We start from the raw sequence: 54,363 nt of genomic DNA, 5'->3' as shown, positions 1-54,363 counted from the left end.
CGTTCCGCCGAGCGCAAGCAGGATACCGGGCAGAATGGTTTGAATGTCGGACAAGGCATTTCTCCGCAATGACAGATCATGAATGACTTAACGAAACTTTGTTCCGCATATGTTCCATAAAAGCACGGCGAGGCGCCCGGCGACAATCACAAGCTCTTTATCGACCGTGCTTTCAGCCGATCGCCATGGCTGTGCCCGGCCCGCAGCGTTCGAGGATCTTCAGCATGTCCTTCCGGGAAACCGCGACGCAGCCTTCCGTCGGCGAATAACCGGGCCTTGCGCAGTGAAAGAAGATCGCGGACCCAAGCCCCGGCACGGGTGGATGAAGATTGTGGTCGAGCACCACGACGACGTCGTAGAGCCCGTCCTCGCGCCACATTCTTTCGTGGCTCGCGGAAAAGGGAAGCTTCACGGGGCGGTTGTAGCGCGGATGGCCGGGATCGTCGCACCAGCCGAGGTCGGGCGAAATTTCACTGACCGGCAATCGGGTTATCGGGCGGCGCAAGCGATCCGGGCGATAGTAGACCGAAAGCAGCGCGAAGCGCCCGACGGGCGTCTTGCCGTCGCCTTCGCGCTTTCTGACGGCGAGGCCCGATTTTCCCAAGACACACGGGACCGTGATCGATTCTAAACTCAGCGTGCCCTTCTGCGGCGCACCAGGCCTTGCCCGAACGGCAAGGACTTCCGCCATTTTACCGTCCTTCATCCGTCCCGCCTCCCGCTTCGCATCGCATTTCACCTCCTCTTCACGAAATTTCCTGATAACCTTCCGGTAAAGGTCGCGTGAAGAAGAATTGACGAGTTCACAGGCAATTGGAGAAGATTTTATCTCGCGCTACCGCCTCGCGAACACTAAGTGTGTCGGCAACCGGTTTGGCGGATTTGAAGGGAGTAAGAGCCATGAGCGCGCGGAATATCCTGATCGTCGACGACGACAATGATCTGCGCGAGGCGCTCGTCGAGCAACTGTCGCTTTACGACGAGTTCGAGACCTTGCAGGCGGATAACGCCACGACCGGCATCAGCGCCGCCAAGAGCGAGCATGTCGATCTTCTGCTGATGGATGTCGGCCTGCCGGATATCGACGGGCGCGAGGCGGTGAAGCTTCTGCGCAAGAACGGCTTCAAGGCCCCGGTTATCATGCTGACCGGGCACGACACCGATTCGGACACGATCCTCGGGCTTGAGGCCGGCGCGAACGATTATGTCGCAAAGCCCTTCAAGTTCGCCGTGCTGCTTGCGCGCATCCGCGCGCATCTTCGCCAGCACGAGCAGAGCGAGGATGCCGTTTTCACCATCGGCCGCTTTTCCTTCCGCCCCGCGCAGAAGCTGATGGTCGATGAAAAGGGCGCCAAGATCCGCCTGACGGAGAAGGAAACGGCGATCCTGAAATACCTCTATCGCGCGGGCGAAAAGCCGGTCACGCGCGACGTTCTCCTGCATGAGGTCTGGGGCTACAACTCCGGCGTCACCACTCACACGCTGGAAACCCACATTTATCGCCTGCGCCAGAAGATCGAGCGCGATCCGTCGAACGCGGAACTGCTGGTCACCGACGCCGGCGGCTACAAGCTCGTCCCGTAATCGCGGAACGGGCGTGTGAGCGAGCTTTCCCTGTCGAAGCACGCTCTCGCCTGACCACACGCATCCGCAATAAGGAAAAGGGCCGCTCGCGGATCGCGGGCGGCCCTTTTCGATTTGCAATTCACGTCGCGCGTTTAGGGATATTCCGGGACTTCGGCGGCGGCCGCCTCACCGCTCACCGCTCACAGCTCATCCCTCGCCCTCATCCCTCAAACGTCGCGAGGACGGGGGCATGATCGGAAGGTTTTTCCCAGCCGCGGGCATCGCGCAGCACATTTATCTTGCTTGAAAGGGGGGCGAGATCGGGTGTCGACCAGACATGGTCGAGGCGCCGGCCCTTGTCGGCGGCCGACCAGTCTCGCGCGCGGTAGCTCCACCATGTGTAGAGCTTTTCCTCCATCGGCACATGCTGGCGCATGAGGTCGACGAAGCCGCCCGCCTTGCGCACGGTTTCAAGCTTCTCGCACTCCAGCGGGGTGTGGCTGACGACCTTCAGAAGCTTCTTGTGCGACCAGACGTCATGCTCGTAAGGGGCGATGTTCAGGTCGCCGACGATGACGGTCGGCTGCGCGGTATCCGCGAACCATTCGGTCATCTCGTCCAGGAAGGCGAGCTTGTGGGCGAATTTGTCGTTCACTTCCGGGTCGGGTTCGTCACCGCCCGCCGGCACGTAGAAATTATGCAGCCGCACCGACGATCCGTTGAAGGCGATGTCGGTCGCCACGTGGCGGCTGTCGCCCTTGCCGCAAAACTCGCGCTTTTCCTGCGCGACGAAGGGCCGCCGCGAAATGGTGGCAACTCCGTGATAGCCCTTCTGCCCGTGGATCGCGATATGTTCGTAGCCGAGCTTGCGCAGCGCGTTCAGCGGAAAATTTGCATCCGGGCACTTCGTTTCCTGCAGGCAGAGAACGTCCGGGGCGAATTCGGTCAGAAACCGCTCGACGATCGGCAGGCGCAGGCGCACCGAGTTGATGTTCCAGGTCGCGATCGTCAGCGTGTCGGGCATGGGGAGAACTCGATCTTCGTGGAAGGAAACGGCAAAAAAGACCCTCTCAGGGGGATGCCAGTCCTCGCGCGGGGATGCAAGCCGGAAGGGGCGGAAGCATGAAAGGCCCCGACGGAAGATGGCCGAAGATTCTAATCACGAATTCGTGATATCGCGGCGCCGGCGCCCGCGCCGCCCTTTTTTTGACGCGGACGCCCCTATGGTAAGTTTCCCGTTAACCGTTTGAACTACACTCCGCCTCGATCGTTGGGGGGCTCCGATCGAACGGAAAGCTGATGACCAGGCACGTGCTTGCACTTCTATGCTCTTTTTTCGTCGCCGCCTGCGCGGTTTACGATTTTCCGGACCCCACGCCGGAGGATTTCGCGATCCACGGCATCGACGTGTCGCGCTACCAGGGCGATATCGACTGGCGGGCCGCCAAGCGCGACGATGTGGAATTCGCCTTCATCAAGGCGACGGAGGGCGGCGACTATGCCGACCCGAAGTTCATGGAATACTGGTACAAGGCCAAGGCCGCCGGAATTCCGCGCGGTGCCTACCACTTCTATTACTTCTGCCGCACGGGGCTGGAACAGGCGCAATGGTTCATCGAGAACGTGCCTTACGACCCGGACGCGCTGCCCCCCGTCCTCGATATGGAATGGAACGGCCATTCCAAGACCTGCAAGAAGCGCCCCGGCAAGGATGAGGTCATCCGCGAGATGAAGGCCTTCCTCCACACGGTCGAGGCGCATTACGGCAAGAAGCCGATCATCTATTCCTCGGTCGACTTTCACCGCGAGCGGCTGGTGGGCGAGAAGAACGGCTATGAGTTCTGGCTACGCTCCGTCGCCAGCCACCCGCGCCACAAATACGACGGCCGCGACGGCTGGACCTTCTGGCAGTACACGGCGGAAGGCGAGGTCGACGGCATCGACGGCCCGGTCGACCGTAACGTCTTCTACGGCACCCGCTCTGAGTGGGAAGAATGGCTGACGGGAGAAAGACGGTCGGGGTGAGGGGCAGTGCCAATTCATGCCTGCGTAACGTGGCGCAAATGCTGTATTTCCTGACAAACTAAAGCACACGACACAGGCGCCCCCTCTCCCTTGAAGGGAGAGGGCCGGGGTGAGGGTGTGCGGTTTTTGCCGCAACAATTAGTCGAAGCTGCCCTCGCCCGGCGCATTCGTGCCAGCCTCTCCTGCTCTTGAAGCAACTTGTCATAACCTCAACTTCTGAGAGGCACCGCGAAGCGACGTATCTGAACGGTCAAAACGCGCTAAAATTGTAAAAGAATATTCTGCCACTTATTCGCCATTTTGCCTCAGTACGAGGGAAATATTGCAATTATGAGTGGTGTATAAACAATGCGACGAATATTCCTGATTGGGTTGACTGTTTGCGTTGCGGTCTCAGGCTTGATTGTGGGGGCATTTTATCTTTACGCGGGGACTTACGGCATAAACGCAGTTCTGCTTAGGGGCGGAACGACCTGGGTCGGCGTTGAGGAAGATGATTTAAGAATTTCTTCGTCAATGCGGACAGCGCTGGCGAACGATGCACTCGAAGCGAAACCGGGTGAACTTAAGTGGCAAGAAGTGGACCGCGGTCTCGAAGTGGCGGAATTGCCTGTCATGGTCGATCAAATAGAGGTCGATAGATTTCTGCTGGCGCGAATTGATCCGGAGCACTTTCAATTCGAAGTCCTTACCTCTCCTGCGGGCAACCTCGATCTGGACGGTTGGGTGGAGCGAACGGATGCCGTTCTCCTTGTCAATGGAAGCTATTATGACCGCTATGGTCGGCCCGACACACCGCTTGTGAGCAACGGAGCCCTGCTGGGGCCAACGGAATATTCAGCGACGCACGGAGCTTTTGTCGTCGAAGATGGCAAAGTCGCAATCCACGATCTTCACGAAAAAGATTGGCATTCGGTCCTGAAAAATGCGGATCACGGAATGGTGTCATATCCTCTTCTCGTCGCAAAAGACCGCCCGCAACAAGTAAAATCAAATCCTCGTTGGTTGGCGAACCGAAGTTTTGTTGCCAAGGACAATCAAGGTATGATCGTCATCGGCACGACGAAAGACGCATATTTCTCGCTTCAGCGCCTTTCCTCGTTCTTGAAAGCGGCTCCTCTCAACCTGTCGATTGCGCTCAACCTCGATGGTGGACCTGTGGCCTGTCAGGCGATCAATCGACTTGGCTACACGCGCGATTTCTGCGGTGCGTGGGAGACCGCCACAGAGGATGACGAAATCCAGTTACTGCAACCTGTATTTGGCAATCGACGTTGGGCCCTCCCGATTGTACTGGCGGTTTTTGCGAAGGAGTGAGGGTATCTATCAAGCCGGAAATGACATGCGGGATATCGCGGCACAGAAAACGCGCCGAGTATGTTAACTTTCCCTATGGGCAATTTGCGATCTATAGCGCGCCAAGCCCGGGAGGCCGACATGATCCGTCTGTTCGTTCGCCATACCGTGAAGGATTTCGATGCCTGGAAGGCCGGCTACGACAAGGGCACGGAGTTCCGGAAAGATTGGGGCGTGCTGGACCACGCCGTCTACCGCTCCTCGGACGACCCGAACGACATCACCGTCATGCATGATTTCGACACGCTGGAGCACGCCAAAAAATTCGCGAGTTCGGAAGGTCTTGCGGAAAGGATGCGCGCGCTCGGCGTCTCGAGCCCCGTGCAGATCTGGTTCGCGCATGAATCGAGTTGAGGCTCGCCAGCACCGCCTGTGAACCGCATCACAGGCATATCGCCGTTTCAAACCTAAACAGGCCTCGTGCCGCCTGACCAGGCGGCGTTCGGACATCCATGAACGAACGAATGAGAGCGCCATGACGACCGCCGTGAACACCATCCGCCCCGCGACGAAAGCCGATGCGCCGGTGCTGGCCGAACTGGTCAACCAGGCCGGCGAGGGCCTTCCGCTTTATCTCTGGGCCGGCATGGCCGAACCCGGCCAGACGCCGTGGGACGTGGGCCGCATGCGTGCCGCGCGCGAGGAAGGCTCGTTCTCCTATTGCAATGCCACCATCATCGAGCACGACGGCAAACCCGCCGGCTGCCTGATCGGCTACGAGACGGCGGATGCGCCGGAGCCTGTCGGCGACGATACGCCGGCGATGTTCGTGCCCCTTCAGGAGCTTGAGAACCTTGCGCCTGACACATGGTACGTGAACGTTCTGGCCGTGCTGCCGGAGTGTCGCGGCCTCGGCCTTGGCAGCGAACTTCTGAAGCTTGCCGAGGAGACGGGGCGCAAGCTCGGCAAATCGGGAATGAGCCTGATCGTGTCGGACGCCAACATGCGCGCGCGAAAGCTTTACGAACGCTGCGGCTACCGCGAAATCGCTTCCCGCCCGATGGTGAAGGAAGGCTGGAAGAACGACGGTGAAAACTGGGTTTTGATGACGAAACCGCTTTGACGCATAAAAAAGACACATAAAAAAACCGCGGCGAGCGTGTGCTGCCGCGGTTTCTTTCAGAGCTTGTCGCTCCGATGAACGGGAGAACCCGTTACGCGAGTTCGATCGCGTCGACGGCGATCTTGCCGCTGCGCTGATCTTCGCGCGTCGTGTAGTTCACCTTATCGCCTTCGTTCAGGCCGAAGATGCCGGCGCGCTCCAAAGCGGTCGCGTGAACGAAAACGTCCTTCGCGCCGTTCGTGGGCTGAATGAAGCCGAAGCCCTTCTGGCTGTTGTAGAACTTGACTGTGCCGTTATCCATGGGAATACCTCGTTTTACGGAATTTGCACGTGAAACAGGGCACGCAGAACTTGCGCGATCCTTGTTTCGGCTTGTCGATCTTGGAAGAAGTCTGAAACGTGCTACTCGTAGTCAAACGAGGCGTCGCGGCCCAGTAGTCCGGCCAAATATCGATGGGCGATATATGGACTTTTATGCTGCCGATTACAAGAACAATCGCTGCATAAACCCGAAATTCCACGCCTTGAAATAGAAAAACGGCTGTTATCCGCCATATTTCAAAAGGAGTGGAACGATAATCTCCTCCTCGTCCTCCAGGTGGCGCACCAGCATCCGCTCGAACGGGGCGAACTCATCGCGATAGGCCTTCGCCCGTTCGATGGCCGCGCCCCCGTCACGAATGGCGTCCAACACCTCATTCGTATCTGCCGCGAATGTTCGCAGGCTCCGGTCGAGCGAATGATGGTCGAGGTCCAGGATCGCAAAGCCGCGCTTCAGCCGCTCGTCGAGCCGCTCAAGCTCGGGGAAATAATGCGCATCCTCTATGTGGTGATGCTCATGAAGCTGCTGGACGAAGAAACCGGCAAGCCGCGACAGTCTCTGCCCGTAGCTTCGCGCCTCCATATCGCCCGCCGAAAAGGCATCCGTCTCCGCCGCAATCCGGGAAAGCACCTCGCGAAACATCACGTGGCGTTCCAGCCAGAAGCGGGTGAGGCCATCGAAATTGGCGTGGCGCGGCCAGTCGGCGCGCGGCAGCGCTTGCGCCAGAACGCGCAGTTCCTCCGGCAGGCCGGTACGGCTTTCAAGTGCGGTTTCCGTATCGCCTCTGTCGGTCAATAGAGCCTCTTACATTCGCGTTGGCGGGAGATGGCCGGGGCGCCCGCCGCCCCGGCATTCTTGTTCAGTCGGTCAAATGCTGCCTGAAAAAGGCGATGGTGCGTTCCTCGGCAAGCGTCGCCGCATCCTTGTCGTAGCGCGGCGTCGTGTCGTTGTGGAAGCCGTGGTTGACGCCTTTGTACATATGCATGGTGTAGGTCTTGCCCGCTTCGTCAAGCGCCTGCTTGTAAGCCGGCCAGCCGGCGTTGATGCGCTCGTCAAGCTCCGCGTACTGGATGAGAAGCGGCGCTTCGATCTGCGAAACATCCTCGGCCGCGGGCTGGCGCCCGTAGAAGGGCACGCCGGCGGCAAGCTCCGGATAGGCGACCGCGATCGCGTTCACCACGCCGCCGCCGTAGCAAAAGCCCACGGCGCCCACCTTGCCGGTGCTCTCGTCATGGTTCAGCAGGAATTCGAAGCCGGCGAAAAAGTCGTTCAACAGCTTTTCCCGGTCGACGGTGCGCTGCAATTCGCGCCCCTCGTCGTCATTGCCCGGATAACCGCCGACGGAGGTGAGCCCGTCCGGCGCCATCGCCATGAAACCCGCCTTGCCGAGCCTGCGCGCGACATCCTCGATATAGGGATTGAGGCCCCGGTTTTCGTGAATGACGAGAATGGCCGGCAGCTTGTCGTCGACACCGGCCGGGCGCACCAGATAGGCGTTCACCTCGCCGTGGCCGTTGGGTGAGGGATAGGTGATGTGGCTCGTCGCGATGTCCGGGTCGTCCGGCGCAACCTGCCGGGCAAGCGCGTAATCCGGCGAAAGCTCTTTCAGAAGGGCGGCTGCGGTCACGCCCGCAACGGCGAATTTCGCCGCGCGGTCCAGGAATTCGCGCTTGGTGATCTTGCCGTGGGCGTAATAATCGTAAAGGTCGAGAAGTTCCTGCGGAAAATCCTTTGCCGTCTTGCGGCGTATCGGCGTCTGGTCGTTCATTAATTCCCTCCTCGTTTTGTCTGGCGATTGGGGTCTGGTCCCTGGTTTTCAGTCAGCTTCGGCAAATTTCCGGTCCGAAGCCGGCCCGGCTATTTCCAGGATCAGCTTCCGGCGCACGGCTTCGGAAAACGTCGTATGTTCGTCGGCGGTAATCACGAAGGAGCCCGGCCCGCCGATGATGCGGGCGGCGAAGGCGTCCTCAAGGTTGTAGGCGGCGGGACGCCCCGAACAGTGCCGGCAGAGAACGGCGAGGCCGTTGATGACGATACCCGACAAGACGACGATCTCGCGCGCTTCCTCGATCGGCGGGCCGTTCCAGTTGTTGGCGCTGTCGGCGGAAAGGTCGATCACGCGCTTCACGCCCTGAATGTCATTTTGGTCGATCAGCGCCTTGCCGAACAAAAGGGCGGCACCTATGGCGTTGCGCCCGAAGGCGCGGCGCGGCGGCTCAAGAAGGGCGCTCGCAAAGCGGTTGGCGGATACCTCGCCGTCCACAACCGTCCAGCCGACGACGACTTCCTGCGATTCGGCACTTCCCCATTCGACATAGGTAACGGCGATGCGCCCGTGGATGCCGCTCGTGATGGCCGCAATCACCGAAGGGTCGGTGATCGCCCGGGCGTAGCCTTCCCGCTGGAAGCGGATTTCGGCATTGTCGATGGAGCCGGTGGCATCCGCCAGCAGAACAAGCTCGATATCGACCGTCTTGCCGTCCTGCGCGAGGGCGATCTGGCCGAGGAAGAAAAACGCGAGAAGCCCCGCCAGGCGGACGAACATCCGATGGATCATTCCCGGTCTCCTTCTCTCGGCCAATCCTCTCGGCCAGTCGCGGCAAAGGCAATTTCTGCAAATAGAAGGCCGGAGTGCGGCGGCAAGGCTTTTACGCAACGCCTGCAAGGCTATCCCCGCGCGCCGATATTTCCTCGAAGGTGAAATCCATGAAGGCGCGGATGCGCGCGGCCTTGCGCAGGTCCTGATGCGTCAGGATCCAGAGATCCACCGCAAGCTCCGGCAGGGGCGCGCCGATGCGCCGGAGCGCGGCATCGCCTTCGGCAAGGTAACAGGGCAGGACGGCAAGGCCCGCGCCCGCTCGCACTGCCGCATGAATGCCGAGGATGGTATCGAGCCGCATTTGGCATTTTTTGTCGAGATTCCGCCCGGTAAACCAGCGGCGCAGAGCTGGATAGACCATGCGTTCGTCCGGCCCGATCCAGCCGCAGGCGAAACCGTCCCCCGATTCGAGCTTTGTGGCGAGGTCGGTCGCCGCATAGATCGCCTGGGCGATACGCCCCGCCTTGCGCCCGACGAGAGTATCCGGAGGGGTATCTGACGGACGGATGGCGATATCCGCCTCCCGTTTGGAAAGGCTGAAAACGTCGTTCGACACCGCGATTTCAAGGCCGATTTCGGGAAAGGAACGCTGGAATTCGACGAAGACCGGGGCAAGCAGGCCGGCAAGAAGCGTGTCGGTCGTCGTCACGCGAACGGTGCCTGATGGCCTCAGGTCACGCCCGGCGATGCGCCGTTCCAGATCCGCAACGGATGCCGCCATGTCGCGCGCGGCATCCGCCGCCTCCTCTCCGGCGGGCGTCGCTTCGTATCCCGAACGCGAACGCTCGAACAGCCTCGCGCCAAGCCGTGTTTCCACATCGCCAAGCCGGCGGAAAACGGTCGCATGGCTGCAGCCGAGCGCGCGCCCCGCGCCCGAAAGCGTGCCGGCCTCAACAATGGCGAGGATCAGCTTCAGGTCGTCCCAGGCAAGTTTGTTGTTCATTTTTGCAAATCGAATCGGCAGATTTTGGGAATTATCCTCCAATAACGAACGATATAGCCTGCTCCGCACCTCCATCAAGTTACGCCCGCAAGGACACGGAGCAGACGCCGATGCAAGTCCATATCGTTCACGTTCACCCGGAGCCGGCCTCGTTCAACGGCGCGATGACGCGGGCCGCGCGCGAAAGCCTTGCGTGCGAAGGTCATAACGTCACCCTGTCCGACCTATATGCTCAAGGCTTCGACCCCGTCGAGCGGGGCGAACACTACAGCCCGAGGGTCGACGGCGGAACGTTCTCGCCATTGGCGGAACAGCGTCACGCCAGTGAGGCAGGCCAACTGCCTGCGGATGTCGCACGCGAGATCGAACGGCTGGAGCGGGCCGATCTCGTGATATTCCAGTTTCCGCTCTGGTGGCACCAGATGCCGGCGATGCTGAAGGGCTGGATGGACCGGGTGTTCGTCAACGGTGGGCTTTACACAAGCCGGATGCGCTACGAGCGGGGCTATTTCAAAGGCAGGCGCGCCATCGCTTCGCTGACCACGGGCGCACCGGCCGCCGCCATGGGTCCGGGCGGACGCGGCGGCGACATCGAGCGTCTGTTGTGGCCGGTTCACTATTCCCTGCACTACATGGGGTTTGCCGTGCTGCCGCCGTTCCTGGCTTTCGGCGTCGCCGGTCATGGCTATTCATATGCCGATGACGGGGCGTTCGACGCGCTCTTGAACGGCCACCTTGAAAACTGGAAATCCCGGCTTGAAACCATCGCGCACGACGAACCGCTTTCCTTCCCCGGCTGGGGCGACTGGGACGGCGAGGGCGCAGCCTTGACGACATGACGTAGCGTTTTTCGCCCTTTCCATGCAAAGTTGTCGTCATACCTCATCCGGCAGGTAACATGCACGAAGGGGAAAGCCATGATCGAACAGCTGACGAGTTTTCCCGATTACGTGGTGGCGGTGCGCGCAAGCGGCGCGGTCACGCGCGCCGATTATGTGCAAACGGTCGTGCCCGCAGCAGAAGCGGCAATGGCAAAGCATGTGAAGGTGCGGGTCTTCATCCAGATCGAGGACGATGCCGACCCCAGCATGGGGCTGATCCTGGAAGACGCGGTGTTCGGCACGCGCCATCTCATGAGCTGGGGGCGGATCGCCATCGTTTCCGACGCGGACTGGGTGAAACGCGCCTATGCGTTCCTGAGGCCGATCATGCCGTTCGAGCTGAAGATGTTTTCCAAGGCGGAAGCGGAAGAAGCGCGCGTCTGGATCACGGAAGACGGGACGGCGGAACAAGGTTGAGAGACGTCATCCCGTGCGCTGCGCGGTGCGAAATGCCGCACAGCGGGCACGGGATACGATGCTTTTGGGACAAAGCCCCTCACGGGGTCACGATCACCTTGCCTCTCGCCTTGCGCTCGGCGATTTCCTGCAAGGCCGACGCCGTGTCCTCCAGCTTGAACGCTTTATGCACATGCGGCTTCAGCTTGCCGTCGCGCACCCAGGAAAGCAGGGTCTCCATGTTCTCCCAGTGGCCTTCCGGATCGCGCACGATCGCCTCCCCCCAGAAGACGCCAAGCACGTCGCAGCCCTTCAGGAGCACGAGGTTGAGCGGAATCTTCGGGATGTCGCCGGAGGCGAAGCCGACGACGAGGTAGCGCCCTTCCCACCCGGTCGCGCGCAGCGCCGCTTCGGCGAGGTCGCCGCCGACGGGATCGTAGACCACGTCGACACCGCAACCGTCGGTCAGGTCCTTCAGCCGCGTCTTCAGATCCTCATCGGCGTAATTGACGAGTTCGTCAGCGCCGAACCGCTTCGCGAATTCAAGCTTTTCCGCGCTTGAGGCGCAGGCGATCACCCGCGCGCCCATCACCTTGGCGATCTCCACCGCCGCCTGACCCACCCCGCCCGACGCGCCGAGCACGGCGACCGTTTCGCCCGGCTCAAGCTTCGCCCGGTCCTTAAGCGCATGCAGCGTGGTGCCGTAGGTAACGGTCAGCCCCGCCGCCTGCTCGAAGGAAACGCCCTCGGGCAGAAGCACCAGGTCGTCCTCGTTGACCAGCACTTCCTCGCGCGCCGCGCCCCATCTCACGTAGGCGAGCACTCGGTCGCCGGGTTTGACGCGCTCCACGCCCTCGCCGATCGCCTTCACGACGCCCGCCATTTCCGCGCTCGGCGAAAACGGCATTTCGGGCCGGTACTGGTATTTGCCCTCGATGATAAGCGTGTCGAAGAAATTGAGCGCGGCTGCCTTCACCGACACCACGACCTCGCCCGGGCCGGCGGATGGCGCTTCGATTTCACGCAAGGTGAGTTCGGACGGCGGACCGAATTTCTCGCAAAGAACGGCTTTCACGTGTTTTCCCCTCATGGCAACCGGATGGGTTGCACCCCGCAATTCGCCTAACACGGGTTGTTAACCATGAAAAGACGGCCGGCGTAAGAAATCCTCGCCAATTCTGACAATGCTACGATGGGTCCGCTCCTTGCCGAACGGAACGCATGAGGCTATGTGCTGACCTCTTCACGACGGAATTTCGGGAACTCCTTGATGCGCGGCTATTTCGCAATCGGTGCCGAAGGCATTTCAAAGCCGATGAACCTCGGCAACCTGATGCGCTCCGCGCATGCTTTCGGCGCAAGCTTTTTCTTCACGGTGGATGCTCACAAGCGAATTCTGTCCGCGCCGAAGTCGGACACCTCCAACAGCACGGAGCATCTGCCGCTGTTCCATTGGCCGTCGATCGATCAGATGGACCTGCCGCAGGACTGCAAGCTCGTCGGCGTGGAACTGACGGAAGACGCCATCGACCTGCCGAGTTTCGGTCATCCAGCGCGCGCGGCCTATGTGCTTGGTCCCGAGCAGGGCTCGCTTTCGCCGGAAATGGTCGCGCGCTGTTCCCACACCATCAGGATCCCGACGCGCTTTTGCATCAATGTCGCCATGGCGGGCGCCATCGTCATGTACGACCGCTACCGCGTGCTCGGTCAGTTCGCTCCGCGCCCGGTCCGCTCCGGCGCGCCGACCGAGGCGCGCGAGGCGAGCCGCAAGACCCGGCGCGACATCCGCCCGAGCCGCCTTCCCGGCTGAGGAGAAAACGCCGTGAAGGATTTCTCGGGATATCTTTCCGGCCGGTCTGGCAACGAAAAATCCCTGATTGGAATTCTCCTCGACGCCGGTTTCGCCGGGATAAACCGGGGAAATCTCAGTCGGTGTCGACGGCCTGATCGGCTTCGAGCGTCCTGCGAAGACGGCCGAACGCGAGCCTGATCCTGGATTTCACGGTGCCAAGCGGCAGGCCCGTATCCTCGGCGATCTGGCTATGGGAAAGGCCAGAGAAAAAGGCTCTTCTCACAAGGTCCGCCTGCTCTTCCGGCAGCGTTTTCAAGGCGATACGGATGCGCTTTTCGCGCAGGCGCGCATCCAGCTCCTCCCCCGGTTCTTCGGGTGCGGCCGGCCGCAGCGAGGGGTCTTCGGCATCGATCATGCCCGACCTGTCGCGCCGCGCGGCGTCGATCCTTCGGTTTCGCGCGATCCGGAAGAGCCACGTCGCTGCGGAAGATTTCGCGGGATTGAACAGCGCCGCCTTGCGCCAGAGCGTGATCATCACCTCCTGCGCAAGCTCCTCGGCCAATGTCTGATCGGAGCCAAGCTTGATGAGATAAGCCTTGATTCGCGGCGCAAAATGGTCGAACAGCTCGGCGAATGCCGCTTGATCGCGACTTTCGGCCACGCGCAGGATCAAACCGTTCAAATGCTCCGCGTTCGCCAAGTTGGCCGCCTCATTACTTCGTTGCCGCAACGGCATGTCGCATTCCCGCGCCCCGCCGTCAAATTCTCGCCCGAATCTTGCCGCCAGTGGGGCGGGTGAGTTTCGCCGATAGTAGCCCGCCTCGCCCGCCCGCCACAATGCCGAACGGGCATTCAACCCTTTCGTAACCTGTTTTAAGGTAACCTTAAAACTCGGTGTATAGGCGAATGACAATTCGAAACGAACCTGAAGCGCAAACGAGAAGCGGTTTGGAGATCATGCACGTACGAACCCTCGCAAGAATCCTGGTTCCGGCCGTCCTGGCGCTCGCCCTTTCGGGCGTCTCGGCGAGCGCGCAGACACCAACCCTCGTCAATCAGTTCAAGGATTGGGCGACCTACACGTATGGCGGTCCGAAAGGCAAAGTCTGCTACGCGCTGTCGAAGCCGCTGGAGATGAAACCGAGCGACCGCAACCATGGCGACGTCTTTTTCTTCGTCTCCACGCGGCCGGCGGAGGGAGTAGCTAACGAACCCATGGTGATGGTCGGCTATCCCTTCAAGGACGGCTCCTCGGTGGAGATCGACGTCGACGGCAACAAGTTCACGCTGTTTACCAAGGGCGACGGCGCCTGGGTGGAAAACGCGGCCAAGGAACAGGAACTCGTCGGCGCCATGAAGGCCGGCCGCTCGATGACCGTTTCCGGCGTTTCCAGCCGCGACACGCAAACGAGCTACAGGTACTCGCTCTCAGGCGTAACGGCTGCGATCGACGCCGCCGGCAAGGCCTGCCAGTAAGCTGCCGGCAGACCAGGCTTAAACTCCCGTTCTCGCTCCAATCGCAAGCGAGGGGGGTCACAAAAAGCCGTATTTGAGTTATATGAGCGGCAACGAAGCGAATTGCGGAGCCCGTGGGACCCCTCCCACGGGCGCCGTTTTTGCTGTTCGAGATACTGCTGGATTGCGCCTCCGTCGGCGGTTTGAGAAAACCGAGCGTGGACGCAAACCGAATTACCGGACGAAACATTATGCCCGTAACGCTCGATATCGCGCATGAATCCCGAACCGGCGCTCCGCTCGCGGAGGCGGTGGCATCGGCTGCCCGTGAAACGACGGGGGTGCAGGAAAAGCCCTCCCTTGTCGGTATGGATCGCGAGGATCTTGCGCAGGCCTTGAAGGATATCGGGGTTGCTGAAAAGCAGGCCCGCATGCGCGTGAGCCAGCTCTGGCACTGGCTCTACGTTCGCGGCGTCTCCGATTTTTCGGGCATGACCAATGTTTCCAAGGAACTCAGGGCCAAGCTTGCCGAAAACTTTTCCATCGCGCGGCCGGAAATCGTCTCCGAGCAGATTTCGGTCGACGGCACGCGCAAATGGCTGTTCCGCTTCCCGGCACGCGGCGCGGGCCGGCCCGTCGAGGTGGAAACCGTCTATATCCCCGAGGAAGGCCGGGGCACGCTTTGCGTTTCCTCGCAGGTCGGCTGCACGCTCACCTGCACCTTCTGCCATACCGGAACCCAGAAGCTGGTGCGCAATCTGACTGCGGAGGAAATCCTCTCTCAGGTGCTGATCGCGCGCGACCGACTGGGCGATTTTCCCGACGCCGAGACGCCGCAGGGCGCGGTCGTGCCGTCCGAAGGCCGCCTCGTCACGAACGTCGTGATGATGGGCATGGGCGAGCCGCTTTATAATTTCGACCAGGTGAAAAAGGCGCTGCTGATCGCGTCAGACGGCGAAGGCCTGTCGCTTTCCAAGCGGCGCATCACCCTGTCGACCTCAGGCGTCGTACCGATGATCGAGCGTACCGGAGACGAGATCGGCTGCATGCTCGCCATATCACTCCATGCCGTACGCGACGACCTTCGCGACGAGCTGGTGCCGATCAACAAGAAATGGAACATCGCGGCACTCCTGGACGCCTGCCGCAACTATCCCGGTCTTTCCAACGCCAAGCGCATTACCTTCGAATACGTGATGCTGAAGGGCGTGAACGACAGCCTTGCGGACGCCAGGGAACTCGTACGCCTTCTCAAGGGCATTCCGGCGAAGATCAACCTGATCCCCTTCAATCCGTGGCCGGGCTCGCCTTACGAGTGTTCCGACTGGGAGCGGATCGAGGAATTCGCCGATGTCGTGAACCGGGCGGGATATGCTTCGCCGATCAGGACGCCGCGCGGGCGCGACATTTTCGCCGCCTGTGGCCAGCTCAAGTCCGAATCCGAGCGGATGAGAAAGCGCGACCGCGAGGCGCTGGAAACCGGCGCAAACGCTTCCTGATCGATGATCGACGCGGGCAAGCTTCTCTGGCAGGTCGTCAAGATCGTCTTCGGATACGGGCTGGCGCTTGCCTCGGCCGGGCTTTTCCTCGCCTGGGGCCTGTTCCAGCCGCAAGGTATAGAGGGCGATCCGGCGCGCTTTGCCGCGACCGTCTGGACCGGAGCGGTTTCCGGCATGATCATCGGCGGAATGGCGGCGGTTCCCGCATTCGCGGCGATTCTTGTCGCCGAAATCCTGCGCATGAAATCACTCATCCTCAACCTCGCTGCGGGCGGGCTGATCGCCTTCGGGCTGTGGAGCCTCGGCGAACCGGGCGTGACGGCGGGCGAACCCGCGCTGCGCCCCGGAACGAGCGTCGCGCTTGCAGCTGGCTTCGTGGCAGGTTTCGTCTACTGGCTTGTGGCCGGGAGAACGGCTGGAAGCTGGCGCATCGCCCGGCGAACGCAAGATCCGGCCGGAAATGCCGAATAAGCGCCATTCCGGGCCCGGCGACCTCCAATCACGCGCATGACAGTTGACTTTCACCGCCATTCCCGTCATGACGTGCGGCGAATTCGAAGCGAACGGATTTTCATTTCATGGCCCGCCGCCTTGACGACATCGCCAGCCTGTTCAGGACCGCCTTCGGCGCGGTGGCGATGACGCGCGCGCGCCAGACCGTTCGAACGACGACCGTTTCCAAAACCACGACCACGAAAACCACCGTCTGACGGTGCCTCTCGTCCCGCGCTCCCCCGGGATACGAGGGGCGCGAGCGGGCCGGCGGTCGTGAAATGCGACCGAAAGGCCGCGGGGAGCGGACAAGAGAGGAAGAACCGAAATGGGTTACAAGGTCGCAGTTGTCGGCGCCACGGGAAATGTGGGCCGCGAAATGCTCGATATCCTTCACGAACGCGGCTTTCCCGCCGACAAGGTGGTGCCGATCGCCTCGCGCCGCTCGCAAGGGGTGGACGTTTCCTACGGCGACGACACGCTGAAGTGCCAGGCCCTGGAAAACTACGACTTTTCCGACACGGACATCTGCCTGATGTCCGCCGGCGGCAACGTTTCAAAGGAATGGGCGCCGAAGATCGCCGCCAAGGGCTGTGTTGTCATCGACAATTCTTCCGCATGGCGCTACGACGCCGACGTGCCGCTGATCGTGCCGGAAGTGAATGCCGACGCCATTTCGGGCTTTAGCCGGAAAAACATCATCGCCAATCCGAACTGCTCGACGGCGCAGCTCGTCGTGGCGCTGAAGCCACTGCATGAGGCGGCCAACATCAAGCGGATCGTCGTTTCGACCTACCAGTCCGTCTCAGGCGCGGGCAAGGACGCGATGGACGAGCTTTTCAACCAGACGCGCGCTGTTTTCGTGAACGATCCGATTGAAAACGAGAATTTCACCAAGCGCATCGCCTTCAACGTAATCCCGCACATCGACCAGTTCATGGAAGACGGCTACACCAAGGAAGAGTGGAAGGTGCTGGCCGAAACGAAGAAGATGCTCGACCCGAAGATCAAGGTCACCTGCACCGCCGTGCGTGTGCCGGTCTTCATCGGCCATGCGGAATCCGTGAACATCGAGTTCGAAAAGCCGCTTTCGGCGGAAGAAGCCCGCTCGATCCTGCGCGAGGCGCCGGGCTGCCTCGTCGTCGACAAGCAGGAGGACGGTGGCTACGTCACGCCTTACGAATGCGCGGGCGAGGACGCGACCTTCATTTCGCGCATCCGCGAGGATGCGACGGTCGAGAACGGCCTCAACATCTGGGTTGTCTCGGACAATCTCAGGAAGGGTGCCGCGCTCAACACGGTCCAGATCGCAGAGCTTCTGGTGAACCGAAAGCTCATCCAGCCCAAGAAGCAGGCTGCCTGACGAATTTCCATATTCTCCGGGCGGCGGCTGCAATGGTGAGGCGTATTTCAAATCCACCACACTAGCGCCGCCCGGCCTTCTTCATTCTTTCATTTCGCGGCACAAGCTGAACGCTCCGCGACCCGGAACACCCGATGTTCATTTATGAATTCGCGGCGCTTGCCGCTGCGCTGACCTGGGCCATGACCGGCCTGATCGCAGCCGGCCCCGCCGCCCATCTCGGCGCAATCGCCTTCAACCGAATCCGCATGGCGATCGTCTTCGTCATGCTCGCCGTCTATGCGATCGTCGCCGGAACATGGCAGACGATCGGTGCGGACCAGCTTCCGGCAATCTTCGCCTCCGGTTTCATCGGCATTTTTCTCGGAGATACCGCGCTGTTTTTGACCATGAACCGCATGGGCCCGCGCCGCACCGCGATCCTGTTCTCGCTCAATGCTCCCATGTCCGTGCTGCTCGGCTGGCTGCTGCTTGGCGAATATCTGTCGCCAAGTGCCCTGATCGGTGCGCTGATAACCTTCGGCGGCGTGGTTCTCGCCATCGCCTTCGGCAAGCGCCGCTCGCAACTTCACCAGTGGGAAAGCGTCAAGGGCCCGCTATGGGCCGGCATCCTGCTTGGGCTGGCGGCGGCGCTCGCGCAATCGATCGGTTCGCTGATCGCTCGGCCGGTCATGGAAACCGGCGTCGATCCCGTCGCGGTTTCCGCCCTTCGCGTCGGCACGGCGGCGCTTGGCCTGACGCTCCTCATGCGCCTGCCGGTGCAGCGGTTTCAGCCGGCCAATCCGCTGACGTGGCGGGTGACAAGCCTGGTCGCCCTTTCCGGCGTGCTCGGCATGGGTGTCGGCATGACGCTGATCCTGTTCGCTCTTTCAGGCGGCGAAGTCGGCATCATTTCCACGCTGTCGGCGACGACGCCCGCGCTACAACTGCCGCTGTTGTGGTGGCGTACGAAGGAAATTCCCGCCCCTGGCGCCTGGGCGGGGGCGATCCTCGTCATCATCGGCTGCGCGCTGATCTTCAACGGGTAATATCTTACCCTTCGTCCTTCAGCGCTTCCTTCGCCGCATCGTAATGCTCGTCGCGGATGTGAGCGCGAACCATGGCGATCGCCGCCATCAAAACGGTCGCATCGTCGCCGAAGCCCAAGCCCAGCAGGAAATCCGGCACCACATCGAGCGGCAGGACGAAATAGGCAAGCGTGCCCAGAAGGGTAGTGCGCACCTTGGTCGGCGTTGCGGGATCGAGAGTGCAGTAATAGGACGCGATCACGTCTTCCATGAACGGCACCTGCCGCGCGGCCTTTCGCGCGGTGCGGAACAGCCTATCCCGGACCTTGCTTTTCTGCTCCTCCTCCGGACCCAGTATTTCCGGATCGAAGCCCAGTTCGTCGAAGGTGCGGTTCATCGTTTCGTCCGCGCGGTTTTGCGTATGGGTAGACATTTCATAGAGATGGGGCGGCATGTGGGCGATGTGAAGGACTGCACATAATAACCCTGCGTTAAATTACGATGCTTCGTGATATTGTGCCTGCCCGCCGAACTTCTCGGCGGCAATCGGAAGAGGGTGCCATGGACCGACTTTACGCCGCCGCTTTCGCAGCGCTGACCTTCACACTCTCGACGACCGCAACAGCAGGCGAAACGCCCGCACCCGCAGATGCGAAGGTTTATTTCATCGATTTGAACGACGGCGACAAGGTATCGAGCCCGATCGACATCCGATTCGGCATAGAAGGCATGCAGATTGTGCCCGCGGGCACCGAGCAGGAGTATTCCGGCCACCACCACCTCTTGATCGACACCACGCTGGATGGCGCTTCGCTGGATGTGCCGATCCCGGCGGACGAACAGCACATCCACTTCGGCAGCGGCCAGAAGGAGGCAAGGGTGGAGCTTTCGCCAGGCGAGCATACGCTGCAGCTCGTTCTCGGCGATCTCAACCACATTCCGCACAATCCGCCCGTGATATCGGAGCGGATCACCATTACGGTGGAATAGGCGCGAAATAAAACGCCCCGCCGAAACTCGGCGGGGTCATGATTGCTTGAAGGAAAATGCCGATTACGCGCTTTTCGCCGCGCGCTCGGCCTTCTTGCGGTCGTTCGGATCGAGGATCGCCTTGCGCAGGCGGATCGTCTTCGGCGTCACCTCGACCAGTTCATCGTCCGCGATATAGGAAAGTGCGGCTTCGAGGCTGAGGCGGATCGGCGTCGTCAGCTTCACCGCCTCATCCTTGCCGGCGGAGCGGATATTGGTGAGCTGCTTGCCCTTCAGCACGTTCACCTCGAGATCGTTTCCACGCGTATGCTCGCCGACGATCATGCCGCGATAGACCTTGATGCCCGGATCGATCAGCATCGGCCCGCGATCCTCAAGGTTCCACAGCGCATAGGCGACCGCCTCGCCATCTCCGTTGGAAATGAGCACGCCGGTATGGCGGCTCGGGATCTCGCCCTTGTAGGGCTCATAGGCGTGGAAGACGCGGTTGAAGATCGCCGTGCCGCGCGTGTCCGACAGAAGCTCCGACTGATAGCCGATGAGCCCGCGCGTCGGCGCGTTGAAGACGAGGCGCGTGCGCCCGCCACCCGACGGGCGCATTTCCAGAAGCTCGGCCTTGCGTTCCGACAGCTTCTGCACGACCGCGCCGGAATGCTCCTCGTCGACGTCGATGGTCACTTCCTCCACCGGTTCCAGACGCTGGCCGTTTTCCCCCGTCTGGTAGACGACGCGCGGGCGGCCGACGCAGATCTCGAAGCCTTCGCGGCGCATGTTCTCGATCAGGATGGCAAGCTGAAGCTCGCCACGGCCGGAAACGATGAAGGCGTCGCCGCCCGGCGCATCCTCGACTTTCAGGGCGACGTTGCCTTCCGCTTCGTCATACAAACGCTTGCGGATGACGCGGGACTGCACCTTGTCGCCCTCGGTGCCGGCAAGCGGGCCGTCGTTGACGAAGAAGGTCATGGAAAGGGTGGGTGGGTCGATCGGTTGGGCGGACAGCGGCTCCTTCACGTCAGGCGCGCAGAGCGTGTCGGAAACCGTGGCCTCCGCAAGGCCGGCCAGCGAGACGATGTCGCCCGCCTCGCCCTTTTCGATCGGCTGACGCTCCAACCCGCGGAAGGCGAGCACCTTGGAAAGGCGGCCCGTTTCAACCGTCTTGCCGTCGCGCGAAAGGGCCTTGACGGCCATGTTCGGCGTAACGGAGCCAGAGACGATGCGCCCCGTCAGGATGCGGCCGAGGAAGGGGTTCGATTCAATCGTCGTCGCCAGCATGCGGAAGGAGCCTTCCTCCGCCTTCGGCGCCTCGACATGCTTGAGCACCAGGTCGAACAGCGGGCCCATGCCGTCCTGCGGGCCGGAAGGGTCGTTCGCCATCCAGCCCTGCTTGGCGGAGCCGTAGACTACGGGGAAGTCGAGCTGTTCCTCATTGGCGTCAAGTGCCGCGAACAGGTCGAACACTTCGTCCAGCACCTCTTCGGCGCGCTGTTCGGGCTTGTCAATCTTGTTGATCGCGACGATCGGACGAAGGCCGAGCTTCAGCGCCTTGCCGAGCACGAATTTCGTCTGCGGCATAGGCCCTTCCGCCGCATCGACCAGCAGGACGACGCCATCGACCATGTGCAGGATACGCTCCACCTCGCCGCCGAAATCGGCATGGCCCGGCGTGTCGACGATGTTGATGCGCGTCTCGCCCCATTCGAGCGAGGTGACCTTGGCGAGGATGGTAATCCCGCGCTCGCGTTCCAGGTCGTTTGAATCCATCATCCGCTCTTCCGTGCGCTGGTTCTCTCGGAAGGAGCCGGATTGCTTCAATAGGACGTCGATGAGCGTGGTCTTGCCATGGTCGACGTGCGCGATGATCGCGATATTGCGAAGGTTCATGAAAGCTCCAGGAGCATGCCGGTCAAATTCGGGCCCAAGCGCCAGGGGAAACGGCCATCCAGCCGTCCGGCGGGGCGCACTCGAGCGCATGAGATGTTTCGAGATGGCGCCTTCTAGCCCATTTCCGTGACGATTTGAACGCAAAACCGCAGACCGCCCGGCAAAAGCGCCGCAACGCATGGCTGTCGCGCGAAAATCAGGATTGCCAGACAATCAGGATTTCGGATAATAAGGCAAACTTACGAAATTCGAGGCACCCATGTCGGCAACGCAATACGAGACGCTCGGCTTCGTGCTGTCCGATCTTTCGCGGCTCTACCGCAAGCACTTCGAGGTGGGTCTTCTCAAGTCCGGGATAGGGCTGACGCCCGGTGCGGCGCGCGCGCTCGCCTATGCCTATGTTTACGAGGGAATGCGCCAGCGCGACCTTGCCGAACGCATGGGCGTGGAGCCGATGACGCTCGTCGGCTATCTCGACCAACTCGAAGGCAAGGGGCTGATCGAACGCGCCGCCGACCCCAGCGACCGGCGTTGCAAGCTGATCCGCGCGACACGTGAGGCGGAAGCGACGATTTCGGATATGCGCGAGGTGGGCGCCAGGGTGCGCGGCCTCGCCACCAAAGGCATGAATGACGAAGAGGTGGAAACGCTCCGGCTGACGCTGCTCAGCATCCGTGACAGGCTCGCCGAAACGCCCATGAACGACAGGCCGGGGAAGAAGTCGCCGGAACTCGAGGGCTCGGCATGAACCCGACCAAGCCGGCCGCCGCACCCCCCGGCGCCACTTTGATGAGCGAGCGCAAGACGGCGATCATCGGCGCGATTCTTGTCGCTCTCGGCCCCGTCTCCATGGCGATTTATACGCCCGCGATGCCGCGTCTCGTCGAGGTTTTCAGCACCGACATCTCTTCCGTCAAACTGACGCTGACGATCTATTTCGCCGGCTTCACGCTGGCCCAGCTCGTCTGCGGCCCGCTGTCCGACGCCTTCGGACGACGGCCGATCGTGCTCGCCTTTTCCGGCATCTACCTCGTCGGCAGCTTCATCGCCTTCGCGGCCTCGGGTATCGGGGCGCTTCTTGCCGCCCGCCTCCTGCAAGGCATCGGCGCCTCGGTCGGCATCGCAATCTCGCGCGCCATCGTGCGCGACCAGTTCGTCGGCCAGGCATCGGCGCGCATCATGAACCTGATCGGGCTAATGCTCGCGATTGGCCCCGCGCTTGCGCCCACCATCGGCGGCCTGACGCTGGAAGCGCTCGGCTGGCGGGCGATCTTCCTGATCATGGTCATCTACGGGGTCGGCATCGGCGTGCTTGCGATCTTCTTCATGGAAGAGACCAACGCATTTCGGGACCGCAACCACATGTCGCCGAAGCGGCTTGCCTCCTCCTACCTTCGGCTTCTCCGCGAACCGCGCTTTCTGAAACCCTCGATCATCCTCGGCACGACGCTCGGCGGCATCTATACGCTCGCGACGATCCTGCCCTTCGTCATCATCGATAAAGTCGGCCTCACGCCGTCCCAGTTCGGCTATTCTATGATGCTGCAATCGGGTTCGTTTTTTCTGGGTTCGCTCGTCACGCGCAAGCTCCTGAAGCGCCACACGGCGGAGCGGATCGTTCCCGCGGGCATGGCGCTGGTCCTCGCGGCGATCGTCTCCATGGCGATCCTTGCCCGTTTCGAAGGGCTGACGCTCTGGCACGTCATGGGCCCGGTCGCCATTTTCGCTTTCGGCATCGCAGTCATCCTGCCGTCCATGTCGACGCGAGCGCTCTTTCCCTTTCCCGAGATCGCCGGCGCGGCCTCGGCGATGATGGGCTTTTTCCAGATGGGCGGCGGCCTTCTCGGCAGTTTCGCCGCCGTTCTCATCGGCGATCCGGTTGCGGGCCTCGGCATCGTTGTCCCGGTGATGGGAGCGATCGCCCTTGTCCTTTCCCTGATGCCGGATGCTCCCTATCCGGAGCCCGCGGGAGAACCGGGCGAGTAACCTAAAGCGCCGGCCCCGCCCGCCTCTTGGCGGACACATGCGATGTCGCTTGGCGACAGCGGTCCGACGTTTCGGCAATGCCCTTTCCGAAGCGCTGGCGATATCAAGAGGCGGAACCACACGTCTCTTGACGTCACTGGCAGATGGGGCCATCACCTTCGGCTTCCGGTTTGCTACAAAGCGATTTCAGTCGAAACCGCCAGGAACGATGGGCGCCATGACGACCTCAGATTCCAAAACGCTCGATTTCGGGGCGCCGAAGCTGGCACTCCCCAATCCTGCCATCATGGGCGTTCTCAACGTAACACCCGATTCCTTTTCCGACGGCGGACGCCATGACGCGCCCGCTCTTGCCGTCGCGCACGCCAGGATCATGGTGGAGGAAGGTGCGGACATCCTCGATATCGGCGGCGAGAGCACGCGCCCCGGCGCGACGCCCGTGCCGGCCGAAGAGGAATGGCAGCGCATCGCACCGGTGATAAAGCAGATCGTCGCCATGGGCGTGCCGGTGTCGATCGATACCTACAAGGCGGAAACTGCGCGCCGTGCCGTCCACGCAGGCACCAGAATCGTCAACGACGTCTGGGGCCTGCAGAAAGACCCGGCGATGGCCGACACGGCCGCCGACCTGGGTGTTCCCGTGATCATGATGCACAATCGCGAGGCGGCGGATGCCGAAATCGACATACTCGCCGATATCGACCGTTTCTTCGAACGCTCAATGGAACTGGCCGAAAGGGCTGGCATTCCCCGCTCCTTCCAGATGCTCGATCCCGGTATCGGCTTCGGCAAGACGATCGACCAGAACTTCTTGATCCTGAACCGGCTGGAAACGCTTTCAAAGCACGGCCTGCCGCTTCTGGTCGGCGCTTCTCGCAAGAAGATGATCGGCGCCGTTCTGGACGTGCCGACCGACGACAGGCTTTACGGCTCGCTTGCCGCCCACACCATCGCCATGCACAAGGGGGCCGCGATCATCCGCGCCCACGATGTGAAACCCCACAAGGACGCGGCACGCCTCATCGCCGCGATCCACCGCGAAAGCGCTACCGACCGATGACAGACACGACCCGCGCCGCCCTTGGCCTCGGCTCCAACATCGGCGACACGAAATCGAACCTCGACGAGGCGCTCAGCCGTCTTTCCGAAATCGGCGGCATTGAGGTCATCACTCGCTCGAGCGACTATCGCACCCCACCGTGGGGCCCCGTCGCGCAGGATGACTTCCGAAATGCCTGCGCGGTTGTCGAGACGACGCTGCCGGCGCGCGAACTGCTCGAGCATTGTCTTGAAGTGGAGCGGGAAATGGGCCGCGTGCGCGACCAGCGCTGGGGCCCGCGCCTGATCGACATCGACGTCCTCGTCTATGGGAACGCCAGGGTCGACGAAGAAGGACTGTCCATCCCCCATCCGCGCATGGGCGAGCGCGCCTTCGTGCTGGTTCCGCTTGCCGAAATCTGGCCGGATGCGCCCATAGGCGACGGGCGTACCGCGACCGAGGCCCTGAAGAACTGCCCCGGCAAGGAAGACATCACCCGGCTTTGAAAGCGCGCCGAATGCCGGTTAGGCCCTTGGCTACTCCCCGGCCTCCGCCTTTGCCAGGTCGCGCCCGAAGTTCGGGACGGCGGTGTCCTGTCCAGCCTCAACGATGGAGCGGCGGATTTCGCGCGTGCGGGTGAAGATGTCGAACAGCTTGTCCCCGTCGGACCAGCGGATCGCCCGTTGAAGGGCTGCCAGATCCTCGGAAAACCGCGCCAGCATCTCCAGGATCGCATCCTTGTTGTGCAGGCAGACGTCGCGCCACATGGTCGGGTCGGAAGCTGCAAGACGCGTGAAGTCGCGAAAGCCGGAAGCGGAATATTTGATCACTTCCGACTTCGTGACCGCCTCCAGATCGTCCGCCGTGCCGACGATGTTATAGGCGATGATATGCGGCAGATGCGAGACGATGGCGAGCACCAGGTCATGGTGTTCGGCATCCATCATGTCGACCGTCGATCCGCAGCCCTCCCAGAAGGCGGTGAGCTTCGCAACCGCAGCCGGATCCGTTCCCTCAAGGGGGGTGAGAATGCACCAGCGATTGCGGAAAAGTTCCGCGAAACCCGCGTCCGGGCCGGACTGTTCCGTGCCTGCGATGGGGTGCCCGGGAATGAAATGCACACCCTCCGGCACATGCGGCGCCATCTGTTCGACAACCGAACGCTTCGTCGAGCCGGCATCCGTCAGGATCGCGCCGGGCTTCAGAGATGGCGCGATCCATTTGGCGACCGCCCCGCTGGCACCGACCGGCACCGAAACGATGACGAGATCGGCATCCTCCACCGCTTCGCCCGCATCCAGGCAATATCGGTCGCCAAGCCCGAGTTCCTCCGCCCGCTGCAGGGTTTCTTCCGAGCGGGTGGAGATCACGATTTCCTCGGCAAGCCCCCCCTTTCGCGCAGCGCGCGCGAGCGAGGAGCCGATCAGGCCGATACCGATGAGGGCAAGACGGCGAACGATTGGAGCGGACATGAGCTGGGGCAAGTTTCCTTTATAGGGGCGCTCGATAGCACGTTGATTTTGGAGCGAATTCTTATCACGAAAGCGAAGTCGCTTTCGTGGAAAGCGCTCTAGGCACCCATAAATTCCTTGAGGGCGGCGATGACGTCCCGGTTGGCCTCCTCAGCGCCGATCGACATGCGTAGTGCATTGGGAAGGCCGTAGGCGGCGACCTGACGCAGCACGCAGCCGCGCCCCGACAGATAGAGATCCGCATCCGCCGCCGTCTGGCCAACACCTTCGGGGAAGTGGATGAGGATAAAATTTCCGACGCTCGGCGTGACCTTGAGACCAAGCGCCTCGATCTCGCGCGTTACCCACGGCAGCCATTTTTCGTTATGTTCCGCCGCGCGGTCCGTGAACGCCCGATCCTCGATTGCCGCGATGCCGGCGGCCATCGCCGCCGAATTTACGTTGAAAGGGCCGCGAATACGGTTCAGCGCATCAATGACGTGATCCGGCCCGTAGGCCCAGCCGAGACGAAGAGCCGCAAGGCCGTAAATCTTCGAAAAAGTGCGCGTCATGAGCACGTTATCGGCCGTCGCCGCCAGTTCCACGCCCGCCTCGTAATCGTTGCGGCGCACATATTCCGCATAGGCTGCATCGAGCACGAGCAATGTGTGCCCCGGCAGGCCGGCGTGCAGGCGGCGTATCTCGCTGAACGGCAGGTAGGTGCCGGTCGGATTATTGGGATTGGCGAGGAAGACAACCTTCGTACGCTCGGTAACGCGGGCAAGGATCGCGTCGACATCGGCCGTCATGTCCTTTTCAGGCGCAACGACCGGCGTTCCGCCGGCGCCCAGGATCGCGATCTTGTAAACGAGAAAACCATATTCGCTGTAGATCGCCTCGTCGCCCGGACCGATATAGGCACGTGCGACAAGCTCCAGGATCTCGTCCGACCCGGTGCCGCAGATGATGCGGTCTGCGTTCAGCCCGTTCACGCGCGCGATCGCCGCGCGAAGGTCCGTCGCCGCGCCGTCCGGATAGTGCTCGAGATGATCCAGCGAACGCAGCGCCTCAATGGCGCGCGGGCTTGGGCCAAGCGGCGTTTCGTTGGAGGAAAGCTTGTGCAGTTTGTCGCCGCCTGTCGCCTTGGAGCGGCCTGGAATATAAGGCGCTATCTCCAGGACGCCGGCACGCGGTACGGGGCGCTTTGCTGCACGCTCGGAAGCAACGTCGGTCATGGTCATCGTCACTCAGCTTTCTTTCTCGTCCCAGGTCTCGTCGGTGGCTTCGTCGATGTCGATCGGCGCGGCATAGGCGCCGACCCTTCGAAGCGTGTCGGGTTCCGCCCCCGCCTCGGCGCATAAACGGGCCACATCGCCAGCCGAAAGGTCGCCACGCGCAGCAATCAGCGCATCCACACCTTCCGCCGTACGGTGGAAGGCCAGCACCTCCAGCCCGCCATCCATCAGCCGCCCTGGCAACGTGCCGCGCCAGCGCGCGTCATAGGTGGCGATATCCCGCGCTTCCGCAGCAGCCGCGCTTTTCGCGACGACAACCAACGGCAGATCGGCCGGCCTTTCCTCGGCCACGAAGAAGGGCAGTCGTGCGACGATTTCCGGCGCGGGCGCGCCAAGGCTGCGCCACCATGGCAATTCGGCGCGTTCATCGAGCCGGATCAGGCCGATCGCCCGCGCATCTTCCGCCGCCGCACGGATCACGTCCGGAGCATCGCCCGCCGGTTCAACCGAAATTGAAAAGCCGAAATGGTAGTGCGCGGATTCCAGGAGCGCGGCCGATTCTTCCGTTTCCTCGCAATGAATTGCAAGGCACCCGGCACCTGCCGCCGCCAATGCTCGCCAGATGGGTTCCAGCGCGGTGAGCGAGGCTCCGTCTTCGCAACGTTCGACCAGCGCACGCAAGGCTTCGTTGAACGGCTCGGCAAACAGCACGTCGGCAGCGCCCGGATTCCCGCGGATATTTGCCGCCGCGGCAAGACGTTCGCCGATCAACGCCTGCAATTCGCGGTCGATCCTTTCCAGCCGCGCGGCAGCATCCGCGATCGCTGCGTCGCCACCGGTCATGACGGTTTGGCCATTCCTGTCGCTTTCGCTTGGCACGTCCTTCGCCTTCCAGACCTCGTTCCTCAGGCGCAGCATTCATATGTAACGGGGGCCGTGAAAGCAAAAGAAAACATTGACGGACAGGCAGTCGGGGCCTACCTCGGGTGGCCTTGCGCCGGTTGCACGGGCGCATATGGAATTGTACGAAAACGCCATGACGAGCACGACCAGCAAAGCAGACGACACTGACAATGAGCCCGCCACGCGGCTCGTCGCGCAAAACGAGGCGGACAACCCTTCGAGCAAGAAGGTCGTCTTCGGCGCGGACCGCGCGCTTGCGCTCGATGCCGGTGAAGAGCTCGGCCCCTGGCAGATCGCCTATGAGACGTACGGCACCCTCAATGCCGAGCGGACGAACGCCGTGCTTGTGTGCCATGCGCTGACGGGCGATCAATATGTCGCTTCGGAAAACCCGATCACGGGCAAGCCCGGCTGGTGGTCGCTGATGGTCGGGCCGGGACGCCCGGTCGACACCGACAAATATTTCGTCATCTGCGCCAATGTGCTCGGCGGGTGCCTCGGCACCACGGGACCGGCTTCTCTCAATCCCGCGACAGGAAAGCCCTGGGCGCTCGACCTGCCCGTCGTGACGATCCGCGACATGGTACGCTCGCAGGCGCGGCTGATCGATCATCTCGGCATCGATACACTCTTCGCCGTCATCGGCGGTTCCATGGGCGGCATGCAGGTGCTGCAATGGGCGGCAAGCTATCCGGAGCGTGTTTTCTCCGCCCTTCCGATCGCGGCGGCCGCGCGTCATTCCTCGCAGAATATCGCCTTTCACGAGGTCGGCCGCCAGGCCGTCATGGCCGACCCGAACTGGGCCGGCGGCGCCTATCACGAGAAAGGCCTGAGACCTTCCAAGGGCCTTGCGGTTGCGCGCATGGCCGCGCATATCACCTACCTCTCGGACGCGGCCCTGCATCGCAAGTTCGGGCGCAACCTCCAGGACCGCGAGGCGATAACCTTCGGTTTCGACGCCGACTTCCAGATCGAAAGCTACCTGCGTCACCAGGGCATGACCTTCGTCGACCGGTTCGACCCGAACAGCTACCTTTATGTGACCCGGGCGATGGACTATTTCGATCTCGCCGCCGATTACGAGGGATCGCTGGCGCGCGCTTTCCTGCATTCGCAGACGCGCTTCTTCGTCATGTCCTTCACCTCCGACTGGCTGTTTCCGACACAGGAAAGCAAGGTGGTCGTGAAGGCGCTGAACGCGGCAGCCGCCAACGTCTCCTTCGTGGAGGTGGAAAGCGACCGCGGGCACGACGCCTTCCTGCTCGACGAGCCCGAGATGTTCCGCACGATCCGCGGCTTCCTGACGGGAGCCGCGAACGCGCGCGGCATTCCGGCGCCGGGAGGCGGGCTATGACCGCCGTCTCCTCCGCGCTTATCGAAGAAAACGGCACGCTTCAGAAGGCGATACGCGGCGACCACAGGCTCGTCTGCGACCTGGTGACCCAGGGCGCGCGGGTGCTTGACGTCGGTTGCGAGGACGGGGCGCTGCTCGATCTTCTGACGCGGGAGCGCGGCGTCGACGGACGGGGCATGGAAATCAGCCAGGCCGGCGTGAACGCCTGCGTCGCGCGCGGTCTTTCCGCCGTGCAGGGCGATGCCGACAGGGACCTTGCCGACTATCCGGACGACGCCTTCGACTTCGTCATTTTGAGCCAGACGCTGCAGGCAACGCGCGAGCCAAAGACGGTTCTGAAGCAACTGCTGCGCATCGGCTCGAACGTGGTCGTCTCCTTCCCGAACTTCGGCTTTTGGAAGAACCGCCTGCAGCTGCTTTTCTATGGCCGCATGCCGGTGACCGACTATCTACCCTATTCCTGGTACGACACACCGAACATCCACTTCTGCACGATCCGCGATTTCGTCGCGCTTTGCGAGGAGGTCGATGCCGAGGTTGTCAAGGCGATGGCGCTCAACGACAAGGGCCGCAAAGTCGGATTCAACGCGCCCTGGTGGGTCTGGAATCTCGTCGGCCAGCAGGCCGTCTTTCTCCTGAAACGTTGAGAACTCAGGTCGATATCCCGGGTTTTTGAGCCTCCGGGCAGCCGGTGCGCCCGTTCAGGCCCGCGACCCCTTGCGGGATGAAGACAGGCTTGAGCGCCCGCACCCGCTTGCCCTCTCCCGCAGCCAGCCCCCGGAAAAGCTGCTTTTCCGCTTCTATCACCAGCAGCCCGGCAAAGGCCGGCCAGAGCCGGCGGCCGACCCGCTCCCACGTCCGCGCCGACCTCAGGAGGAAGCGGGAACGCGTCGGCGGCAGGAAAAGCGCCTCGTCGCTTGCCGATACATTGAATTGGCAATCCTTCAGGAGCGCCTCGAGTTGCCCCCTCGAGTATGGCCGCCCATAGCCGAAGGGCGAGGTCTCGGCGCGCGCCCAAAGCCCACGGCGGTTGGCAACCACCACGACAATCTTGCCGCCCGGCACCAGAACCCGCCACGCGTCGTGCAAAAGCTCCACCGGATCGCGGCAGTGGTCGATGGCGTGGACGACCAGGATGCGGTCGAACATGCTGTCGGGAAACGGCAGCCGGATCTCGTCCACCAGCGTCGCAGCATTGTCGCGCTCGCGCGGCCAGGCGACCACCCCTTGCGCGGCGGGCATGGCCGCAACGGTGCGCTCCGCCTCATCCATGAATGGTCGAAGGTAGGGGCCCGCATAACCGAGGCCGAGCAGGCGCTGGCCGGCGACCGTCGGCCACGCCGCGCGCAACCGCTGGCCCACGAGCACGCGCAGCATCCGCCCCAGCGGCAGATCGTAAAACGTCTTTAGATCGACGACGTCAAGATACATGCTCAGCCCTTGCCGCTCCCCGAACGAGAGATCAGCTTATCCCGGACAATCCCCACAAGGCCAATGGATTGAACCGTTCCTTCAAACGGAACGCAACATTGAATGCGCAAGAGACATTGTGGCCTTGCGGTAGCCGAAAGGCTTTGCCAGTCTCCCAAGCAAATCACGCCAATCCGTTACGAGGAGACGACCATGTCCGCCGACACCCCGCGCTTTGAAATCAAACAGTTTCCCTGCCTCAGCGATAATTTCGGAGTGCTCATCCACCTGCCCGACAGCGGGCGCACCGTCGCGTTCGACGTTCCCGCCGCCGGGCCATATCTCGAAGCTCTCGAAGAAACAGGCTGGAAACTGACCGACATTCTGATCACCCACCACCATTGGGACCATGTGGAAGGCCTAAGCGAACTGAAGCAGGCTACGGGAGCGAAAGTAACCGCCCCGAACATCTCAAAAGGCAAAATTGCCGACGTCGATGCCTATGTGGAGGATGGCGACCGGGTCATGGTCGGCGACCTCGAATTTCACGCCGTCGGCACGCCTGGACACACGATCGACCAGATTTCATGGTGGGCGCCGGACGCGAAATTCGCCCACACGGGCGATACCCTGTTTTCCGTCGGCTGCGGCCGCGTGATGGAGGGCGACATGGAGATGATGTCGGCCTCCCTTGAAAAGCTCACCCGCCTGCTGCCGGGCGATACGAACATCTACTGCGGCCATGAATACACGGCGGCCAACGTGAAATTCGCCCTGACGGTGGATGCGGACAATCCCGCTCTTGCCCGCCGCGCGAAGGAAGTCGCCGATCTCAGGAACGCAGGCAAATCCACCCTGCCGACGACGATGGAACAGGAGCTTGCCACCAACCCCTTCCTGCGCACGAGCGATGCCTCGATCCAAAAGACGGTTGGCAAGGAAGGCGCTTCACAGGCAGAGGTTTTCGCCGAACTTCGCACGCGCAAGGACAATTTCCGCGGCTGAAACACGCCGAAGCCGGAGGCCAGCATGACGCCCGATCGCATAGGTTCGATACCCGACCTTTCGCTCGATCAGGTCGTGAAACTTCTTGAAATGAGGCCGCACCCGGAAGGCGGCTTCTACAGGGAAACCTTTCGCGATTCCGAGTGCGACGAGGCGGGGCGGGCGGCCTCCACCGCGATTTACTATCTGCTGCCAGGCGGTGAAGTTTCCGCCTGGCACCGGGTGGGTGCCGTGGAAATCTGGCACTGGTACGCAGGCGGGCCGCTTGTCCTGTCGATCGCGGGAGATGACGGCGCGCGGCAGGAAATCAAGCTCGGCCCCGATCTTGCCGGCGGCGAGCGCCCGCAAGGCGTCGTGCCCCGACATGCATGGCAATCGGCGAAAAGCATGGGGCCATGGACGCTCGTTGGCTGCACGGTCGCGCCGGGTTTTGAATTCTCCGGATTCGAAATGGCGCCCGAAGGCTTTGAGCCCTGAGTGCTGCTTCGCGATCCTATTGCAAAGTGGCCTTGTCCGACTTCACATAAGCGGGAATAAGCTGGCCGAGCCAGGTTTCCGACAAAGCGTCTTCACCCTTCTTCAGGTAGACGCGCGCATCAACAGGGTCGCCGCCCTCGATCTTCGCGTCGAAGACAAGCCGCCAGCGATCGGTGCCGACGACAGGCAGAAGATAAGAGTTGATCGGCTCGCCACGCGAAAGCTCCACCGCGGGCTCCAGCCCATCCTCATGGCCAAGGCCCTTCAGCGCTTCGCCTTTGAAATCGAGCACGATTTTCACTTGCCCCTTCGGCCTCGGCTGTCCCGGCACGCCGCCCTGGCCGATTCGTGTGGCAACGACGCGTGAACCCGCACCCGCCTGCGGATGGTCATCGGCCCAGTGCATTCGGTAGGAAAATTCCAGCGCATCGCCCTTTTCCGGCATTTTCTGAGGCGACCAATAGGCGACGATATTGTCGTAGATCTCGTCATCCGTCGGCAGTTCGACCAGTTGCACCATGCCCCTGCCGAAGGGCCTCAAGGGTTCGATCCAGACCGAGGGCCGGCGATTATAGAAAACGCCGTCGTCCTGATAGTTCTCGAACGCCCGGTCGCGCTGCGCAAGGCCGAATCCCTTCACGTCGCCGACGAGGAAACTGGATGTGCGGATGATCTTCGGATTGTTGAGCGGGCGCCAGATGCGCTCGCCATTACCGGTCAGGATCGCAAGGCCATCGGTATCATGCACCTCGGGCCGCCAATCGGCGGCACTTGCCCGGTTCGTTTCCGAATACCAATACATGCTGGTCAGCGGCGCGATGCCGAGGCGCTCCACCTTCTCCCGGAAAAAGAGCCTTGCCTCCACATCGACGATCTGGCCCTCGTCGTCCGTGTTCCGCAGCTTCATGCGATAGGCGCCGACGACGCTTCCGCTTTCCAGAAGCGCATGGATCGTCATCGTCGTGTCGCCATCCTCCGGTCCGCCCAGCCAGAATTCGGAAAAGCGCGGAAACTCCTCCGGCGTCGACAACCCCGTGTCGATGGAAAGCGCACGTGCCGACTGGCCATACTGCCTCGAAGCGCCATCGGTGCGGAAATAGCTTGCGCCAAGAAAGGATATCCAGTCGGTCCCGAGATCCTCGCGCATCACCCGGAAGCCGGCGAAGCCGATATCGTCCGGCAGTTCGCGAGCGGGGCTGCCCTCCGGAATGTCGAAATACTCCGGCGAATAGAGGATTTCGCGGGCGCTTCCGCCCTCCACCAGATGAAGCTTCACCGGTTCCTTGAAGTAGCGCCCCATGTGAAACATCTGCAAGGGCACGCCGTCGGCAATATCGACCGTATGCGCCTTGTCGAAGACGATTTTCCAGTGGGCGTCGTAGTCGATGGCTTCCAGCGCCTGACCGGCGCGGATCTTCGGTGCATCATGGGGCTTCGCCGCCAGTTTCCCCGCCCGCTCGGTGAGCCGGTCAAAGGAAAACACCTGCCGCTCCCCCAATTCGATGGAAGCCGCGGACGAGGTTGCGGTAGCAAACGTGAATCCTGCAAGAAAAAGCCGGGCGGCGGCACGGGAAAAGCGCATGAAACCCTCGTGGCCTCAAGCGAGACTCGCTCGCGTCAGGCCACTGTGAAGCGCGCGATTGTGGCAGATCGTTGATTTCGCGACGTTAAATAAGAGAAATTTGCGAAACCCTTCACAGGATTACCCACCCAAGGCTTCCTGCAACTGTTTCAAGAGCTCTTCGCGTTCGCGCGGGTCTTCCAGACCCTCCAGGCGGTTCGAAAGCGCCAGGCTGAATTCGGCATATTGGTTGTGCCAGTCGTGGGCGAGTTCTTCATCCGCGATGCGCCTCGCCGCGCGCCCCTTGGACTGGGCGGTACCGGCCAGGAGTTCGAAGGTTTCGTCGAACATCGGCAGCAGGATCTTTTCCAGTTCCAACCCCTTTTCGCCAAGCAGAAGGCGCAGGTTCATACGCGCTTCGTGTTCGCCGTGGTTGAGGAACAGCCCGCCGACGATAGGCCCGCGCTCCAGAATCCATTCAACAAGTTCGCTGCGGTCGGCGTGGGCGGAGTAGTTTCCGATCTGGCGGATGGCCGCGCGCACCTTGAATTCGCGCCCATGAATGCGGACATCTTGCCTGCCCGACTGGATGATCTGCCCGAGCGTTCCCGGCGCCTGATAGCCGACGAAGAGGATCGTCGCCTCCTTCCGCCAGATATTGTTCTTCAGGTGGTGCTTGATGCGTCCGGCCTCGCACATTCCGCTTGCCGAAATTATGATCGCACCACCGGTCACGCGGTTGATCGCCTTGCTTTCCTCCACGCTTTTCACCAGCCGGAAGCGCGGATCGCGGAAAAGCTCGGCCTCGCTGAGCGCGATATCGTCGAACGTATGGGCGTGACGGATAAAAACCTCCGTCACCTTGTTGGCCAGCGGCGAATCCAGAAAGACGGCGGCGGGCGGAATCTCCTTTTGGGCCAGAAGAACGCCGATATCGTGCAGAAGCTCCTGGCTGCGTTCCACGGCGAAGGCGGGGATCACGATATTGCCGCCCCGTTCCAACCCCTCGACGAGTTCATTTCTCAAGGCTTCGCGGCGTTTTTCAAGGGTGTAGTCTTCCCGGTCCCTGTCGCCATAGGTGCTTTCGCAAACCACATAGTCGAAGCCCTCGCCCGCTTCGGGCTCGGGATAAAAAGCCTTTTCGTCCGGGCCGATATCGCCGGAAAACAGGAGCCTGAGCGTGTGCTCGTTCCCGTCTTCCAGGATCTTCAGTTCAACGGAAGCCGACCCCAGGATGTGGCCTGCATTCCAGTAGCGCGCCGAAACGCCGGGCGCTGGTTCGAACCATGTTTCGAACTCACGCGTCTCGATCTGCTTCAGCGCCTGTTCGGCATCCTCCATGCGGTAGAGCGGCTGAATCGGCGGGGCATTGCGCCTCTGCTTTCGCCGGGAGATGCGTTCGGCATCGGATTCCACGATGGAGGCGGAGTCCGGCAGCATGAACTCCAGCAGGTCACGCGTCGCCGGCGTCGTGTAGATCGGCCCGCGAAAGCCGTGATGGATCAACTTCGGCACGAGGCCGGTATGGTCGATATGCGCGTGCGTCAGGATAACGAAATCGAGCGAGGCGGCGTCGAAAGGGAACGGTTTGGCGTTCAATTCCCGCACCGAACGGTTGCCCTGGAACATGCCGCAGTCGATCAGGAAACGGCAGTTTCCGGTTTGCACCTGAGAGCAGGAACCCGTAACCGTGCCCGCCGCACCGAAGAAGGAAAGCTCCGCCATCTCCACCACTCCGCCTGTCGTTGCGGCCATCCGATGTCCCGCAGCTTGCGACGGTTTACGTTGCGGAGCAATTACGGATGTTCTTTTCCCGCCTGCTCGCCCAGCGCAGCGAGGGCCCTGCGCAGGAGCGCGGCACTTTCCTCCCGCTCGTCCGGGCCCATTCTTTCAGGCTCCATATGCATGCGGAAATGGGGACTGTCGGCAACGATCCTGCGGGAGCGTTCGGCCTCGCCCGCAAGCCCCACCACCCGGTAGACGGTGACGGGATAGGCGACGCCCTTGACCCGCAGCGAGCCGATTTCCTCGCATTCCACCTCGTCACGGATATGGGCGTAGGTTTCATAGGAAATATAGATCTCGCCGGCGCCCGCTTCATGCTCAAGGCGCGAGGCGACGTTCACCGCGCCGCCGATGATCGTATAGTCCATGCGGTCTTCGCTGCCGAAATTGCCAACCGTGCAATAGCCGGTGTTGATGCCGATACGGCAGGCAAGCGCTTCGCGAAGACCCTGGTCGTGCCACTCGCCCTGAAGGTCCTGCAGGCGCGCCTGCATGGCGATCGCCATTTTCACGCAGGCGAGCGCATCCTCGCGCACGCCGCGCGTTTCCGGATCGCCGAAGAAAATCATGATCGCGTCGCCGATGTATTTGTCGATCGTCGCCCCGAATTCGAGCGCGACGCGCGACATTTCGGTCAGATACTGGTTGAGGAGGAGGGTGAGATCCTCTGATTCCATCTTGTCTGTCAGTTCGGTGAAGCCGGCGATATCGGAAAAAAGCACCGTCAGCTTCTCGCGCCGGCTTGCAAGCTTCACCTCCTGCTGGCCCGAAAAGATCGATCCATAGACCTGCGGCGAAAGGTATTTGGACAGCTTTACCGAAAGCGCTTCCAACTCGTGGTTCTTGCGAGAGATTTCGTCGGCCGCCTTCTGGCGCTGCTCGGCCAATGCGTTGAGTTCGCGCTCGTTGCGGTCGCTCAGGCGCATCATTCGCCGGGTCGTCTTGAAGAGCTTGCGGTATTCGGAAAGCAGCCTTTCGAAGGCAGCGCGGTTTTCCCCATCATCAGGCGGATTTTCGGCGAGCCGGCTTTCCGCCGCGGCGATAACCTTTTCTTCCCTGGCGAACAGATCGTCGGTCGTCATCGGCGTGGAATGCTCTCGAGGTGAAATGCGGCATGCTGAAGATCTTCGCCGAATTCCTCGCCCAGTTCGTGCATCGTCTCGTCCTGCGGGTCGTAGAACCAGTGGACATCGACGTTCATGCCGGCTTTCGCCGCCTCATCCAGCTTTTCCATCAGCATCATGATCGCCTTGGCGCTACTCGAGTTGAAGTAGATCAGCTCGAAATCGAACCGGCATGAGCCATCCACGCGCCCCTCCAGATAAATATCGAGCGCATCGAACAAGGGTGTGTAGAAGCTCGTCACGTCCTCGGGATAGGATTCTCCACTGATCTTGAGGTGGTGCCTGGCAAAGTCGAACGCAACTGCGGGCGTGCGCGTCGAGGCTGGAATCTCGAGATTTTCCATATCCACCCCCGCTCAGATCTTAGCTTTCAACGCGAAGAAGGCGAGCTTCCCGTCGATATTCATGAAATCGAACTCGATCGGGCTCGAAGCGCGCCTGGCGATCTCGATGAAGCCGATGCCCGCGCCCTTGCTGTTCTCGCCCGGGCCGCTGCGCAGCTGTTCCTTGTAGGCGAATTTCAACTGTTCGCGATTCATCGCCTGAATGGCGGAAAGCCGCTCGCGCATGCGCGGCACGTCGGACGTTCTCACAAGGTTACCGGCATGAACGACGTAGTCCGCCCCTTCCTGCCCGATCGTCAGAATCCCATAGCGCAATTCAGCAGGGTGTTCCTGCGCTTCCGGAATGTCGGGAGGCGGGAGCTGCTCCACCGAATAGCGGATGATGTTTTGCATCTGCTCCACGAAAACGGCAAAAACGCTGCGGATGGTCCGCGTATCCGCATCCTCGATGGCAAGTTTCTTCTTCAGCGCATCGCCCACGCCGCTCAGGACGTTTTCAGTCACATAGCCGCTATAGGCGAAGACTATTCCGCGCTCACGCAAATCCTTTCTCAACCCGTAAAGTTCACTTGCAAGCATTCGCGTACTCCGGGTCGGATATTGCGCGCGTAAACAAGTTGCTGTCCGCAGCGTCGGCCAATTCCAAGCTCGCCGTGCATGAAAGAAAATGATAACATAAAAAACAGTCTAAGACGTGAGGGTCGTAGAAATGAGAATGTTCGCACTCCTCGTCTTCGCTTGGTTGGCGATTTTTCCGGTTAAATCAGAAGAACTCAGCACCGAATTTCAGGTTGAGTTGCAATCAGCAATGTTGCAATTCACTGAATCGATCCTGGTTGACGGCGGATACAGCTATGTCGACACCAAGGAAGGCGTTTTAAAAACCGTTTACCCCGCAAATGTTCATCCCTTTATCGTCACCATGGGGGATGACTATTTCGTCTGCTCGGAGATGATCGACGACGCGGGGAAGTCCATCAATGCCGACTTTCTCGTCCGCCGCATCGATGACCAGTACAAGGTCGTCCAGTTGATCATGGACAACCGCCAGGCCGTTCAGGGCGCGATCTCCAAGCTCGGCAAGTAGGGCCCGTGAAAGTGCCGGCAGCGGGAGTTGCAAGGCTCGTGCGCCGCCGGATATTCTTCAAGTATATCCTGGCGACGATCCTGATTGGCGTCGCGCTCAATTCCCTGATCCTTACCTTCTACTACCAGCAACGACAAGCGGAACAGACCGGCGAGATTGCGGCCGAAATCGCTACGATCTCGAACCGCGTCGCCGGTCCCGCCGCATGGCTCGCGCAGAGGGGCGAACCGGCAGAAGCGCGCGAGCTGCTGTCGATCTTCGCCGCCTTCTACTATGTCATCTGCGCTGACCTGCATATTGCCGCAAACGAGGCGCCGGCCGCTTCATGGCCCGTTATCGGCTGCACGCGCATCCAGAAAACCGGCCGGTCGCTCGAAGTGCCCCTTCCCCTTGTGGGCAAGGATGCTCGAATGCATGTGCGGATCGATCCCGACAAGCTGGCGATGGACCTGCGCAATGAATTTCTCGTGCTGGTGGCGCTCGGCGTTGCAGGCGGCCTTGCGCTGACGCTTGCCGGTGTCGCCGCTTTCCTCTGGTTCATAAACCGCCCCCTCTCTCTCATGCTGGGCGCCATCGAAAGCTTTGAGCGGCACGGGGATCCGCAGAAAGTCGATTACAGGGCAGAGGACGAAATCGGAAAGGTGGTGGCAAGCTACAACATGATGCTTGACCGGGAGGTCGAGCGGGTGAGCGAAATCCGGGAGGCGCACAAGGCCATTCTGGACAGCGTGACATATGCCACCCGCATTCAGCGGGGCTTGCTGCCCACACAGGAACAGATCGCGGCGGCGTTCAGCGAAGCCGCCGTTATCTGGCAGCCGCGCGACCTTGTCGGCGGCGATATCTACTGGATCTTTTCCAGCGGGAAACGAACGACGGTCGCGCTCCTCGACTGCACGGGCCATGGCGTTCCGGGCGGCTTCATGACAATGCTCGCCATTGCCACGCTTGAGCGGATCTTTACCGAAAACGAAAGCCTGACGCCGGGAACGATCCTGACGTTGTTGAGCGACCTGACCCGCGGCCTTCTCAACCAGGATACGAAAGAGGCCTCGTCGAACGACGGCATGGATGCCGCGATCTGCCAGATCGATGCCGCGACCGGCAAGGCGGTATTCGCCGGTGCGCGGCTTTCCCTTCTGCATTTGAAGGACGGAAAGGTGGAGCGCATAAAGGGCGACAGAATAAGCCTCGGATATCCGGACACTCGCAAATCGCCGCGCTTTACCGAAACCGCTCTTGAGATCGGCGAGAATTCCTCGCTTTTCATGTTGAGCGACGGCCTGACTGACCAGATCGGCGGAAAAAAGCGCATCGCATTCGGCTACAGGCGGACGATGAAGCTGATAGAAACCCACGCCACGCAAAGCCTGCGGGAAATCCTGAACACGCTCGAATCCCGGCTGAACGATTATTCGCGCAACGAACCCCGTCTCGACGATCTGACGGTCGTGGCCTTCCGCCCGCATTCGGCATCGAATGCCTGATGCGCGAAAGAACGAAATCCTTTCGTGCCAACCGCACGTTTCCCCATGCCGACTGTCATTGACGCTTCCTCGCACAATCGATAGAAGCCACGGGATCATGCCGGATTTTTCTTCAGATGGTCCGGGCTGGCCAAAACGATGTTCGAAAGGCCGCTTCCGAAGCCGGGGCGATAGCCCACCCGGATGTCATCGGCGCCGATGCAAACCCTGCGCGCGTAGCGTTTCCTGAAAGCGAAAGACGATGCCCCTCATCGAAGGTGCCCACCCGGCGCTCGCAAGAGCGCTCGAAAAGCGCGGTTATTCCGAGCTTACGCCGATTCAGACCGCGGTCCTGGAGTTGGAGACCCCCGAGGCTGATCTGCTCGTCTCCGCGCAAACGGGATCGGGCAAGACGGTTGCCTTCGGCCTCGCGATCGCTCCAACCCTGCTCGGGCAGGAAGAGCGCTTTTCCGGCGCCGGAGAGCCGTCGGCGCTGGCCATCGCACCGACCCGCGAGCTGGCGCTTCAGGTCGCGCGCGAGTTCGAATGGCTTTACGGAGAAACGGGCGTCAGGATTGCCACCTGTGTGGGCGGCATGGACATGCGCAAGGAGCGGCGCGCGCTGTCGCAAGGCGCACATATCGTCGTCGGCACACCGGGGCGCCTGCGCGATCACGTCGAGCGTGGCTATCTGGATCTCTCCGCACTGCGCGTCGTCGTTCTGGACGAGGCCGACGAGATGCTCGACCTCGGCTTTCGCGAAGACCTTGAATTCATCCTCGACGCGGCCCCTGAAAGCCGCCGGACGCTTTTGTTTTCCGCGACCGTCCCGCGCCCGATCGTGCAGCTTGCCAAGCGCTTCCAGAAGGATGCACTCAGGCTTTCGACGATCGAGGAGCGCGCGCCGCATGGCGATATCGACTATCGCGCCTATCCGGTCGCGCCGGCGGATCGCGAGAACGCCATCGTCAACGTGCTGCGCTTCCACGAAGCGGATAGCGCCATTGTTTTCTGCGCGACGCGCGAGGCGGTAAAGCATCTTTCCGCACGGCTTTCCAATCGCGGTTTTTCCGTCGTCGCGCTGTCGGGAGAGCTGAGCCAGAGCGAACGCACCCACGCTCTGCAGGCGATGCGCGACCGGCGCGCCCGCATCTGCGTCGCGACCGATGTCGCGGCAAGGGGGCTCGATCTGCCGAACCTCGACCTGGTGATCCACGCCGACTTGCCGACAGGGCGCGAAGCGCTCCTGCACAGGAGCGGGCGCACTGGGCGGGCGGGGCGCAAGGGCGTGAGCGCCGTGATCGTGCCCTATACCCGGCGGCGCGCGGCGGAACGGCTGCTCGGCAGCGCGGGCGTGGAGGTGAATTGGGCACAGACCCCCACGGCGGACGATATCCGCATTCGCGACAGGGAGCGGATTCTCGACGATCCCTCGCTGACAGGAGAAGCGGGCGAAGAGGATGTCTCTCTCGCAGAAGAGTTATTGGAACGGCACGGCGCAACGAAAATTGCATCCGCCTACCTGCGCCTGCTTCAGGCGCGCTACCCGGCACCGGAAGACCTTATCGAGGCCGTTCCCGCCAGGCGGGAAGAAGGCGAGCGCCGTGCTGGCAAGGATCGGCCGGACAGAGCCGGCGGACGGGAGTTGAAGCGGGAGGGTGCGCCGCGCCAGCCGAATTTCGAGGGCGGCGTCTGGTTCCGCATCTCGCTTGGCCGCAAGCACCGCGCCGACCCGCGCTGGCTGTTGCCGATGATTTGCCGCGCCGGGCATGTGACCAAGCGCGAGGTCGGCACGATCCGCATCAACGAGGCGGATACGCGGGTGGAGATTTCGCCCGAGGCCGCGGACCGCTTCTGGCAGACCATCGTCGTAAACGGCACGGGCGAAAAGAACGTGAAAATCACGCTTTCCGACGAGGGCGAGCACGCCCCTTCCCGCGGTCGCTCCGGATACGGAAAGCCGAAAGATCGAAAGCCGTACGGGGAGAAGAAAACCTCCGGAAAACCTCCCGCGAAGAAATTCAAGGCCAAGTCCCGCGGCAAGAAGCCCGCCGGCGATTGATTCTGACGGTCAACCGATGGCTGCCGCTTCCTTCTCGTGTCGGAAGCGGGCCGTGGCTTCATCGCTTTGGTAGTGCGGCAGGCAGTCGACCGCTTTTTTGGTCAGATCCATGACGGAGCGGAGAATGAAGTCCGCCGTTTCGTCATCGATCAGATAGCCGAAGTTGAGCCGGCACCAGCCTGGCTTTTCGATTTCGCGGCCCGAAAGGATCGACGCGCGCATCACGTCCGATGCCTCACGCCCTATGCCGAGCAGGCGGTGAGCGTAAGGTCCGGCGCAGGCGCAGCCGCCGCGCGCCTGAATGCCGTAAAAATCGCTCAACATGCGCGTCGCAAGCTGCTGATGGATCGGCCGGCCGTTTTCATCGAACAGGCGAATGGAAAAGATCGGCAGGCGGTCGCGCCGGTTCGACGCCAGTATCTCTATGCACGGATGGCCGTTCCACGCGGTGAACGCTCGTTTCGTCAGTTCACGATCGCGCCGGGCGATGAAGTCCTCGCCCACGGCATCCTTCACGATGAAGGCCAGCGCCGCCCTGATATCGCCGATGACATTGGGCGTGCCGGCTTCCTCGCGCGCGGCAAGCGAAGCTGCGTAGTCATGCCCCCAGGGGGACACGAAGGAAATGGTGCCGCCGCCCGGCCATGTCGGGCGCGACCGACCCACCGCGTTGTTGCGCACGATCAGCACCCCCGAAGCGCCCGGCCCGCCGGGAAACTTGTGCGGCGAAAGAAACACGGCGTCTTTCTCAAGACCTTCGCCGGGGTTCATGTCGATAGGCAGATACGGCCCGCCGCCCGCATAATCCCAGACGGCGAGCGCACCGTAGCGCTTCAGGAGCGCGGTGACGGCGTCCACATCCGTCTTGATGCCGGTGACGTTTGAGGCGGCGGAAAACGCACCGACCACAAGGCGCTCCGCCGGCTGGCGGACGAGCATGAGTTCAAGTTCGACCAGATCCGGCCCGCCGCACTCCGCTTCCGGGATCTCGATGACCTCGGCGCCGGATTCCCGCCATGGGAGGATATTCGAATGGTGTTCGTAAGGGCCGATCAAAACGAGCGGGCGGATCGCCCGGGAGTTGTCGAGCGCCAGCAACGAGACGAGGCGGTTGACGGCACTCGTCGCACCCGCCCCGGTGAAGATCACCGTCTCATCGGGTCCTGTGTTGACGGCTTTTGCGATAACGCTGCGAGCTTCAGCTCTCAGCGCCGTCATCCGCGCCCCGCAGAAAGAAGCCTCGGTATGGCTATTGGCGTAATAAGGCAGCACATGCTCGGCTATGAAATCTTCGACGGGCCGCAGAGCTCGTCCCGACGCCGTATAATCCGCATAAACAAGGGGATGTTCGCCGAAAGGGCCCGGCACGGGCACGCCTTCGCCGATAAGGCCGCCACGCAGCCTTGCCATGATGTCGTCACCGCGAAGTGAGCGCCGAAAGCCTGCAAGATCCATTTTCTCACCGTTTCCTTGTCGAACCGGTGTGGATAAATATGCGAGAGTGCGTGAGATTTGTTTTATGATTTCCGGTAATTTCTATAATTTCATGCAATTTTGTTCGGGAGAAATGAGGAATGTTCGATCAATTTAACAGGGCAATCTTGCGCCTGCTGCAAAGGGACGGTTCGCTCACGCAGCGCGAAATCGCAGAGAAGGTGAACCTTTCCGCCAATGCCTGCTGGAACCGCGTCCAGGCGCTGAAACGCGACGGCATTATCCTCGGCCAGACCACGCGCCTCGACCGGGGCAAGCTTGGTCTCGGTCTCGTTGTCTTCGTCATGGTAAGGACGCGCCATCACTCCATAGACTGGCTGAAGGAATTCCGCCGGCACGTCTCCTCCATCCCGGAGGTGATCGACTTCTACAGGATCGGCGGCGATTACGATTATCTCCTGAAGGTCGTGGCGGCGGATATGGCCGGCTACGACGCGGTCTACCGACGCCTGATTTCCGGCGTGGAACTGGACTCCGTCACATCCTACTTCGCGATGGAAGCAATCGAGGAACAGCGTCCCTTCCCGATCGATTGAACCGTACGTCACTCGCGCCGCGTCTCAGCTTTCCGGCAGACCCTCGACGTAGTACCAGCGCCCGCCCTTCTTGCGGAACAGGCTAAGCTCGCGGTGCTCATGCATATCGCCACCGGAAAAAAAACGGGCCATGAAAAGCACCGTTCCCCTTGCGTCGTCCTTTCCCCCGGCTTCCGTCTTCAGAACGGAAAGCCCCACCCACGCGCTCTCCGACGCCCAGCGCTCGGCCGCCTGCCTGTCGAAATGGCGCCGCTTCGCCGGCCAGAGCGTTTCTTCGATGTAGTCCATCGCCTGGCGCACATAGGCCGAATAGCGCGAGCGCATCAGCTCTTCCGCCGTTTCGGGTACGCTCACGCCCGAATGGAACCCGCCGCAGCAAGCGTCATAGTCGCGTTTGGAACCGCAGGGGCAGGGATCAGGCATATCTGACGTTTCCGATTTGCTATCATGGCACTATGTGAAAGATTGAGTATCGGTTCGCGGGCAAGCGGGGCAAGATGCGGGCAGCCACTTTCAACCTGGAATCCTTCGGCTCCGACAAGCTGGAACCGGAAGACCTTGCCCCGCGCGTCGCCGTTCTGCGTCCGCAACTCGAAGCGCTCGAAGCCGATATCCTCTGCCTTCAGGAAGTGAATGCCCAACACGTGGACGGGCAGGACACACGCGCCTTCGCCGCGCTCGATGCGCTTTTGAAAGGCACACGCTACGAAACATTTCACAAGGCCTTCAGCATGCGCGCCGACGGAAAGGGCCCGGCCGACCGTCACAGCCTCGCCGTCGTGTCGCGTTACCCCCTGGAAGCGCCGCAATCGATCTGGTGGCAAAGGGTCGCGCCCCCGCTCTGGCGCCCTCGCCACGCCGACCCGCCGATTGCCGAGCCGGAACCCTTCACCTTCGACAGGCCGATCCTGCAGACGGCCGCGCATCTGCCCGACGGGCGGAAGCTGCATCTTTTTACCGTCCATCTGCGCGCGCCGATCGCGGCCCCCATTCCGGGCGGCAAGGCAAGCGCCCATGCCTGGAACGCAACCGGCACGTGGGCGGAAGGCTTGTTCCTGGCTTCGATGAAACGCATCGCCCAGGCGCTGGAACTGAGGCTTGCGATCGATGCGGTTTTCGACGCCGAGGACGAACCGCTGATTTTTGCCGCCGGAGATTTCAACGCCGGCGGGGTCGAGCCGGCGCTCAGGATCGTTACCGCCGATCCGGAGGAAACCGGCAGCGCGCCGCTCGAAGCGCGCCATATGCGCCTTCTCGACCGCGAGATCGACGAAAGCCTGCGCCACAGCGTGCTCCATCACGGGCACGGGCGGATGCTCGATCATGTCCTGGCAAGTCCGAAAATGGCGGAAACCGCGGGAGCGGTGCGCGTGCTCAACGCGCGGCTTGAGGATGAAGCGGACAGCGAGAGCACGGCAGGGTCCTACCACGCGCCAGTCGTTGCCGAATTCGACCTGGATTCTGGCAACTCCTGATTTCAGGCAAGGACGCGCCGCAGGAAGGCCGCGCCAAGTTGCGTGCCTGCGGGGTCTATGCCGTGGCCCAACCCTTCGATGCCGTGGCTTGAAACCTCGAATCCCGCTTCTTCGAGGGCCGCTTGCGCATTAATGCGGTGCCAGGGCGGGACGACATCGTCTTCCTCACCGTGGACCAGCAGGATCGGCGGCCTTCTGACGGCTTCTTCCGCTACGAATTCCGGCCCCGCCAACAGTCCCGAATAGGCTGCGATCCCCGCAAGGCGGTTCTTGCGGCGAAGTCCGGCATGGAGCGCCATCATCGCGCCTTGCGAAAAGCCGACGAGCGCGGTCTCGGCTTCGCTCAAGGCGTGGCGGGCAAGTTCGGCATCGATGAATTCGTCGAGCACGGGTCTGGCCGCCACCACGCCGCGCCAGTATTCCGAAGGGTCGCGCATCGTGAGGGGAAACCATTGCCGCCCCGCCGCCCAGATATCGCAGACGTCCGGCGCATTCGGCGCGACGAATGCCGTTTCGGGAAGGGCTTCCGCCCAGGCGCGGCCCAGCTCGATCAGGTCGGCACCGTCCGCGCCGTAGCCATGCAGGATGATGACAAGCCGTTTCGCGGGCTCGCCGGAAAGCGGGGAAAGGCGCGGTCCGTCCAGCATGTGATCTCCATTTCGGCCCGGTCATCGACGTAAGACAGAAACCGGAAACCACCTTTGTAGCGTCCTTTGAACCGACACTCGACCCCGATCCGAACCCGTCATAACATGACCCCCAATCAAAACGCGGCAAGGGCGTGACCATGCAGAAGATCCAGACACAGGGCGTGCACCATATCACGCTGAACGGGGCGGACCGGCAAACGTCTATCGACTTCTGGGAAGGCGTGCTCGGCATGCCCTTCGTCTTCGAGCAGCCCAATCTCGACGACCACGATGTGAACCACCTCTATTTCGATCCGGGCGACGGGCGGCTTATCACCGTTTTCACCGATGAAGCGCGCAAGAAGGATGCCTCCCCCAATCCAAATGCGCCGGGCACGGTGCATCACATCGCATTCTCGGTGTCGCGCGCCACCTTCACGCAGGTAGAAAAGCGGCTTGAAGAACGCGGCATCCCCAACTCCGGCCACAAGGATCGGGGCTTCATGGATTCGATCTATTTCCGCGATCCGCTCGGCCATCTCATCGAACTCGCCTCCTACAAGTTCGAGCCGCCGGTGGGCTTCACCCACGCTCAGGTGCTTCTGGAGGCGCATCGCATCCGCGTGGCACGCGGCGACATGGCGATTTCGGATGTGCATCTGGCGGACGCGATCGAAGATCTCGTCAAGCGCTCGCAGGACTCGCTGTCGGACGACCGGGGGCCGAAACAGCCCTATTGAGCCGACTCAAGCTCGGCCGGCGTTGCAGCCTTCAGCCTTTGCCGGTCGCTTTCGTGGACCAGCATCTCTTGCGCGCGTTTCGCCGCTTCCCATGCGTGCAGGCGCACCTCGCGGCACACGTCCTGGTCGCCGGTCGCATCAAGCGCCGCGAATGTGCGCTGTAGCTTGAGCCCCACCTCGATAAAAGCCGCTCCGTCACGCGAAATCGCCATGAACGCATCGTCGAACAGGGCCGACACCGAAACATTCGGCGCGAACACCCGGTCGAACTTCGGTTTTGGCCTTTCCCCGTTCCTTCGCCTCGCCCAATCGCTCAACAGGCGCGTGATGCTGCCGATCACGGCAATCGCGGTGCCGGGATCGTTCACGGAGGGAGATAAAGCCCGGCTTGAAATCTCCGAAAGCACGATGAAGCCGAAGCGTGGATCGGCGGCGAAAGTCCGCTCGTTTCCCGTGATGAACGCCTCTCCGACAGCATCCGTGCCGGGCGTATTTTCCATCTCCTTGTTGAAGCGGACAAAAGCGGCCGGACGCTCGCGAGTCATGAAAGTTCCCGGCAGGCTCGCGACTGTGACCGTGGCATCATGCTTTTCCGCGAATTCCTGCAGGGCCGGCATGTCAATCATCTGGACGAAACCTATCCGCTCGATGGTGACCGGCTCGCCCGGATAGGCGCGTTCATCCGGCGGCACCCCGCCGAGGTTCGGGTTGCCGCCCCAAAAATCGAGCGCGGCTCGGGTTGCCGCCTCCACCTTCTGGATCGTGTGGCCCATGCGGCCAAGGCGCGCGATACGATCCACCCAGCGGATGAAGGTCAGCACCACCCAGGCGAACAGGCCAAGCGTCATGAGAAAAAGCACGAACAGGCCGGAACGCTCGTAAAAGCCGGTTTTCACGGCAATCACGCCGACGACCGAGAAAATGAACGCGCCGATAAAGCTCGAAAGCGCGGTCTTGGACACGTCATCCGCCACCACCACGGAAAAGGCCCTCGGGGTTGCCGAGGTACTTGCCGAGGCATAGGCCGCGACCATGGAAGAAACCGCGAAGGTCGCCACCGCCAGCATGGAAGTGGAAAGGATTGTAAGCAGTTTCTCGACCATCTCCGGCTCGACGTAAGGTGTCGGCCACTCCGCGCCCTTGAGATCGGCGAAACGGGCAAGAAGCACACAGGCAACCGCAGACAGGCAATAGGCAAGTGGCCTGACCCAGAGCCGTTCCTTCAACCGGGTGACATAGAACCAGGTTTCGGTAAGAAGCGATTCCAGCCAGTTTTCCGTCATCACGCATGGCTCCGTCAGGGTCAAAAACCTGCTTCGCGGCCATTATGCATGATTATACGGGCAGCGTTTCCCGGCCTTGCCGCAGTACCCGATAATAGGCCCAGAACAGCCGGGCCGCGACGCCGCGCCATGGGGCCCATTGCCCGGCGATCTCGTCAAGCGCATCCGGCTTCGGCCGGTCTTCCATGCCGAAGGCGTCGCGAACGGCGTTTTGAAGCGCGACATCGCCGCTCGGGAAAATATCCGGATGGCCCGCGCAGAAAAGCAAGTAGATATCCGCCGTCCAGCGGCCCACGCCCTTGATCTCGCAAAGGGCGGCGTGGGCTTCCTCCGGCGGGCGGGAGGCAAGTTCCGCAAGATCGAGGCCCCCGTTTATGGCACCCGCGATCGCCCGCATTGTGCGGATCTTCGGTCGCGAGAGACCGGCCTTGGCCAGTTCCTCATCGGTGATGCCGGCAAGCGTGACCGCCTCGAACGGCGCCACAAGTTGCTCCACGCGCGAAAAGATCGCATTGCCGCTGGCAACCGACACCTGCTGGGAAACGACGATATTCACGAGCCCCGCGAAATCGGGCGTGCGCCTCCTGAGCGGCACTTCGCCCGCCATCTCAACGACAGGCACGAGACGCGGGTCAGCCTGCTTCAGGTGCTCGATCCCCTCGGCGATGACTTCAAGCGAATCGATCGGCTTCAAATGGCGTCCTTTCCGTTCATCCACTGCATTGATAGAAGAAGGAACCTTCACCATCCCTCTTCGCGCATCAAGCCCCATGCCCACCTCCTCCCGCCCTATTTACCGCTTTGCGCCCTCGCCAAACGGGCATCTGCATCTCGGCCATGCGCTGTCGGGTTTGCTCAACTTCGAAGCGGCGCGGCATACGGGCGGCCGTTTCCTCTTGCGGATCGAAGATATCGACATCGTCCGCTGCACGCAGGAACTCACCCGCGAGATGCTGGAGGATCTTTCCTGGCTCGGCCTTTCGTGGGAAGAACCCGTTCGACGCCAGTCGGAGAATTTCAACGATTACCGCGCTACCCTCGCCCGGCTCGACGATATGGGGCTTCTTTATCGCGGCTATCTCACACGAAGCGAGATCAAGGCGCATGTCGCAGCCAGTGAGGCGCGCGGCAAGCCCTGGCCGCGCGATCCGGACGGCGTACCGCTTTATCCAGGCGACCGGGCCGTACTGGACGCTGCGGAAATTGAGGCGCGCAGGCGCTGCGATGCGCCCTTTGCGCTTCGCCTCCACATGAAAAAGGCACTGGCGCGCATGGGCAGGCCGTTGACATGGCGGGAGGAGGGAAGCGGGCCTCACGGCGAAAACGGCCTGCTTGCCGCCGCCCCCGCGCTTTGGGGCGATGTCGTGCTCGCGCGCAAGGACACGCCCACGAGCTATCACCTCTCCGTCGTCGTCGACGATGCCTTGCAGGGCATCACCCAAGTCATGCGGGGGCAGGATCTTTTCTTCGCGACCGCCGTTCACCGCCTGTTGCAGGCGCTTCTGGATCTGCCGGAGCCGGTCTATCACCATCACCGGCTGATTCTCGGGCCGGACGGCCGCAAGCTTTCCAAGTCCTCGCGCGACACAGCCCTTCGCGAGCTTCGCGCCGCCGGCCACACGCCTGCGGAAATCCGGGCGATGGTCGGTCTTCGGTGATTGCTGCTTACAGGCCGAGGAAAGCCATCCAGAGGCCTGTCGTAAAGACGGCCGCCGCCGTCGTGAAGGTGATGGAGTTGGCCGACATCGCATGCCCGGTGCCATAGCGACTTGCGAAGAGAAACGCGTTTATGCCTGTCGGGCAGCAGGCTGTGAGAGTGGCCACGGAGACCCAGAGCGGCGGCAGGCCGACCGCATAGCGCGCCATGACATAGACAACCGCCGGCATCACGAAAGCCTTTAGCATGCTGAGGATGATCGCCGGCCCCACGTTGCCGCGCACGCCGTAGCGCACCATGCTCATGCCGAGCGAAAAAAGCGCCATGGGCAGCGCCGCAGCGCCGATCTGGTCGAGGATGATCTTGAAAAGGCCGCCGACCGGAAACCCCGCGACCTGCCAGAATGCGCCGGCGAGAATGCCGACCACAATCGGGTTGGTGATGAGGTTGTTCAGCACCGTCCTGAGGATTTCGGCAAGGGGGCGCCCTTTCTCCGTTCCGTCGACGACCGCCGCACGCTCCATCACGATCGCGCAGACGATCGTCAGGAGCGGCAGGTGAATGGAAATCAGCACAAAGAGCGGCACCAGCCCCGGCTCGCCGAAGACGGCGGTAACCAGCGGAATGCCGACCATGACCGTGTTTGCGAAGGCCGCGCTGATGCCGGCAATCACGCCGGCGCGCGCCTCCCGCCCGAACGCCTTTCGCACAATCAGCGTCCCGAGCGCCCAGACCACGGCGACGCCGGTGAAATAGGAGAACCAGAACCCCCAGGGCGAAACCCCGCCGAGCGAGCTTGTGGCAAGCGTCTTGAAGATGAGGACAGGGATCGCGATCACGAAGACGAACTGGCCGAGCGCATCGCCGATCTTCGCGTCCAGAAGCCCGACCCGCGCGGACCCGTAGCCGATCCCGATCAGCGCGAAGACCGGCAGCACAACCGTCAGAATTTGTGTGATCATTGGCGCTAATTCGCACGAAGGCGCAACGCAATCAAGGGATCGAGGTCCGGAAGTGCGATACTTGCTTGATTCCGGAAGCCTCCTCGCCGATAGCTGGAAGATACATATGGGCGCCGCGCAATCTTCCCTTCGCGGCGTGGAACGCAGGCGAGGCCGGTGAGCGACAGGAAACCGACGGACAAACGCCCGCACGAAGAAGAGCGCGACCGGCAGGCCGCCCTCGTTCACGACCTGCGCACGCCGCTTTCCGCCATGCGGACGGCAACCGAGGTTGCGATGCGCGAACCATTGAGCGACACGCAGGCGCAAGCACTCGGCACCGTTCTGGAAGCCATCGACGCTTTGCTGGCGATGACAACGAACCTACTCGACACCGCAAGGGCGAACGCCCTTGAGCGGTCGGACGGAGAAGCGCCGACGATCCACGCTGTGCTGAGCGGGGTCGGCGGGCTTTTCGCCACGGCGGCGAGGGAAAAGGGGCTTGAGTTTTGCCTTGATATAGATGACGCGCTGGCCGGCTATCGCGTCGCCGATCCGGCCTCCTTGCGCAGGATCGCGTCTGCTCTTGCGGAAAACGCCGTCAAATATACCGACGCCGGATCGGTCGGCTTCAAGGGGAAGGCGGTTGCCGAGGCCTCATCCCGGCACCTCATATTGGACGTCGAAGACAGCGGCGGCGGATTTTCCGACGTTGGCCGGAGCAAACTCTTCAAGCCATATCGACGCGGCGAAGGCGCGAACGGCGAAAACGCCGGCACCGGGCTCGGCCTCTGGAACGCCCGTCATCTCGCGGCAGGCGCGGGCGGGAGCCTTGAGCTTGTGCATACATCCACCTCAGGAAGCTGTTTCCGCCTCACACTCCCGATCATGGAGACCGAACGGCCTTCCTATCGTGGCGACAAGTCGGAAAAAATCGCTTCGGCGGCATCGGGTGTCCTGCCGAAACGCGTGCTCATCGTCGATGATAATGAGACGCACCGGCGGCTCCTCGTCACGATGCTTCATGCCTTCGGGGTCGATGCCGCGATGGCGGCAAGCGGGGAGGAAGCGCTCGCCCGCTTCGAAGCGGCGGTCGAGCACATGCCTTTCGACGCCGCTCTGATAGACCTGACCATGCCGGGAATGGACGGATTTCAGACACTTGAGGCATTGCGCAAGGAAGAAGGCGGCGGCGGCCTGCCCGCGATCGCCATTACCGCGGCATCCAATCCCGACCGTCAGGCGCTTTTGGCCAGCGGCTTCCATAGCGTCATGGAGAAGCCCATCGATCCCGCATCGCTCCATGCGGCGCTCGAAAAGGTCCATGCGGATATAAATCCCGGCGATTGAATAGCTGCGGTCCCGCTCCGGTCCGTCAGATTCGCGCGGCCCGCGTCGCCTCGATCGCCTTCCTCAGGTATTCGTCGCGGTCGTAGACGTCGGCGTAATAGCCCATGCCGCCGTCGGCTTCCGGCCAGGCGGTGAAATAGGCCACATGAACGGGAATGTCGCGGGTCACGCGGTCGTTGTCGTTCCTGCCCTGGGCGATGCGCGAGGCGATATAGTCGATGGGCTTGCCGAGCACGGCGGCGGCCATGGCGCGCGGATCCTCAAGGCGCACGCAACCGTGACTAAAGGCGCGGGCGTCCTTCTTGAAAAGCCGCTTGGCTGGCGTGTCGTGCATGTAGATCGCATGCCTGTTGGGGAAGAGGATCTTCAGTTCGCCCAAAGCGTTGTCGCTTCCCGGACGCTGGCGCACGTTGATCGGCTGCTGCTTCCTGGCAACCGCATACCAGTCGACGGAGGCTGAAGAAACCTGCTGGCCCGAAACCGTCGACACCTCATAGCCGATCCTGTCGAGATAGGACGGGTCCTGCGCGAGCTTCGGCAGCATCTCGTTGACGATGATCGAATAGGGCACGCCCCAATAGGGGTTGTATTCCACCGTTTCGATCTTGTCGGAGAAGAAATACGTCTGGTTCGATTTCTGGCCGACGACGACGCGCATGGAAAGCGGCTCGCGTTCCTCGTCCACATAGGTGGCCATGAAGGCCGGCTGGTTGATGAAGACGTAGCGCGGGCCGAAGTCGCGCGGAAGCCAGCGCAGCCGCTCCATCGCGAGCTTCACCTTCTCGATCTTGTCGGCGTTGGAAATGCCCTCGAGCGCACGGATCGTATTCTTGCCGATGATGCCGTCGGCGGTCAGTCCGTTTTCGGCCTGGAAATCCTTGAGCAGCGCCACGAGTTCGGGCGCATAGTCTTCGCCCCCGTCATAGGCGGCAAGCGTGTCGGCATGCGCGGCCCTGAGGTTGTCCGATCCCTTGAGGCCGATCGCGGCGATAACGTTCTTGAGTTCTGCGCTGCTGCCGCCGGGCCGCAGGAACGTGCCTTCGGCGATTTCAACGCGCTCGGCCTCATCGGCCTCCTTCAAGCTCGCCAGCGCCCGCTTCAGTCGGACGAACTGCTCGTTCGATGGATTGCGACCTTCCAGATACTCCGAAATGTTTTCCGCGGCTGCGATGCTGCCCATGACGAGCTTGAGGTCGATCTCCTTGCGCGGCAGATCGTGATAGCCGGAGATGCGGTTCGGGTCGATGCGCCCGCGCGCAGCGTCCAGCGCATAGGTGAGCGCGGCTGCCGAAAGTTCCATTTCGAAACGCATGAGTTCGGCCTGGCGCGCGGCATCGTCAGCTGTGCCGTCAAGGGCCGGAAATTCCACGCGATAGTCCGCGGGATCGAGGCCGACCTGCGCCGCCTCGCTCATCGTGTTGATCGCCCCGACCGCTTTTTGGCCGATCTGCCCGTCGTCAAGCCAGACAAAGGCCGGATGCGTCGCGTAGAAGGCCTCGATCGCCTCGATCACTTCCGGCAACGCCCGCACCTGCGTCTGCTCCAGCACCGCACGCGCATCCAGGAAGGCTGGATCAGCCTTGAAATCCTCTGCCGGTACCGGCGCCTGCACGTCCACCCTTGCCTTTGTCACCGATGCCGCGCCCTCCGGCGCACCGGGGCGATCCTCCGCCCGCGCTTCCTCTTCCACCCGCTCTTGCAGGGCTTGGGCGTAGGCGTCGAGTTCGCGGCCGAGCTTCGCGAGGCTTGCCGTCTTCAGCGTGTCGGGCTTGTAGGTGTAATAGCGCGGGCCGCTGACACGGACCTTCGGGATTTCACGGCGCACCGGCTCGGCTTCCCGGCGCTGGCCGTTGTCGTAATGTTTCGGATTAAACAGGCGGTCCAGGAAGCCTTGCGCGTCCGCCGGCGCCGATGAGGCCAGCAACGCGCCGACAGCGGCCACGCATGCAATCGCTGAAACGGAATATCTCATTATCGAAGACATCGTCGGTCCTTCGCTGCCCGTCGAATAGAAATCGCCTGCCCGAATGCTCGCCGCCCGCGCGCTGCCTGCCCCCGGGCCGGCCCGCATTCAGGCGGAATCACCCGTGGATTCGCTCACCTTATTTTAAATCTGGGGCGAATCGCATCCCTCGCCAGTAAGGTAAAGCGGATGTTTTATGTTTTTAACCCCTGTTGCCTTAAGGCACCGTTGACGTTCGCGCATTCCACCTCAACTCCGGCTCGCGAAGATGAGCTTCACGGCGAACCCGCCGATCACTGTGGCGAAAAGCCAGTCGAAGGCCCGCATGATCCTGGGCGAGCGTCGCAAGGCGTTCGAAAACGCATCCGCGCCAACC

Annotated in this window: 59 protein-coding genes and 1 pseudogene (2 of these 60 cut by a window edge); 31 read left to right on the top strand and 29 right to left on the bottom strand. The window is 62.0% G+C overall.

All coding sequences use genetic code 11. The features are described from left to right. Positions 1–54 carry the 5' portion of a LysE family translocator gene (locus HPQ64_RS05445; RefSeq protein WP_210260100.1) on the bottom strand. Its footprint begins 585 nt before the window's first position, so 54 of the gene's 639 nt are visible here — the first part of the coding sequence; the start codon lies at positions 52–54; its stop codon lies off the left edge, out of view. Between the two features lie 118 nt (positions 55–172). Beyond that, positions 173–706, bottom strand: a complete 534-nt coding sequence (locus HPQ64_RS05440) for a L,D-transpeptidase family protein (RefSeq protein WP_172887319.1) — start codon at positions 704–706, stop codon at positions 173–175. Between the two features lie 194 nt (positions 707–900). On the opposite strand from HPQ64_RS05440, the gene HPQ64_RS05435 reads away from it, so the two are divergent. Then, the gene (locus HPQ64_RS05435) at positions 901–1,584 is read left to right on the top strand and encodes a response regulator transcription factor (protein ID WP_160775342.1); all 684 of its coding nucleotides are present in this window, start codon (positions 901–903) and stop codon (positions 1,582–1,584) included. Between the two features lie 202 nt (positions 1,585–1,786). Here HPQ64_RS05435 and HPQ64_RS05430 read toward each other — a convergent pair whose 3' ends face one another. After that, positions 1,787–2,590, bottom strand: coding sequence for an exodeoxyribonuclease III (locus HPQ64_RS05430; protein ID WP_172887318.1), 804 nt, complete (start codon positions 2,588–2,590; stop codon positions 1,787–1,789). A 275-nt stretch (positions 2,591–2,865) separates the two neighbouring features. Here HPQ64_RS05430 and HPQ64_RS05425 point away from each other — a divergent pair, with 275 nt between their 5' ends. The 4 genes from HPQ64_RS05425 to HPQ64_RS05410 all read left to right on the top strand — a co-directional run bounded on the left by HPQ64_RS05425 (position 2,866) and on the right by HPQ64_RS05410 (position 6,010). Continuing rightward, positions 2,866–3,591, top strand: a complete 726-nt coding sequence (locus HPQ64_RS05425) for a glycoside hydrolase family 25 protein (protein ID WP_172887317.1) — start codon at positions 2,866–2,868, stop codon at positions 3,589–3,591. A gap of 348 nt (positions 3,592–3,939) precedes the next feature. Continuing rightward, a complete protein-coding gene (locus tag HPQ64_RS05420) occupies positions 3,940–4,908 on the top strand; it encodes a phosphodiester glycosidase family protein (protein ID WP_172887316.1) in 969 nt (322 codons plus the stop codon). Positions 4,909–5,028: 120 nt separating this feature from the next. Continuing rightward, positions 5,029–5,301, top strand: coding sequence for a cyclase (locus HPQ64_RS05415; protein ID WP_172887315.1), 273 nt, complete (start codon positions 5,029–5,031; stop codon positions 5,299–5,301). Positions 5,302–5,422: 121 nt separating this feature from the next. Next, the gene (locus HPQ64_RS05410) at positions 5,423–6,010 is read left to right on the top strand and encodes a GNAT family N-acetyltransferase (RefSeq protein ID WP_172887314.1); all 588 of its coding nucleotides are present in this window, start codon (positions 5,423–5,425) and stop codon (positions 6,008–6,010) included. Between the two features lie 91 nt (positions 6,011–6,101). Here HPQ64_RS05410 and HPQ64_RS05405 read toward each other — a convergent pair whose 3' ends face one another. The 5 genes from HPQ64_RS05405 to HPQ64_RS05385 all read right to left on the bottom strand — a co-directional run bounded on the left by HPQ64_RS05405 (position 6,102) and on the right by HPQ64_RS05385 (position 9,874). After that, positions 6,102–6,311 carry a cold-shock protein gene (locus HPQ64_RS05405; RefSeq protein ID WP_172887313.1) on the bottom strand — a complete coding sequence of 70 codons (210 nt, stop codon included), beginning with the start codon at positions 6,309–6,311 and terminating at the stop codon, positions 6,102–6,104. Between the two features lie 243 nt (positions 6,312–6,554). Beyond that, on the bottom strand, positions 6,555–7,127 hold the full coding sequence (locus HPQ64_RS05400; RefSeq protein WP_172887312.1) for a hemerythrin domain-containing protein: 573 nt from the start codon (positions 7,125–7,127) through the stop codon (positions 6,555–6,557). Positions 7,128–7,191: 64 nt separating this feature from the next. Then, complete coding sequence (gene yghX, locus HPQ64_RS05395; protein WP_172888524.1) at positions 7,192–8,082, bottom strand: YghX family hydrolase; 891 nt, start codon at positions 8,080–8,082, stop codon at positions 7,192–7,194. A 66-nt stretch (positions 8,083–8,148) separates the two neighbouring features. Continuing rightward, positions 8,149–8,889: a DUF1194 domain-containing protein gene (locus HPQ64_RS05390; RefSeq protein ID WP_210260098.1), complete on the bottom strand. Its 741-nt coding sequence runs from the start codon at positions 8,887–8,889 to the stop codon at positions 8,149–8,151. A gap of 91 nt (positions 8,890–8,980) precedes the next feature. Then, positions 8,981–9,874 (bottom strand): LysR family transcriptional regulator, encoded by an 894-nt coding sequence (locus HPQ64_RS05385; protein ID WP_172887311.1) that lies wholly within the window; start codon positions 9,872–9,874, stop codon positions 8,981–8,983. 110 nt (positions 9,875–9,984) lie between these two features. On the opposite strand from HPQ64_RS05385, the gene HPQ64_RS05380 reads away from it, so the two are divergent. Beyond that, positions 9,985–10,713 carry an NAD(P)H-dependent oxidoreductase gene (locus HPQ64_RS05380; RefSeq protein WP_172887310.1) on the top strand — a complete coding sequence of 243 codons (729 nt, stop codon included), beginning with the start codon at positions 9,985–9,987 and terminating at the stop codon, positions 10,711–10,713. Positions 10,714–10,791: 78 nt separating this feature from the next. Next, positions 10,792–11,172, top strand: coding sequence for a SpoIIAA family protein (locus HPQ64_RS05375; RefSeq protein WP_172887309.1), 381 nt, complete (start codon positions 10,792–10,794; stop codon positions 11,170–11,172). Between the two features lie 79 nt (positions 11,173–11,251). On the opposite strand, the gene HPQ64_RS05370 is transcribed toward HPQ64_RS05375, so the two are convergent. Beyond that, positions 11,252–12,226 (bottom strand): zinc-binding dehydrogenase, encoded by a 975-nt coding sequence (locus HPQ64_RS05370; RefSeq protein ID WP_172887308.1) that lies wholly within the window; start codon positions 12,224–12,226, stop codon positions 11,252–11,254. Between the two features lie 195 nt (positions 12,227–12,421). Between HPQ64_RS05370 and HPQ64_RS05365 the strand changes: the two genes are divergently transcribed. Further along, positions 12,422–12,961 (top strand): RNA methyltransferase, encoded by a 540-nt coding sequence (locus HPQ64_RS05365; protein ID WP_172887307.1) that lies wholly within the window; start codon positions 12,422–12,424, stop codon positions 12,959–12,961. Between the two features lie 115 nt (positions 12,962–13,076). On the opposite strand, the gene HPQ64_RS05360 is transcribed toward HPQ64_RS05365, so the two are convergent. After that, positions 13,077–13,643 carry a sigma-70 family RNA polymerase sigma factor gene (locus HPQ64_RS05360; RefSeq protein WP_246270302.1) on the bottom strand — a complete coding sequence of 189 codons (567 nt, stop codon included), beginning with the start codon at positions 13,641–13,643 and terminating at the stop codon, positions 13,077–13,079. Between the two features lie 257 nt (positions 13,644–13,900). On the opposite strand from HPQ64_RS05360, the gene HPQ64_RS05355 reads away from it, so the two are divergent. From HPQ64_RS05355 to HPQ64_RS05335, 6 genes are all read left to right on the top strand, one after another. Continuing rightward, complete coding sequence (locus tag HPQ64_RS05355) at positions 13,901–14,419, top strand: invasion associated locus B family protein (RefSeq protein ID WP_172887305.1); 519 nt, start codon at positions 13,901–13,903, stop codon at positions 14,417–14,419. Positions 14,420–14,649: 230 nt separating this feature from the next. Continuing rightward, the gene (gene rlmN, locus HPQ64_RS05350; protein ID WP_172887304.1) at positions 14,650–15,897 is read left to right on the top strand and encodes a dual-specificity RNA methyltransferase RlmN; all 1,248 of its coding nucleotides are present in this window, start codon (positions 14,650–14,652) and stop codon (positions 15,895–15,897) included. 3 nt (positions 15,898–15,900) lie between these two features. Continuing rightward, a complete protein-coding gene (locus tag HPQ64_RS05345) occupies positions 15,901–16,368 on the top strand; it encodes a translation initiation factor IF-3 (protein ID WP_172887303.1) in 468 nt (155 codons plus the stop codon). 107 nt (positions 16,369–16,475) lie between these two features. Continuing rightward, positions 16,476–16,607 (top strand): hypothetical protein, encoded by a 132-nt coding sequence (locus HPQ64_RS20570; protein WP_281358246.1) that lies wholly within the window; start codon positions 16,476–16,478, stop codon positions 16,605–16,607. Positions 16,608–16,717: 110 nt separating this feature from the next. Then, positions 16,718–17,752: an aspartate-semialdehyde dehydrogenase gene (locus HPQ64_RS05340; RefSeq protein WP_172887302.1), complete on the top strand. Its 1,035-nt coding sequence runs from the start codon at positions 16,718–16,720 to the stop codon at positions 17,750–17,752. A 134-nt stretch (positions 17,753–17,886) separates the two neighbouring features. Further along, a complete protein-coding gene (locus HPQ64_RS05335; protein ID WP_172887301.1) occupies positions 17,887–18,780 on the top strand; it encodes a DMT family transporter in 894 nt (297 codons plus the stop codon). A 4-nt stretch (positions 18,781–18,784) separates the two neighbouring features. Here the strand turns inward: HPQ64_RS05335 and HPQ64_RS05330 are convergent, their stop codons facing one another. Continuing rightward, positions 18,785–19,156: a YkvA family protein gene (locus HPQ64_RS05330; protein ID WP_172887300.1), complete on the bottom strand. Its 372-nt coding sequence runs from the start codon at positions 19,154–19,156 to the stop codon at positions 18,785–18,787. Positions 19,157–19,320: 164 nt separating this feature from the next. Here HPQ64_RS05330 and HPQ64_RS05325 point away from each other — a divergent pair, with 164 nt between their 5' ends. Next, on the top strand, positions 19,321–19,749 hold the full coding sequence (locus HPQ64_RS05325; protein WP_172887299.1) for a DUF4399 domain-containing protein: 429 nt from the start codon (positions 19,321–19,323) through the stop codon (positions 19,747–19,749). Between the two features lie 63 nt (positions 19,750–19,812). Here the strand turns inward: HPQ64_RS05325 and typA are convergent, their stop codons facing one another. Next, positions 19,813–21,630 (bottom strand): translational GTPase TypA, encoded by a 1,818-nt coding sequence (typA, locus tag HPQ64_RS05320; protein ID WP_172887298.1) that lies wholly within the window; start codon positions 21,628–21,630, stop codon positions 19,813–19,815. A 259-nt stretch (positions 21,631–21,889) separates the two neighbouring features. On the opposite strand from typA, the gene HPQ64_RS05315 reads away from it, so the two are divergent. The 4 genes from HPQ64_RS05315 to folK all read left to right on the top strand — a co-directional run bounded on the left by HPQ64_RS05315 (position 21,890) and on the right by folK (position 25,161). After that, the gene (locus HPQ64_RS05315) at positions 21,890–22,378 is read left to right on the top strand and encodes a MarR family winged helix-turn-helix transcriptional regulator (protein ID WP_172887297.1); all 489 of its coding nucleotides are present in this window, start codon (positions 21,890–21,892) and stop codon (positions 22,376–22,378) included. Then, complete coding sequence (locus HPQ64_RS05310) at positions 22,375–23,616, top strand: multidrug effflux MFS transporter (protein WP_172887296.1); 1,242 nt, start codon at positions 22,375–22,377, stop codon at positions 23,614–23,616. Before HPQ64_RS05315 ends, HPQ64_RS05310 begins: the two co-directional genes overlap by 4 nt. Before the next feature lie 217 nt (positions 23,617–23,833). Next, a complete protein-coding gene (gene folP / locus HPQ64_RS05305) occupies positions 23,834–24,676 on the top strand; it encodes a dihydropteroate synthase (RefSeq protein ID WP_246270300.1) in 843 nt (280 codons plus the stop codon). Next, positions 24,673–25,161 carry a 2-amino-4-hydroxy-6-hydroxymethyldihydropteridine diphosphokinase gene (folK, locus tag HPQ64_RS05300; protein WP_172887295.1) on the top strand — a complete coding sequence of 163 codons (489 nt, stop codon included), beginning with the start codon at positions 24,673–24,675 and terminating at the stop codon, positions 25,159–25,161. Before folP ends, folK begins: the two co-directional genes overlap by 4 nt. Before the next feature lie 30 nt (positions 25,162–25,191). Here folK and HPQ64_RS05295 read toward each other — a convergent pair whose 3' ends face one another. The 3 genes from HPQ64_RS05295 to HPQ64_RS05285 form a co-directional block, all read right to left on the bottom strand. Then, positions 25,192–26,127 (bottom strand): prephenate/arogenate dehydrogenase family protein, encoded by a 936-nt coding sequence (locus HPQ64_RS05295; RefSeq protein ID WP_172887294.1) that lies wholly within the window; start codon positions 26,125–26,127, stop codon positions 25,192–25,194. 98 nt (positions 26,128–26,225) lie between these two features. Further along, complete coding sequence (gene hisC, locus HPQ64_RS05290; protein WP_210260205.1) at positions 26,226–27,341, bottom strand: histidinol-phosphate transaminase; 1,116 nt, start codon at positions 27,339–27,341, stop codon at positions 26,226–26,228. Positions 27,342–27,353: 12 nt separating this feature from the next. Further along, positions 27,354–28,259: a hypothetical protein gene (locus HPQ64_RS05285; protein ID WP_210260095.1), complete on the bottom strand. Its 906-nt coding sequence runs from the start codon at positions 28,257–28,259 to the stop codon at positions 27,354–27,356. A 118-nt stretch (positions 28,260–28,377) separates the two neighbouring features. On the opposite strand from HPQ64_RS05285, the gene metX reads away from it, so the two are divergent. Together metX and metW are read left to right on the top strand one after the other, a co-directional pair. Beyond that, complete coding sequence (gene metX, locus HPQ64_RS05280) at positions 28,378–29,598, top strand: homoserine O-acetyltransferase MetX (protein WP_172887292.1); 1,221 nt, start codon at positions 28,378–28,380, stop codon at positions 29,596–29,598. Further along, positions 29,595–30,245, top strand: coding sequence for a methionine biosynthesis protein MetW (gene metW, locus HPQ64_RS05275; protein ID WP_172887291.1), 651 nt, complete (start codon positions 29,595–29,597; stop codon positions 30,243–30,245). The genes metX and metW overlap by 4 nt, the downstream gene beginning before the upstream one ends. Before the next feature lie 4 nt (positions 30,246–30,249). Here the strand turns inward: metW and HPQ64_RS05270 are convergent, their stop codons facing one another. Further along, positions 30,250–31,029, bottom strand: coding sequence for a methyltransferase domain-containing protein (locus HPQ64_RS05270; protein WP_172887290.1), 780 nt, complete (start codon positions 31,027–31,029; stop codon positions 30,250–30,252). Between the two features lie 192 nt (positions 31,030–31,221). On the opposite strand from HPQ64_RS05270, the gene gloB reads away from it, so the two are divergent. Continuing rightward, positions 31,222–32,013, top strand: a complete 792-nt coding sequence (gene gloB / locus HPQ64_RS05265) for a hydroxyacylglutathione hydrolase (protein ID WP_172887289.1) — start codon at positions 31,222–31,224, stop codon at positions 32,011–32,013. A 24-nt stretch (positions 32,014–32,037) separates the two neighbouring features. Next, positions 32,038–32,490 (top strand): cupin domain-containing protein, encoded by a 453-nt coding sequence (locus HPQ64_RS05260; RefSeq protein WP_172887288.1) that lies wholly within the window; start codon positions 32,038–32,040, stop codon positions 32,488–32,490. Between the two features lie 16 nt (positions 32,491–32,506). Here HPQ64_RS05260 and HPQ64_RS05255 read toward each other — a convergent pair whose 3' ends face one another. The 5 genes and pseudogenes from HPQ64_RS05255 to HPQ64_RS05235 all read right to left on the bottom strand — a co-directional run bounded on the left by HPQ64_RS05255 (position 32,507) and on the right by HPQ64_RS05235 (position 37,883). Next, on the bottom strand, positions 32,507–33,973 hold the full coding sequence (locus HPQ64_RS05255; protein WP_343035927.1) for an OpgD/OpgG family glucan biosynthesis protein: 1,467 nt from the start codon (positions 33,971–33,973) through the stop codon (positions 32,507–32,509). Between the two features lie 219 nt (positions 33,974–34,192). After that, positions 34,193–35,806, bottom strand: coding sequence for an MBL fold metallo-hydrolase (locus HPQ64_RS05250; protein WP_246270298.1), 1,614 nt, complete (start codon positions 35,804–35,806; stop codon positions 34,193–34,195). Positions 35,807–35,847: 41 nt separating this feature from the next. Then, positions 35,848–36,708 (bottom strand): annotated as a pseudogene (locus tag HPQ64_RS05245) (adenylate/guanylate cyclase domain-containing protein); the annotation flags it as partial. A 206-nt stretch (positions 36,709–36,914) separates the two neighbouring features. Then, complete coding sequence (locus tag HPQ64_RS05240) at positions 36,915–37,304, bottom strand: DUF1987 domain-containing protein (RefSeq protein ID WP_172887285.1); 390 nt, start codon at positions 37,302–37,304, stop codon at positions 36,915–36,917. Between the two features lie 12 nt (positions 37,305–37,316). Further along, complete coding sequence (locus tag HPQ64_RS05235; protein WP_172887284.1) at positions 37,317–37,883, bottom strand: SiaB family protein kinase; 567 nt, start codon at positions 37,881–37,883, stop codon at positions 37,317–37,319. A gap of 136 nt (positions 37,884–38,019) precedes the next feature. On the opposite strand from HPQ64_RS05235, the gene HPQ64_RS05230 reads away from it, so the two are divergent. The 3 genes from HPQ64_RS05230 (at position 38,020) to HPQ64_RS05220 (ending at position 41,919) form a co-directional block, all read left to right on the top strand. Then, positions 38,020–38,391: a hypothetical protein gene (locus HPQ64_RS05230; RefSeq protein ID WP_172887283.1), complete on the top strand. Its 372-nt coding sequence runs from the start codon at positions 38,020–38,022 to the stop codon at positions 38,389–38,391. Positions 38,392–38,396: 5 nt separating this feature from the next. Continuing rightward, a complete protein-coding gene (locus HPQ64_RS20695) occupies positions 38,397–39,878 on the top strand; it encodes a SpoIIE family protein phosphatase (RefSeq protein ID WP_172887282.1) in 1,482 nt (493 codons plus the stop codon). 241 nt (positions 39,879–40,119) lie between these two features. Next, the gene (locus tag HPQ64_RS05220; RefSeq protein ID WP_172887281.1) at positions 40,120–41,919 is read left to right on the top strand and encodes a DEAD/DEAH box helicase; all 1,800 of its coding nucleotides are present in this window, start codon (positions 40,120–40,122) and stop codon (positions 41,917–41,919) included. A gap of 9 nt (positions 41,920–41,928) precedes the next feature. Here HPQ64_RS05220 and HPQ64_RS05215 read toward each other — a convergent pair whose 3' ends face one another. Continuing rightward, positions 41,929–43,374, bottom strand: coding sequence for an aminotransferase class V-fold PLP-dependent enzyme (locus HPQ64_RS05215; protein ID WP_172887280.1), 1,446 nt, complete (start codon positions 43,372–43,374; stop codon positions 41,929–41,931). A gap of 119 nt (positions 43,375–43,493) precedes the next feature. Between HPQ64_RS05215 and HPQ64_RS05210 the strand changes: the two genes are divergently transcribed. Continuing rightward, positions 43,494–43,949: an Lrp/AsnC family transcriptional regulator gene (locus tag HPQ64_RS05210; protein ID WP_172887279.1), complete on the top strand. Its 456-nt coding sequence runs from the start codon at positions 43,494–43,496 to the stop codon at positions 43,947–43,949. Between the two features lie 24 nt (positions 43,950–43,973). Here HPQ64_RS05210 and HPQ64_RS05205 read toward each other — a convergent pair whose 3' ends face one another. Then, positions 43,974–44,372, bottom strand: coding sequence for a YchJ family protein (locus tag HPQ64_RS05205; RefSeq protein WP_172887278.1), 399 nt, complete (start codon positions 44,370–44,372; stop codon positions 43,974–43,976). Positions 44,373–44,446: 74 nt separating this feature from the next. Between HPQ64_RS05205 and HPQ64_RS05200 the strand changes: the two genes are divergently transcribed. Then, on the top strand, positions 44,447–45,424 hold the full coding sequence (locus HPQ64_RS05200) for an endonuclease/exonuclease/phosphatase family protein (RefSeq protein ID WP_172887277.1): 978 nt from the start codon (positions 44,447–44,449) through the stop codon (positions 45,422–45,424). Positions 45,425–45,426: 2 nt separating this feature from the next. Here the strand turns inward: HPQ64_RS05200 and HPQ64_RS05195 are convergent, their stop codons facing one another. Beyond that, positions 45,427–46,071, bottom strand: coding sequence for an alpha/beta hydrolase (locus HPQ64_RS05195; RefSeq protein WP_172887276.1), 645 nt, complete (start codon positions 46,069–46,071; stop codon positions 45,427–45,429). Positions 46,072–46,211: 140 nt separating this feature from the next. Between HPQ64_RS05195 and HPQ64_RS05190 the strand changes: the two genes are divergently transcribed. After that, a complete protein-coding gene (locus HPQ64_RS05190; RefSeq protein ID WP_172888519.1) occupies positions 46,212–46,793 on the top strand; it encodes a VOC family protein in 582 nt (193 codons plus the stop codon). Here the strand turns inward: HPQ64_RS05190 and HPQ64_RS05185 are convergent. After that, the gene (locus HPQ64_RS05185) at positions 46,787–48,076 is read right to left on the bottom strand and encodes a DUF2254 domain-containing protein (protein ID WP_172887275.1); all 1,290 of its coding nucleotides are present in this window, start codon (positions 48,074–48,076) and stop codon (positions 46,787–46,789) included. The genes HPQ64_RS05190 and HPQ64_RS05185 overlap by 7 nt on opposite strands. A 52-nt stretch (positions 48,077–48,128) precedes the next feature. Then, positions 48,129–48,824, bottom strand: coding sequence for a DNA-3-methyladenine glycosylase family protein (locus HPQ64_RS05180; RefSeq protein ID WP_172888518.1), 696 nt, complete (start codon positions 48,822–48,824; stop codon positions 48,129–48,131). 22 nt (positions 48,825–48,846) lie between these two features. Here HPQ64_RS05180 and gluQRS point away from each other — a divergent pair, with 22 nt between their 5' ends. Beyond that, positions 48,847–49,734, top strand: coding sequence for a tRNA glutamyl-Q(34) synthetase GluQRS (gene gluQRS / locus HPQ64_RS05175; RefSeq protein WP_172887274.1), 888 nt, complete (start codon positions 48,847–48,849; stop codon positions 49,732–49,734). Positions 49,735–49,741: 7 nt separating this feature from the next. Here the strand turns inward: gluQRS and HPQ64_RS05170 are convergent, their stop codons facing one another. After that, positions 49,742–50,695, bottom strand: a complete 954-nt coding sequence (locus tag HPQ64_RS05170) for an AEC family transporter (RefSeq protein WP_172887273.1) — start codon at positions 50,693–50,695, stop codon at positions 49,742–49,744. Between the two features lie 156 nt (positions 50,696–50,851). On the opposite strand from HPQ64_RS05170, the gene HPQ64_RS05165 reads away from it, so the two are divergent. Beyond that, a complete protein-coding gene (locus HPQ64_RS05165) occupies positions 50,852–52,024 on the top strand; it encodes a response regulator (RefSeq protein WP_172887272.1) in 1,173 nt (390 codons plus the stop codon). A 25-nt stretch (positions 52,025–52,049) separates the two neighbouring features. Here the strand turns inward: HPQ64_RS05165 and HPQ64_RS05160 are convergent, their stop codons facing one another. Both HPQ64_RS05160 and HPQ64_RS05155 read right to left on the bottom strand, forming a co-directional pair. Then, the gene (locus tag HPQ64_RS05160) at positions 52,050–54,008 is read right to left on the bottom strand and encodes a L,D-transpeptidase family protein (protein ID WP_172887271.1); all 1,959 of its coding nucleotides are present in this window, start codon (positions 54,006–54,008) and stop codon (positions 52,050–52,052) included. A 228-nt stretch (positions 54,009–54,236) separates the two neighbouring features. After that, positions 54,237–54,363, bottom strand: the 3' portion of a protein-coding gene (locus HPQ64_RS05155) for a LysE family translocator (protein ID WP_172887270.1). Its footprint extends 515 nt past the window's final position; only the last 127 of its 642 coding nucleotides appear in the window; its start codon lies beyond the right edge, outside the window; the stop codon is at positions 54,237–54,239.

This window comes from Hongsoonwoonella zoysiae (assembly GCF_013266695.1).
Classification (GTDB): domain Bacteria; phylum Pseudomonadota; class Alphaproteobacteria; order Rhizobiales; family Stappiaceae; genus Hongsoonwoonella; species Hongsoonwoonella zoysiae.
The sequence above is the reverse complement of the archived record's forward strand: the minus strand, read 5'-3'. Positions and strand labels throughout refer to the sequence as shown.

Coding starts and splice junctions, on each gene's coding strand:
- HPQ64_RS05440 (WP_172887319.1), bottom strand. CDS start 706: ATGAAGGACGGTAAAATGGCGGAAGTCCTTGCCGTTCGGGCAAGGCCT.
- HPQ64_RS05390 (WP_210260098.1), bottom strand. CDS start 8,889: ATGATCCATCGGATGTTCGTCCGCCTGGCGGGGCTTCTCGCGTTTTTC.
- folK (WP_172887295.1), top strand. CDS start 24,673: ATGACAGACACGACCCGCGCCGCCCTTGGCCTCGGCTCCAACATCGGC.
- HPQ64_RS05250 (WP_246270298.1), bottom strand. CDS start 35,806: ATGGCCGCAACGACAGGCGGAGTGGTGGAGATGGCGGAGCTTTCCTTC.
- HPQ64_RS05260 (WP_172887288.1), top strand. CDS start 32,038: ATGACGCCCGATCGCATAGGTTCGATACCCGACCTTTCGCTCGATCAG.
- gloB (WP_172887289.1), top strand. CDS start 31,222: ATGTCCGCCGACACCCCGCGCTTTGAAATCAAACAGTTTCCCTGCCTC.
- HPQ64_RS05435 (WP_160775342.1), top strand. CDS start 901: ATGAGCGCGCGGAATATCCTGATCGTCGACGACGACAATGATCTGCGC.
- HPQ64_RS05310 (WP_172887296.1), top strand. CDS start 22,375: ATGAACCCGACCAAGCCGGCCGCCGCACCCCCCGGCGCCACTTTGATG.
- HPQ64_RS05405 (WP_172887313.1), bottom strand. CDS start 6,311: ATGGATAACGGCACAGTCAAGTTCTACAACAGCCAGAAGGGCTTCGGC.
- HPQ64_RS05375 (WP_172887309.1), top strand. CDS start 10,792: ATGATCGAACAGCTGACGAGTTTTCCCGATTACGTGGTGGCGGTGCGC.
- folP (WP_246270300.1), top strand. CDS start 23,834: ATGACGACCTCAGATTCCAAAACGCTCGATTTCGGGGCGCCGAAGCTG.
- HPQ64_RS05415 (WP_172887315.1), top strand. CDS start 5,029: ATGATCCGTCTGTTCGTTCGCCATACCGTGAAGGATTTCGATGCCTGG.
- HPQ64_RS05340 (WP_172887302.1), top strand. CDS start 16,718: ATGGGTTACAAGGTCGCAGTTGTCGGCGCCACGGGAAATGTGGGCCGC.
- HPQ64_RS05325 (WP_172887299.1), top strand. CDS start 19,321: ATGGACCGACTTTACGCCGCCGCTTTCGCAGCGCTGACCTTCACACTC.
- HPQ64_RS05420 (WP_172887316.1), top strand. CDS start 3,940: ATGCGACGAATATTCCTGATTGGGTTGACTGTTTGCGTTGCGGTCTCA.
- HPQ64_RS20570 (WP_281358246.1), top strand. CDS start 16,476: ATGGCCCGCCGCCTTGACGACATCGCCAGCCTGTTCAGGACCGCCTTC.
- HPQ64_RS05410 (WP_172887314.1), top strand. CDS start 5,423: ATGACGACCGCCGTGAACACCATCCGCCCCGCGACGAAAGCCGATGCG.
- rlmN (WP_172887304.1), top strand. CDS start 14,650: ATGCCCGTAACGCTCGATATCGCGCATGAATCCCGAACCGGCGCTCCG.
- hisC (WP_210260205.1), bottom strand. CDS start 27,341: ATGACCGACGTTGCTTCCGAGCGTGCAGCAAAGCGCCCCGTACCGCGT.
- HPQ64_RS05285 (WP_210260095.1), bottom strand. CDS start 28,259: ATGCTGCGCCTGAGGAACGAGGTCTGGAAGGCGAAGGACGTGCCAAGC.
- HPQ64_RS05330 (WP_172887300.1), bottom strand. CDS start 19,156: ATGAACCGCACCTTCGACGAACTGGGCTTCGATCCGGAAATACTGGGT.
- HPQ64_RS05380 (WP_172887310.1), top strand. CDS start 9,985: ATGCAAGTCCATATCGTTCACGTTCACCCGGAGCCGGCCTCGTTCAAC.
- HPQ64_RS05200 (WP_172887277.1), top strand. CDS start 44,447: ATGCGGGCAGCCACTTTCAACCTGGAATCCTTCGGCTCCGACAAGCTG.
- metX (WP_172887292.1), top strand. CDS start 28,378: ATGACGAGCACGACCAGCAAAGCAGACGACACTGACAATGAGCCCGCC.
- HPQ64_RS05180 (WP_172888518.1), bottom strand. CDS start 48,824: ATGGTGAAGGTTCCTTCTTCTATCAATGCAGTGGATGAACGGAAAGGA.
- HPQ64_RS05230 (WP_172887283.1), top strand. CDS start 38,020: ATGTTCGCACTCCTCGTCTTCGCTTGGTTGGCGATTTTTCCGGTTAAA.
- HPQ64_RS05295 (WP_172887294.1), bottom strand. CDS start 26,127: ATGTCCGCTCCAATCGTTCGCCGTCTTGCCCTCATCGGTATCGGCCTG.
- HPQ64_RS05170 (WP_172887273.1), bottom strand. CDS start 50,695: ATGATCACACAAATTCTGACGGTTGTGCTGCCGGTCTTCGCGCTGATC.
- HPQ64_RS05345 (WP_172887303.1), top strand. CDS start 15,901: ATGATCGACGCGGGCAAGCTTCTCTGGCAGGTCGTCAAGATCGTCTTC.
- HPQ64_RS05240 (WP_172887285.1), bottom strand. CDS start 37,304: ATGGAAAATCTCGAGATTCCAGCCTCGACGCGCACGCCCGCAGTTGCG.
- HPQ64_RS05205 (WP_172887278.1), bottom strand. CDS start 44,372: ATGCCTGATCCCTGCCCCTGCGGTTCCAAACGCGACTATGACGCTTGC.
- HPQ64_RS05235 (WP_172887284.1), bottom strand. CDS start 37,883: ATGCTTGCAAGTGAACTTTACGGGTTGAGAAAGGATTTGCGTGAGCGC.
- typA (WP_172887298.1), bottom strand. CDS start 21,630: ATGAACCTTCGCAATATCGCGATCATCGCGCACGTCGACCATGGCAAG.
- metW (WP_172887291.1), top strand. CDS start 29,595: ATGACCGCCGTCTCCTCCGCGCTTATCGAAGAAAACGGCACGCTTCAG.
- HPQ64_RS05315 (WP_172887297.1), top strand. CDS start 21,890: ATGTCGGCAACGCAATACGAGACGCTCGGCTTCGTGCTGTCCGATCTT.
- HPQ64_RS05215 (WP_172887280.1), bottom strand. CDS start 43,374: ATGGATCTTGCAGGCTTTCGGCGCTCACTTCGCGGTGACGACATCATG.
- HPQ64_RS05210 (WP_172887279.1), top strand. CDS start 43,494: ATGTTCGATCAATTTAACAGGGCAATCTTGCGCCTGCTGCAAAGGGAC.
- HPQ64_RS05355 (WP_172887305.1), top strand. CDS start 13,901: ATGCACGTACGAACCCTCGCAAGAATCCTGGTTCCGGCCGTCCTGGCG.
- HPQ64_RS05335 (WP_172887301.1), top strand. CDS start 17,887: ATGTTCATTTATGAATTCGCGGCGCTTGCCGCTGCGCTGACCTGGGCC.
- HPQ64_RS05185 (WP_172887275.1), bottom strand. CDS start 48,076: ATGACGGAAAACTGGCTGGAATCGCTTCTTACCGAAACCTGGTTCTAT.
- gluQRS (WP_172887274.1), top strand. CDS start 48,847: ATGCCCACCTCCTCCCGCCCTATTTACCGCTTTGCGCCCTCGCCAAAC.
- HPQ64_RS05365 (WP_172887307.1), top strand. CDS start 12,422: ATGCGCGGCTATTTCGCAATCGGTGCCGAAGGCATTTCAAAGCCGATG.
- HPQ64_RS05220 (WP_172887281.1), top strand. CDS start 40,120: ATGCCCCTCATCGAAGGTGCCCACCCGGCGCTCGCAAGAGCGCTCGAA.
- HPQ64_RS05190 (WP_172888519.1), top strand. CDS start 46,212: ATGCAGAAGATCCAGACACAGGGCGTGCACCATATCACGCTGAACGGG.
- HPQ64_RS05430 (WP_172887318.1), bottom strand. CDS start 2,590: ATGCCCGACACGCTGACGATCGCGACCTGGAACATCAACTCGGTGCGC.
- HPQ64_RS05385 (WP_172887311.1), bottom strand. CDS start 9,874: ATGAACAACAAACTTGCCTGGGACGACCTGAAGCTGATCCTCGCCATT.
- HPQ64_RS05425 (WP_172887317.1), top strand. CDS start 2,866: ATGACCAGGCACGTGCTTGCACTTCTATGCTCTTTTTTCGTCGCCGCC.
- HPQ64_RS05195 (WP_172887276.1), bottom strand. CDS start 46,071: ATGCTGGACGGACCGCGCCTTTCCCCGCTTTCCGGCGAGCCCGCGAAA.
- HPQ64_RS05270 (WP_172887290.1), bottom strand. CDS start 31,029: ATGTATCTTGACGTCGTCGATCTAAAGACGTTTTACGATCTGCCGCTG.
- HPQ64_RS05160 (WP_172887271.1), bottom strand. CDS start 54,008: ATGTCTTCGATAATGAGATATTCCGTTTCAGCGATTGCATGCGTGGCC.